50 protein-coding genes and 1 tRNA gene (3 of these 51 running past the window's edge) are annotated in these 56,827 nt (G+C 71.7%); 31 read left to right on the top strand and 20 right to left on the bottom strand.

Annotated elements, in window-relative coordinates; translation table 11 throughout:
* The 11 genes from ACSYGN_RS26465 to ACSYGN_RS26415 form a co-directional block, all read left to right on the top strand.
* A protein-coding gene (locus ACSYGN_RS26465; protein WP_460399794.1) for a carbohydrate ABC transporter permease crosses the window boundary here: on the top strand, positions 1-56 show its 3' end. Its footprint begins 886 nt before the window's first position; only the last 56 of its 942 coding nucleotides appear in the window; its start codon lies beyond the left edge, outside the window; the stop codon is at positions 54-56.
* The gene (locus tag ACSYGN_RS26460) at positions 56-949 is read left to right on the top strand and encodes a carbohydrate ABC transporter permease (protein ID WP_460399792.1); all 894 of its coding nucleotides are present in this window, start codon (positions 56-58) and stop codon (positions 947-949) included. Before ACSYGN_RS26465 ends, ACSYGN_RS26460 begins: the two co-directional genes overlap by 1 nt.
* Positions 950-955: 6 nt before the next feature.
* Complete coding sequence (locus tag ACSYGN_RS26455; RefSeq protein WP_460399790.1) at positions 956-2,221, top strand: 6-phospho-beta-glucosidase; 1,266 nt, start codon at positions 956-958, stop codon at positions 2,219-2,221.
* Complete coding sequence (locus ACSYGN_RS26450) at positions 2,212-3,186, top strand: N-acetylglucosamine kinase (RefSeq protein ID WP_460399788.1); 975 nt, start codon at positions 2,212-2,214, stop codon at positions 3,184-3,186. Before ACSYGN_RS26455 ends, ACSYGN_RS26450 begins: the two co-directional genes overlap by 10 nt.
* Positions 3,187-3,587: 401 nt before the next feature.
* On the top strand, positions 3,588-4,979 hold the full coding sequence (locus ACSYGN_RS26445; protein ID WP_460399786.1) for a hypothetical protein: 1,392 nt from the start codon (positions 3,588-3,590) through the stop codon (positions 4,977-4,979).
* 14 nt (positions 4,980-4,993) lie between these two features.
* Positions 4,994-6,034: a glutamate ABC transporter substrate-binding protein gene (locus ACSYGN_RS26440; protein WP_460399784.1), complete on the top strand. Its 1,041-nt coding sequence runs from the start codon at positions 4,994-4,996 to the stop codon at positions 6,032-6,034.
* 164 nt (positions 6,035-6,198) lie between these two features.
* Entirely contained in the window at positions 6,199-7,530 is a 1,332-nt protein-coding gene (locus ACSYGN_RS26435; RefSeq protein WP_460399782.1) for a coiled-coil domain-containing protein, read from the top strand.
* The gene (locus ACSYGN_RS26430) at positions 7,530-10,046 is read left to right on the top strand and encodes a serine/threonine-protein kinase (protein WP_460399780.1); all 2,517 of its coding nucleotides are present in this window, start codon (positions 7,530-7,532) and stop codon (positions 10,044-10,046) included. The genes ACSYGN_RS26435 and ACSYGN_RS26430 overlap by 1 nt, the downstream gene beginning before the upstream one ends.
* A 2-nt stretch (positions 10,047-10,048) precedes the next feature.
* A complete protein-coding gene (locus ACSYGN_RS26425) occupies positions 10,049-11,386 on the top strand; it encodes a protein phosphatase 2C domain-containing protein (protein WP_460399778.1) in 1,338 nt (445 codons plus the stop codon).
* Positions 11,387-11,548: 162 nt separating this feature from the next.
* Positions 11,549-12,931, top strand: a complete 1,383-nt coding sequence (locus ACSYGN_RS26420; RefSeq protein WP_460399776.1) for a vWA domain-containing protein — start codon at positions 11,549-11,551, stop codon at positions 12,929-12,931.
* A 36-nt stretch (positions 12,932-12,967) separates the two neighbouring features.
* Positions 12,968-14,464: an FHA domain-containing protein gene (locus ACSYGN_RS26415; RefSeq protein WP_460399774.1), complete on the top strand. Its 1,497-nt coding sequence runs from the start codon at positions 12,968-12,970 to the stop codon at positions 14,462-14,464.
* A gap of 127 nt (positions 14,465-14,591) precedes the next feature.
* On the opposite strand, the gene ACSYGN_RS26410 is transcribed toward ACSYGN_RS26415, so the two are convergent.
* Positions 14,592-15,590, bottom strand: coding sequence for a methyltransferase domain-containing protein (locus tag ACSYGN_RS26410; RefSeq protein WP_460399772.1), 999 nt, complete (start codon positions 15,588-15,590; stop codon positions 14,592-14,594).
* 139 nt (positions 15,591-15,729) lie between these two features.
* On the opposite strand from ACSYGN_RS26410, the gene ACSYGN_RS26405 reads away from it, so the two are divergent.
* Positions 15,730-16,134, top strand: a complete 405-nt coding sequence (locus ACSYGN_RS26405) for a globin (protein WP_460399770.1) — start codon at positions 15,730-15,732, stop codon at positions 16,132-16,134.
* Between the two features lie 30 nt (positions 16,135-16,164).
* On the opposite strand, the gene ACSYGN_RS26400 is transcribed toward ACSYGN_RS26405, so the two are convergent.
* From ACSYGN_RS26400 to ettA, 3 genes are read right to left on the bottom strand one after another with little or no spacing between them, the layout of a single operon-like run.
* Positions 16,165-16,866, bottom strand: coding sequence for a hypothetical protein (locus ACSYGN_RS26400; protein WP_460399768.1), 702 nt, complete (start codon positions 16,864-16,866; stop codon positions 16,165-16,167).
* Entirely contained in the window at positions 16,863-17,303 is a 441-nt protein-coding gene (locus tag ACSYGN_RS26395; protein WP_460399766.1) for an acyl-CoA thioesterase, read from the bottom strand. The genes ACSYGN_RS26400 and ACSYGN_RS26395 overlap by 4 nt, the downstream gene beginning before the upstream one ends.
* Before the next feature lie 16 nt (positions 17,304-17,319).
* Positions 17,320-18,984: an energy-dependent translational throttle protein EttA gene (gene ettA / locus ACSYGN_RS26390; RefSeq protein ID WP_460399764.1), complete on the bottom strand. Its 1,665-nt coding sequence runs from the start codon at positions 18,982-18,984 to the stop codon at positions 17,320-17,322.
* Between the two features lie 527 nt (positions 18,985-19,511).
* Between ettA and fxsT the strand changes: the two genes are divergently transcribed.
* The 6 genes from fxsT (at position 19,512) to tatA (ending at position 29,039) form a co-directional block, all read left to right on the top strand.
* Entirely contained in the window at positions 19,512-22,079 is a 2,568-nt protein-coding gene (gene fxsT / locus ACSYGN_RS26385) for an FxSxx-COOH system tetratricopeptide repeat protein (protein WP_460399762.1), read from the top strand.
* Between the two features lie 337 nt (positions 22,080-22,416).
* Entirely contained in the window at positions 22,417-22,779 is a 363-nt protein-coding gene (locus ACSYGN_RS26380) for an ArsR/SmtB family transcription factor (RefSeq protein WP_460399760.1), read from the top strand.
* Entirely contained in the window at positions 22,772-25,519 is a 2,748-nt protein-coding gene (gene mgtA / locus ACSYGN_RS26375; protein WP_460399758.1) for a magnesium-translocating P-type ATPase, read from the top strand. Before ACSYGN_RS26380 ends, mgtA begins: the two co-directional genes overlap by 8 nt.
* Before the next feature lie 79 nt (positions 25,520-25,598).
* The gene (locus ACSYGN_RS26370; protein WP_460399755.1) at positions 25,599-26,330 is read left to right on the top strand and encodes a lytic transglycosylase domain-containing protein; all 732 of its coding nucleotides are present in this window, start codon (positions 25,599-25,601) and stop codon (positions 26,328-26,330) included.
* 550 nt (positions 26,331-26,880) lie between these two features.
* Positions 26,881-28,653 (top strand): LCP family protein, encoded by a 1,773-nt coding sequence (locus tag ACSYGN_RS26365; RefSeq protein ID WP_460399753.1) that lies wholly within the window; start codon positions 26,881-26,883, stop codon positions 28,651-28,653.
* 152 nt (positions 28,654-28,805) lie between these two features.
* Positions 28,806-29,039 carry a Sec-independent protein translocase subunit TatA gene (gene tatA / locus ACSYGN_RS26360; protein WP_460399751.1) on the top strand — a complete coding sequence of 78 codons (234 nt, stop codon included), beginning with the start codon at positions 28,806-28,808 and terminating at the stop codon, positions 29,037-29,039.
* Between the two features lie 52 nt (positions 29,040-29,091).
* Here tatA and ACSYGN_RS26355 read toward each other — a convergent pair whose 3' ends face one another.
* The 5 genes from ACSYGN_RS26355 to ACSYGN_RS26335 form a co-directional block, all read right to left on the bottom strand.
* Positions 29,092-29,373, bottom strand: coding sequence for a hypothetical protein (locus tag ACSYGN_RS26355; RefSeq protein WP_460399749.1), 282 nt, complete (start codon positions 29,371-29,373; stop codon positions 29,092-29,094).
* Between the two features lie 222 nt (positions 29,374-29,595).
* On the bottom strand, positions 29,596-31,062 hold the full coding sequence (locus ACSYGN_RS26350; RefSeq protein WP_460399747.1) for a Cys-Gln thioester bond-forming surface protein: 1,467 nt from the start codon (positions 31,060-31,062) through the stop codon (positions 29,596-29,598).
* A gap of 328 nt (positions 31,063-31,390) precedes the next feature.
* Positions 31,391-31,933, bottom strand: coding sequence for a single-stranded DNA-binding protein (locus ACSYGN_RS26345; protein ID WP_460399745.1), 543 nt, complete (start codon positions 31,931-31,933; stop codon positions 31,391-31,393).
* Between the two features lie 286 nt (positions 31,934-32,219).
* A complete protein-coding gene (locus ACSYGN_RS26340) occupies positions 32,220-34,178 on the bottom strand; it encodes a YfjP family GTPase (RefSeq protein ID WP_460399742.1) in 1,959 nt (652 codons plus the stop codon).
* Positions 34,179-34,181: 3 nt separating this feature from the next.
* On the bottom strand, positions 34,182-35,993 hold the full coding sequence (locus ACSYGN_RS26335; RefSeq protein WP_460403759.1) for an ATP-binding protein: 1,812 nt from the start codon (positions 35,991-35,993) through the stop codon (positions 34,182-34,184).
* Between the two features lie 330 nt (positions 35,994-36,323).
* On the opposite strand from ACSYGN_RS26335, the gene ACSYGN_RS26330 reads away from it, so the two are divergent.
* The 4 genes from ACSYGN_RS26330 (at position 36,324) to ACSYGN_RS26315 (ending at position 40,302) form a co-directional block, all read left to right on the top strand.
* Positions 36,324-36,396, top strand: a tRNA-Arg gene (locus ACSYGN_RS26330).
* A gap of 271 nt (positions 36,397-36,667) precedes the next feature.
* Complete coding sequence (locus ACSYGN_RS26325; protein WP_460399740.1) at positions 36,668-37,498, top strand: class I SAM-dependent methyltransferase; 831 nt, start codon at positions 36,668-36,670, stop codon at positions 37,496-37,498.
* A 416-nt stretch (positions 37,499-37,914) separates the two neighbouring features.
* Positions 37,915-39,795, top strand: a complete 1,881-nt coding sequence (locus ACSYGN_RS26320) for a phosphatidylglycerol lysyltransferase domain-containing protein (RefSeq protein ID WP_460399738.1) — start codon at positions 37,915-37,917, stop codon at positions 39,793-39,795.
* A gap of 126 nt (positions 39,796-39,921) precedes the next feature.
* Entirely contained in the window at positions 39,922-40,302 is a 381-nt protein-coding gene (locus tag ACSYGN_RS26315; RefSeq protein ID WP_460399736.1) for a BlaI/MecI/CopY family transcriptional regulator, read from the top strand.
* A gap of 285 nt (positions 40,303-40,587) precedes the next feature.
* On the opposite strand, the gene ACSYGN_RS26310 is transcribed toward ACSYGN_RS26315, so the two are convergent.
* Positions 40,588-41,043: an ATP-binding protein gene (locus tag ACSYGN_RS26310; protein WP_460399734.1), complete on the bottom strand. Its 456-nt coding sequence runs from the start codon at positions 41,041-41,043 to the stop codon at positions 40,588-40,590.
* Between the two features lie 145 nt (positions 41,044-41,188).
* Here ACSYGN_RS26310 and ACSYGN_RS26305 point away from each other — a divergent pair, with 145 nt between their 5' ends.
* The 4 genes from ACSYGN_RS26305 to ACSYGN_RS26290 all read left to right on the top strand — a co-directional run bounded on the left by ACSYGN_RS26305 (position 41,189) and on the right by ACSYGN_RS26290 (position 44,125).
* Positions 41,189-42,055 carry a helix-turn-helix domain-containing protein gene (locus tag ACSYGN_RS26305; RefSeq protein ID WP_460399732.1) on the top strand — a complete coding sequence of 289 codons (867 nt, stop codon included), beginning with the start codon at positions 41,189-41,191 and terminating at the stop codon, positions 42,053-42,055.
* Positions 42,052-42,273: a DUF397 domain-containing protein gene (locus tag ACSYGN_RS26300; RefSeq protein ID WP_460399730.1), complete on the top strand. Its 222-nt coding sequence runs from the start codon at positions 42,052-42,054 to the stop codon at positions 42,271-42,273. The genes ACSYGN_RS26305 and ACSYGN_RS26300 overlap by 4 nt, the downstream gene beginning before the upstream one ends.
* Positions 42,274-42,280: 7 nt before the next feature.
* Entirely contained in the window at positions 42,281-42,868 is a 588-nt protein-coding gene (locus tag ACSYGN_RS26295) for a YdeI/OmpD-associated family protein (RefSeq protein WP_460399728.1), read from the top strand.
* Between the two features lie 123 nt (positions 42,869-42,991).
* Positions 42,992-44,125 (top strand): Fic family protein, encoded by a 1,134-nt coding sequence (locus ACSYGN_RS26290; protein ID WP_460399726.1) that lies wholly within the window; start codon positions 42,992-42,994, stop codon positions 44,123-44,125.
* 31 nt (positions 44,126-44,156) lie between these two features.
* Here the strand turns inward: ACSYGN_RS26290 and ACSYGN_RS26285 are convergent, their stop codons facing one another.
* Genes ACSYGN_RS26285 through ACSYGN_RS26265 form a run of 5 tightly spaced genes read right to left on the bottom strand, consistent with a single transcriptional unit; the run spans position 44,157 to position 49,485 of the window.
* Complete coding sequence (locus tag ACSYGN_RS26285; RefSeq protein WP_460399724.1) at positions 44,157-45,044, bottom strand: STM4011 family radical SAM protein; 888 nt, start codon at positions 45,042-45,044, stop codon at positions 44,157-44,159.
* A gap of 23 nt (positions 45,045-45,067) precedes the next feature.
* On the bottom strand, positions 45,068-46,528 hold the full coding sequence (locus ACSYGN_RS26280; RefSeq protein WP_460399722.1) for an STM4012 family radical SAM protein: 1,461 nt from the start codon (positions 46,526-46,528) through the stop codon (positions 45,068-45,070).
* Positions 46,525-47,331, bottom strand: a complete 807-nt coding sequence (locus ACSYGN_RS26275; RefSeq protein WP_460403757.1) for an STM4013/SEN3800 family hydrolase — start codon at positions 47,329-47,331, stop codon at positions 46,525-46,527. Before ACSYGN_RS26275 ends, ACSYGN_RS26280 begins: the two co-directional genes overlap by 4 nt.
* 23 nt (positions 47,332-47,354) lie before the next feature.
* Positions 47,355-48,548, bottom strand: coding sequence for an STM4014 family protein (locus ACSYGN_RS26270; RefSeq protein ID WP_460399720.1), 1,194 nt, complete (start codon positions 48,546-48,548; stop codon positions 47,355-47,357).
* Complete coding sequence (locus ACSYGN_RS26265; RefSeq protein ID WP_460399718.1) at positions 48,529-49,485, bottom strand: STM4015 family protein; 957 nt, start codon at positions 49,483-49,485, stop codon at positions 48,529-48,531. Before ACSYGN_RS26265 ends, ACSYGN_RS26270 begins: the two co-directional genes overlap by 20 nt.
* 254 nt (positions 49,486-49,739) lie before the next feature.
* Here ACSYGN_RS26265 and ACSYGN_RS26260 point away from each other — a divergent pair, with 254 nt between their 5' ends.
* The 3 genes from ACSYGN_RS26260 (at position 49,740) to ACSYGN_RS26250 (ending at position 51,631) form a co-directional block, all read left to right on the top strand.
* A complete protein-coding gene (locus ACSYGN_RS26260) occupies positions 49,740-50,066 on the top strand; it encodes a hypothetical protein (protein WP_460399716.1) in 327 nt (108 codons plus the stop codon).
* Between the two features lie 109 nt (positions 50,067-50,175).
* Positions 50,176-51,204 carry a DUF6745 domain-containing protein gene (locus ACSYGN_RS26255; RefSeq protein WP_460399714.1) on the top strand — a complete coding sequence of 343 codons (1,029 nt, stop codon included), beginning with the start codon at positions 50,176-50,178 and terminating at the stop codon, positions 51,202-51,204.
* Positions 51,205-51,346: 142 nt separating this feature from the next.
* A complete protein-coding gene (locus ACSYGN_RS26250; protein ID WP_460399711.1) occupies positions 51,347-51,631 on the top strand; it encodes a chaplin in 285 nt (94 codons plus the stop codon).
* Between the two features lie 116 nt (positions 51,632-51,747).
* Here ACSYGN_RS26250 and ACSYGN_RS26245 read toward each other — a convergent pair whose 3' ends face one another.
* The 5 genes from ACSYGN_RS26245 to ACSYGN_RS26225 form a co-directional block, all read right to left on the bottom strand.
* Positions 51,748-52,614: a tyrosinase family protein gene (locus ACSYGN_RS26245; RefSeq protein ID WP_460399709.1), complete on the bottom strand. Its 867-nt coding sequence runs from the start codon at positions 52,612-52,614 to the stop codon at positions 51,748-51,750.
* Positions 52,598-53,161, bottom strand: coding sequence for a tyrosinase family oxidase copper chaperone (locus ACSYGN_RS26240; protein ID WP_460399707.1), 564 nt, complete (start codon positions 53,159-53,161; stop codon positions 52,598-52,600). The genes ACSYGN_RS26245 and ACSYGN_RS26240 overlap by 17 nt, the downstream gene beginning before the upstream one ends.
* 241 nt (positions 53,162-53,402) lie before the next feature.
* On the bottom strand, positions 53,403-53,903 hold the full coding sequence (locus tag ACSYGN_RS26235; RefSeq protein ID WP_460399705.1) for a DUF5949 family protein: 501 nt from the start codon (positions 53,901-53,903) through the stop codon (positions 53,403-53,405).
* Positions 53,904-54,073: 170 nt separating this feature from the next.
* Positions 54,074-54,364, bottom strand: a complete 291-nt coding sequence (locus ACSYGN_RS26230; RefSeq protein WP_460399703.1) for a hypothetical protein — start codon at positions 54,362-54,364, stop codon at positions 54,074-54,076.
* Between the two features lie 261 nt (positions 54,365-54,625).
* On the bottom strand, positions 54,626-54,868 hold the full coding sequence (locus ACSYGN_RS26225; protein ID WP_460399701.1) for a chaplin: 243 nt from the start codon (positions 54,866-54,868) through the stop codon (positions 54,626-54,628).
* Positions 54,869-55,518: 650 nt separating this feature from the next.
* On the opposite strand from ACSYGN_RS26225, the gene ACSYGN_RS26220 reads away from it, so the two are divergent.
* A protein-coding gene (locus ACSYGN_RS26220) for a glycosyltransferase (RefSeq protein ID WP_460399699.1) crosses the window boundary here: on the top strand, positions 55,519-56,827 show its 5' portion. The gene runs 2 nt beyond the window's last position; only the first 1,309 of its 1,311 coding nucleotides appear in the window; it begins with the start codon at positions 55,519-55,521; its stop codon straddles the right edge of the window (only 1 of its three bases is visible, at position 56,827).
* On the top strand, positions 56,826-56,827 hold a 2-nt sliver of the coding sequence (locus ACSYGN_RS26215) for a sugar transferase (protein ID WP_460399697.1). It continues 1,552 nt past the right edge of the window; only 2 of the gene's 1,554 nt are visible here; its start codon straddles the right edge of the window (only 2 of its three bases are visible, at positions 56,826-56,827); the stop codon falls past the right edge of the window. The genes ACSYGN_RS26220 and ACSYGN_RS26215 overlap by 4 nt, the downstream gene beginning before the upstream one ends.

The following is a 56,827-nucleotide window of genomic DNA, read 5'->3' as shown; positions in this document are numbered from 1 at the left end:
TGTTCACCGCGCTGCTGATGCGGCGCCGGGGCGGTCTCATCCAGGCAGGTGAATGATGACGCAAGTCCTTGAAAAGCCTGCGCGGTTGAAGACTCCGGTCACGCCCGCCGAGCGCACCGCGCGGCGCCGGGCGCTGCTGGAGTGGATCGCCGTGCACTCCCTCGGCGTCGCCGCCGCCCTGTTCTTCACCCTGCCGTTCGTGTTCGTGTTCCTGACCTCGCTGATGAGCGACACCCAGGCACTGAGCCGGGACCTGATCCCGCACACCTGGGAATGGGGCAACTACAGGAAGGTCTTCGACACCCCGGGCTTCCTCACCTGGTGGCGCAACACCCTCATCTACGCCGGTCTCGGCACCGTCCTCACCGTCGCGTCGTCGATCCCGGTGGCGTACGCGCTCGCCAAGTTCCGCTTCCGCGGGCGCAACGTGGCGCTGATGCTGGTGATCTCCATGATGATGCTGCCGCCGCAGGTGGTCATCATCCCGATGTATCTGTTCTGGGCCAAGCAGCTCGACCTGTCGGGAACCCTGTGGCCGCTGATCATCCCGATGGCGTTCGGTGACGCGTTCTCCATCTTCCTGCTGCGGCAGTTCCTGATGACGATCCCCAACGAGTACGTCGACGCGGCCAAGGTGGACGGCTGCGGCGACCTCAAGACACTCTTGAGGGTGATCCTGCCGATGGCCAAGCCGGGCATCGCCGCGGTCGCGCTCTTCCAGTTCTTCTACGCCTGGAACGACTACTTCGGCCCGCAGATCTACGCCTCGGAGAACCCGGGCGCGTGGACGCTGTCGTACGGCCTGGAGTCGTTCAAGGGCGCGCACCACACCGACTGGAACCTCACCATGGCGGCCACCGTTCTGGTCATGGCCCCCGTGATCGTCGTGTTCTTCTTCGCCCAGCGGGCGTTCGTCGAGGGTGTCACCCTCACCGGAGTGAAGGGCTGAATCTTCATGAAACTCACCGTGGTCGGCGGAGGCTCGACCTACACCCCCGAACTCATCGACGGATTTGCCCGGTTGCGTGACACGCTGCCCGTGGAGGAACTCGTCCTCGTCGACCCGGCGGCCGAACGCCTGAAGCTGGTCGGCTCACTGGCCCGGCGCATCTTCGCGCGGCAGGGGCACCCCGGCCGGGTCGTGACCACCGCCGACCTCGACGCCGGGATCGACGGCGCCGACGCGGTGCTGCTCCAGCTGCGCGTCGGCGGGCAGGCGGCCCGTCAGCAGGACGAGACCTGGCCGCTGGAGTGCGGCTGCGTGGGCCAGGAGACGACCGGTGCGGGCGGCCTCGCCAAGGCGCTGCGCACCGTCCCGGTGGTGCTCGACATCGCCGAACGGGTGCGCCGTACCAACCCGGACGCCTGGATCATCGACTTCACCAACCCGGTCGGCATCGTCACCCGGGCCCTGCTCCAGGCGGGGCACCGGGCCGTCGGGCTGTGCAACGTCGCGATCGGCTTCCAGCGCAAGTTCGCCGCGCTGCTCGGCGTCCCGCCGCACGACGTCCACCTCGACCACGTCGGCCTCAACCACCTCACCTGGGAGACCGGCGTACGGCTCGGCGGCCCCGAGAGCGACGACGTGCTGCCGCGGCTGCTGGCCGAGCACGGCGACGAGATCGCCGCCGATCTGCATCTGCCCCGCACGCTCGTCGACCGGCTCGGCGTCGTCCCGTCGTACTACCTGCGCTACTACTACGCGCACGACGAGGTCGTACGGGAACTGCGCACCAGCCGGTCCCGCGCCGCCGAAGTCGCCGAAATGGAACGGAAGTTGCTCGACATGTACGCCGACCCCGCGCTCGACGAGAAACCGGCACTGCTCGCCAAGCGCGGCGGCGCCTACTACTCGGAGGCGGCGGTGGACCTCGCGGCGGCGCTGCTCGGCGGGGGCGGCAGCACCTACCAGGTGGTCAACACGTACAACCGCGGCACCCTGCCCTTCCTCCCCGACGACGCGGTGATCGAGGTGCAGGCCGCCGTCGGCGCCAAGGGGTGCGCGCCGCTGCCCGTGTCGCAGGTCGACCCGCTCTACGCGGGCCTCATGGCGAACGTGACCGCGTACGAGGACCTGGCGCTCGACGCCGCCCTGCGCGGCGGGCGCGACCGGGTGTTCCGGACGCTGCTCGCCCATCCCCTCGTCGGCCAGTACGAGTACGCCGACACCCTCACCGACCAGCTGATCGCGCACAACCGGGAGCACCTCGCGTGGGCCTGACCGCAGGCGTCCTCGCCATCGACGCCGGCAACAGCAAGACCGACGTGGCCGTCGTGGCGGGCGACGGGCAGGTCCTCGCCACGGCCCGCGGCGGGGGGTTCCGGCCCCCGGCCGTCGGTGTGGAGACGGCGGTGGACGCCCTCGCCGAACCGATCAGGCGCGCCTACGACACGGCGGGCGTCCGAGGGGTCGAGCAGATCTCGGCCTGCCTCGCCAACGCCGATCTGCCCGTGGAGGAGGAGCAGTTGGCGGCCGCGCTGGCGGCACGCGGCTGGGGCGGCGAGGTGATCGTCCGCAACGACACCTTCGCGATCCTGCGGGCCGGGGTCGACGAGCCGCGCGGCGTCGCCGTGGTGTGCGGCGCGGGCATCAACTGCGTCGGCATGCGCCCCGACGGCCGCACCGCCCGCTTTCCGGCGCTGGGCCGTATCTCCGGCGACTGGGGCGGCGGTTGGGGCCTGGCGGAGGAGGCGCTGTGGTTCGCGGCGCGCGCGGAGGACGGCCGGGGCGGACCCACCGCACTGGCCCGCACCCTCCCGGCGCACTTCGGGCTCGGCTCCATGTACGCCCTGATCGAGGCCCTGCACCTGGAACGCGTCGCCCCCGACCGCCGACACGAACTGACCCCGGTGCTCTTCGCGACGGCCTCCGACGGCGACCCGGTGGCCCGCACGGTCGTCGACCGCCTGGCCGAGGAGGTCGTGACCATGGCAACAGTCGCCCTGACCCGCCTGGACCTCCTGGAGGAGGAGACCCCGGTGGTCCTGGGCGGCGGTGTCCTGGCCGCAGGACACACCCAGTTGGACACCAGAATCCGCGAACTCCTCACGTCCCGGGCTCCGAAGGCGGTACCCCGGGTGGTGACGGCTCCTCCGGTCCTGGGCGCAGCACTGCTGGGGCTGGACCGGGTGGGGGCGGAGGCGGGGGCGCTGGAGCGGGTACGAACGCATTTCAAGGCGGGGTAGGCACGAGAGCAGCCACAGGGCAGACGCGGGAGGGCTGAACCGGGAACTGGTGTGCCCTCGCCTTGAGGCGCGGCTAGGCAGATCCGGACAGGGCCCGCAGGGCCCGTCCGGAAGGGGCGCGGGGAACTGCGCGACCAGCCACGGCGAACCCGCACCCGAATACGGAACAGAAGTCCGCTGGTGGGGAACCGATCCCCCGCCTCCGGCGTATTCATCAGCAAGGGTTACTGGAAGACTCTGCCCCGACCCGGAGGGCGGCGCACCGGCCCGGGAGGGCAAGGACCGGTGCAAATGTCAGTGGCGGCAGCGATACTGGCGGCGACAGATGACCATGGGGGAGGTCAGCAGTGACACAGACGCCGAAGAGCAGCACGGCGCCGCCGGGTCCGGGAGCACCCACGATGCCGGTAGCACCACCACCAGAGCGCCCGGCACAGCCGACGCCGCCGATGCCCGCGCCGACGCCGGCGCAGCGGACCGCGTTCAAGGAGGGCCTCGACCAACTGCGCGCCGCCGCAGTCACCGAGCCCGGCAGGCTCCGCATCATCGGCGCCGTCCTCGCCTTGGTCGTGCTCGCGTTCGGCGCGGTCGCCGCGTGGCAGACGGAGAGCAGGCAGAGCGCGGCGGACGACGTGCTGCACAGGAGCCAGCCGCTCAGTTCCGACGCGGCGGACATCTACCGCTCCCTCGCGGACGCCAACACCATGGCTGCCACCGGCTATCTGGCCGGTCTGGAGGAGACCGCCGCGACCCGCAGCAAGTACGAGCAGGACGTGCGGACCGCCGCGGCCAAGCTGGTCACGGCCGCCGCGAACACCGACCCCGGGTCCTCCTCAGCACGTACCATCGCCCAGCTCAACGAGCTGCTGCCGCGCTACAAGGGCCTGGTGGAGTCGGCGCGCGCCAACAACCGCCAGGGCTTCCCGGTCGGCGGCGCCTATCTGCGGCTCGCCAACGACACCATGCAGGGCCAGATGCTGCCGAAGGCGCAGGCCCTCTACCAGCGGGAGAACCAGCGGCTGCGCGCCGACTACGACGACGCGACGCCGTACCCCTGGGCGGCGATGGCGCTCGGTGCGGTCGCGCTCGGCGCGCTGGGCTGGGCGCAGCGGCGCAGCTTCCTGCGCACCAACCGGGTCCTGAACCACGGTCTGGTGACCGCGAGCGGCGCCACAGTGGTCGTCCTGCTGTGGATGGTCGTCGGCCACAGCGTGGCACGCGCGGGTCTGAACGACTCCTACGACCACGGGGTGCGCTCGCTGAACGTGCTGCACGACGCGCAGATAGCCTCTCTCACGGCCCGCGGCGACGAGAACCTCCTCCTGATCAGCCGCGGCGCCCAGACCAAGAAGCTGGCGAACGACACCTCGGTCGACGTCTACAACTGGGGCTACGACCAGGAGATCGCCCATCTCGCCAAGGCGCTCGGACAGGCCGACGCGCTCGCCGACGACACGGGGGGCCGCGCGCCGGTGAAGATCGCGAACTCGTCGATGAAGGCGTGGAAGGAACGCCATGAGCAGGCGAGCGCACTGAACGACAAGGGTGAGTACCAGCAGGCCCGGGACCGGGTGATCGGCGCCTCGAAGGACTCCTCGACGAGCATCTGCTTCAACAACGTCGACGAGTCCCTGAACAAGGCGCTGACGCACGAGACACGGGAGTTCAGGTCGGCGGCGAGCGACGGTCTGGACGCCATGACCGGTCTCGTCGCGGGCGCGGCCGTACTCGCCCTGCTGGGCGCGGCCGGTGCGGTGCTGGGTATCGGGCGCAGGCTGTCGGAGTACCGGTGAGAGGGGACGTGACAATGCGGGCACGTGCATTCCCGGTGCGGCGGCTGCGGGCCGGTCTGAAGGGCTGGGGCGGAGTGGGTGCGATGGCGGCGGTCTGCGCCCTCGCGCTGGCCTTCGTCCTGCTGCTGCCGCTGACCCAGTCGCGCGGCGGCGGCGCCGTGCCCGGTCTCGGCGGCCAGGGAACGGCGAAGGGCGTCCAGACCAGGGCCGGGCAGTGCGACGAAAGCAAGGCGCAGGACCAGAGCCTGGCCCCGTCCGGCGCCGACGGGAAGACCGTCGCCACCATCAAGGAGCGCGGTTATCTGACGGTGGGCGTCGACCAGAACAGCTACCGCTGGGGCTATCTCAACCCGAACAACCCCTCCGGCAAGCTGGAGGGCTTCGACATCGACCTGGTGTACGCCATCGCGAAGGACCTCTTCGGCGGCACGGACTACGCGCAGAAGGTCCACTTCCAGGCGATCCCCACCGACCAGCGCATCCCGGCGATCCAGCACGACCAGGTCGACATGGTGGTCCGCACCATGACCATCAACTGCGACCGGCTCCAGCAGGTGCGGTTCTCCGCGCCGTACTTCAAGACCGGCCAGCAGGTGCTCGCCCCGCGGAACTCGGCGATCACCGGGTACGACAAGACGCTCGCCGGCAAGCGCGTGTGCACGGCGGCCACCTCCACGGCGTACGACAAGATCACCGATGACCAGAAGGCCCGGAAGATACCGGCGAGCACGAAGATCCTCACCGTGCCCAACCAGCTCGACTGTCTGGTGCGGCTGCAACTCGGCGAGGCGGACGCGGTGGTGACCGACGGCGCGCTCGCCGCGAGCCAGGCCGCGCAGGACCCGACGACCGAGCTCAAGGGCACCACCTTCACCGACGAGTACTACGGCGTCGCGATGAAGCTGACCGCCGACGATCTGGTGCGACGGGTCAACCGCACGCTGGAGCAGTACCGCAACGGGGGAGGCTGGAAGGACTCGTACGACAAATGGCTGTCTCCGACGCTGGGTAAGGACTCCCCGTCGGCGACCCCGCCCGAGGCCCACTACCGGTGACGACGGCACGGCGGCCGATCCGCACAGGCCCCGGCACGGGACCCGGCGCGGGACCGGGCACAGGCCACGGCACAGGACCCGGCAGAAGACCGGGCACAGTCACAGTCACCACCACAGGCACAACCACAGGCACCACCACACGGACCAGCAGCGAGAGGTGATCGATGGGCGTCACGGGACCCCCCGGGCCGGTGATGGACCGGGACGAGGTGGACCGTGCGCTGGCGCGGCTCGGCGCGGAGCACGAGGCGATCGAGACCTCCCTCCTCGCGCTCCAGGACCACGCGGGCCGCAGACTCCTCGAGGGCGCCGAGCTGACCGGCGTCACCAAGGACCGCTGGGCGACCACCGAGGCGTCGGTCACCCTGCTGTGGGCGTATTTCGACGCCTACGCGGGCGCCCTGCGCACCGCCCGGGAGATCCGCGCCCGGCGCCGCTGGTCCAGCCGTGAGGACCTGGCGGAGCTGACCGAACTGCTGCGCGGCGAGTGCGTCACCGTCGCGGGCTCCGCCGTGGCCACCGCCGCCGTGCCCACCCTCTACGGCGGCCTGGGCCGGCTCAGCGAGCGGTACTCGCTGGCCGCGCTGGTCGACCGGATGAACGACCTGTACGCGACATCGCTGGACGTGGTGGTCACCGCCGACGCGGTGTGGTCGGCGCTGCCCGCCCGGATAGACCTCTTGGCCGCGGAGCTCCAGCGCACGCGCCGGCTGGCGCACTCGGTCGGTGTCCGCCCCGGCGAGCATCCGGCGGGCGACGACCTGGAGCGCATCACCCACGTCCTCACCGAGCTGCGCGAGCAGGTGGTCAGCGACCCGCTGGCGTTCTGGACGCCCGCGCAGGGCAGTTCGGCGCCCGGCGGCGGCAGGCCGGACACCACGGTGTACGACCGTGAGGCGCGCGCCCTGGAGGAGGTGCGCCGGGAGATCGACGCCGTGCTCACGGTCCGTCAGGACGCCGAGCAGCGGCTGGTGAAGCTGCGCGACCTGCTCAGCCGCGCCGACCGCACCCTGGCGGAGGCGCGCACCGCGCGCGGCGAGGTGCTGGCGAAGATCGCCGCCACCGAGGTGCCGGTGGTCAGCGGCCCGCCGACAGTGCTCCACGAGCAGTTGTCGACGGCCGCCGAGTACCGCAGACAGGCCCAGTGGCACCGGCTGTCGCCGCTGCTGGAGTCGCTGGAGCAGCGGGCGGAGGACGAACTGCTGCGCGCCCGCGAGTCGCTGACCGCGGTCACCGCGCCGCTGGCGGTCCGCGCCGAGCTGCGCGGCCGTCTCGACGCGTACAAGGCGAAGGTGGCCCGGCACGGTCTGGCGGAGGATCCGCTGCTGGTGGAGCGGTACGACGCGGCGCGCCGGATGCTGTGGAGCGCGCCCTGTGATCTGCGGGTGGCCGAGCAGGCGGTGCTGCGGTATCAGCAGGCGGCGGCCGAACAGCTCGGCGGCGGCCCGCGGGTGCCGGGGCAGGCCGGACCCGAGGACCGGAAGGGGGAGTCGTGATGAGCCAGGCGGGACAGAGCTGCCAGCGGCCGGGGTGCGAGGGCGCGTACGAGGACATGGGCGGCGGTGAGCTGTACTGCGACACCTGCGGGCTGGCCCCCGTCGTCTCGGCGAAGGCCGTGGCGGCCGCGTCCGCTCCCGCGAGTGCTTCGGGTACCTCGGGTACCGCTCCCGAGGGCGCGGAGGGCACCGGCAGTTCGCGCTCCGGCCGTTCCGCCCGTACGTCGTCGCAGTCGTCGAAGTCGCGGCGCTCGGTGTCGGGGCGGCTGTCACGCTCGCTGTCCGGCCCCTCCAGCGGGCGCTCGGTGTCGGTGCGCAGCTCGGGCTCCTCCACCGGCAGCGGTTCGCGCAGCCGGCTCGGGGCGGGCCTGGTGCAGGTGCCCGAGATACCGCGCCCCGATCCGCGCACGATGGTGCTGGACAACCCGGAGGTGCCCGAGCGCAAGCGGTTCTGCTCGCGCTCCGACTGCGGTGCGCCGGTGGGCCGTTCGCGCGGTGACCGGCCGGGCCGTACGGAGGGCTTCTGCACCAAGTGCGGCAACCCGTACTCGTTCGTCCCGAAGCTGCGCGCCGGTGATGTGGTGCACGGCCAGTACGAGGTGGCGGGCTGTCTGGCGCACGGCGGGCTGGGCTGGATCTATCTGGCCGTGGACCGGGCCGTGGCGGACCGCTGGGTGGTGCTCAAGGGTCTGCTGGACACCGGCGACCAGGACGCCATGGCGGCGGCGATCTCCGAGCGGCGCTTCCTCGCGGAGATCGAGCACGCCAACATCGTGCGGATCTACAACTTCGTCGAGCATCTCGACCAGCGCACCGGTTCCCTCGACGGCTACATCGTCATGGAGTACGTCGGCGGCAAGTCGCTCAAGGAGATCGCCAACTCCCGCCGCACCGAGGACGGCAGGCGCGACCCGCTGCCGGTGGAGCAGGCGTGCGCCTACGGCATCGAGGCCCTGGAGGCGCTCGGCCATCTGCACAGCCGCAATCTGCTGTACTGCGACTTCAAGGTCGACAACGCCATCCAGACCGAGGACCAGCTCAAGCTGATCGACATGGGCGCCGTGCGCCGCATGGACGACGACGAGTCGGCGATCTACGGCACGGTCGGCTACCAGGCGCCCGACGTCTCCGAGGTGGGCCCCTCGGTGGCGTCCGACCTCTACACGGTGGGCCGTACGCTCGCCGTGCTGACGTTCGACTTCCATGGCTACACGACCGTGTTCGTGGACTCCCTGCCCGACCCGGACACCATCGAGGTCTTCCGCCGCTACGAGTCGTTCTACCGGCTCCTGGTGCGTTCCACCGACCCGGACCCGGCACGCCGGTTCGCCTCCGCGCAGGAGATGGCCGAGCAGCTGACGGGGGTGCTGCGGGAGGTCGTGTCGCTCCAGACCGGCCGGGCGAGGCCGTCGCTGTCCACACTGTTCGGCCCGGAGGTACGGGTCACGGACACCGACCTCTTCCCGAAGCTGGACGGCGACGTGTCACGGCTCGGGACTCGGGGGGTACGGGGAGTACGGGCGACAAAGGCCACGCCCGCCCTGGAGGCACTGCCCTCCTCCCCCGCGGGCATCGTCAGACCCGTCCCCACCAGGGCCGCCGCCCTCGCGCTGCCCGTCCCGCGCGTCGACCCTGCCGACCCCAACGCCGGTTTCCTGGCGGGCCTGCTGGCCCCCGGGCCCGCCGAGCTGATCGCCGTGCTGGCCGCCGCTCCGGCGCCGTCGGTGGAGACCCGGCTGCGGCAGATCCGCGCCTGGCTGGAGAACGGCGACTCCGAGGCGGCGCTGACGGCGCTGGGCACGCTGGAGGACGAACGGCCCGACGACTGGCGGGTGGTGTGGTACCGGGGCGTGGCGGCGCTGGTCACCGGCGACTTCGAGGGCGCCGCGCTGTCCTTCGACGCGATCTACGACGCCTTCCCCGGCGAGACGGCACCCAAGCTGGCACTCGGCCTGTGCGCGGAGGTGCTGGGCCAGCTCGACAACGCCGCCGAGTACTACCGCCTGGTGTGGTCGACCGACCCGAGCCATGTCAGCTCCGCGTTCGGCCTGGCCCGCGTCCAGTTGGCCGGGGGCGACCGGCGCGGTGCCGTACGGACGTTGGAGTCGGTGCCGGAGGCGTCGATCCACTACACGGCGGCGCGGGTGGCCGCCGTACGGGCGCGATTGCGCCGGCGCGGCGCCACGGCGTCCGACACGCCGTTCCTGGAGGATCTCGCGGCCGCTGCGGCGCAGGTCGAGGCGCTGGACACCTACGGTCTCGACCCGGCGCGCCGGGAGCAGTTGTCCACGGAGGTCCTCGGCAGCGCGCTCGACTGGGTACTCTCCGGTAGCCGGGGTTCCGTTCCCCCGGGCGCGGACGGGCGCGTACTGCTCGGCAGTGAACTGGACGAACGGGGCCTCAGGTTCGGCCTGGAGCGCTCGTACCGCACGCTGGCCAGGCTGGCCACGGGCGGCGAGGAGAGGATCGACCTGGTGGAACGTGCCAACCGTTACCGCCCCCGGACGTGGGTGTGACGATGTCCCAGATGCCCCAGCTGTCCGCCTGCCCGAGCTGCGAGGAGCCGCTCGAGTCCGGTGACCGTTTCTGCGGTGCCTGCGGATTCGATCTGTCGGCCGCCGCCGTGCAACGGGGTTCGGACGACACCCTGATGCTCAGCGGCCTGGGAGGACTCGCGGACCCCGTTGGCCCCACCGGTCCCGTGGGTCCCACCAGTCCCACCCCCGCGCCGCCCGCCCCTGGTGCCGTAGCCGCCGCACCTGCCGCGCCGCCCGCGCCCGTGCCCGCGCCCGCCCCCGCGGCTCATGCGCCGCACCCGGCCGGTTCCCCCGTCCCCCCGGCCTCCGGGGTGCGTTTCGACCGTCTGCCGGAGCCGGACGAGTACCCGCTCCAGGCGCCGGACCCGCGGGTGGCCGCCGACCAGCAGGCCGCCGCCGAGGAGGCCAGGGTGTGTGTGGCCTGCCGGGCGGGCCGGGTCGACGGTGACGGCTACTGCGAGAACTGCGGCCACGCCCAGCCCCGCGAACGCGACCACATGGAGGAGGAGTCCGGCCCGGTCGCCGCCGTGAGCGACCGTGGGCTGCGTCACCACCGCAACGAGGACGCGTTCACCCTCGCCACCGCCGTACTGCCGGACGGCGCACCCGCGTTGTGCGCGGTCGTCTGCGACGGCGTGTCCTCGGCGACCCGCCCCGACGACGCCTCCCTGGCCGCCTCCTTGGCGGCGCGCGAGGCGCTGCTGACCGCCCTGCCGCTCGGCACGCATCCCCAGCAGGCGATGCACGAGGCGATCGTCACCGCCGCGCACGCGGTCGACGCGCTCGCCGACGAGCCCACCGGGGCCCGAGAGCACGCCCCGCAGCAGAACGCCCCGGCCTGCACCATCGTCGGCTCGGTCGTCACCTCCGGGCTGCTGGTCGTCGGCTGGGTCGGCGACAGCCGCGCCTACTGGGTGCCGGTCGACCGCTCCTCGCCCCCGGCCCGGCTCACCGAGGACGACTCGTGGGCCGCGCAGATGGTCGCCGCGGGACTGATGAACGAGGCGGAGGCCTACGCCGACGAGCGCGCCCACGCCATCACCGGCTGGCTCGGCGCGGACGCGTACGAACTGGAGCCGCACACCGCTTCCTTCAAGCCCGACAGGCCGGGTGTAGTGGTGGTGTGCACCGACGGACTGTGGAACTACGCCGAGACGGCGCAGGAGATGGCCGAGGCCGTCACCCCGGACGCCGCGCTGCGGCCGCTGCACTGCGCGCAGGTACTGGTGGGTCACGCCCTCGACGGTGGGGGCCACGACAACGTAACAGTGGCAGTGCTGCCGTTCCCGGCGCCGCCCCAGGGGGCAGGATCCGCCTGAGGCGGGCCGTCGCACGACGCGCCGCCCCGGGAGTCGGCCGTACCCCTCCCGGGACGGCCACGGCGGCCCCACCGGCCTCGAAGGACCGGAGGGGACCGGTCCGCACCGAGTCGTCACCCGCGGGATCCAGTTCCGCGGGCCCATAGGGGGATCAGAGTAGGCATGGCCAATTTCTCGAAGTCGAACGTGCCGACGTTCTCGATGGACGTCTACCAGAACGAGTTTCTGCCGGAGGGCGGCCGCGAGGTCAACGCGATCGTCACGGTGACCGCCACCGGAGGCGGCACGATCGGCAGCGCCGTCACCGCCCCGCATCTCTACGGCCCGGGCCAGGGCCCGTCGGCGGCGGTGGCCGTCATGGTGGACTGCTCCGGGTCGATGGACTACCCGGCGACCAAGATGCGCAACGCGCGCGACGCCACCGCGGCCGCGATCGACACCCTGCGCGACGGCGTGCACTTCGCGGTGATCGGCGGCACGCATGTCGCCAAGGAGGTCTACCCCGGCGGTGGCCGTCTCGCCGTGGCCGACCCCGGCACCCGCGAGCAGGCCAAGCAGGCGCTGCGCCGCCTCAGTGCGGGCGGCGGCACCGCCATCGGCACCTGGCTGCGCCTCGCCGACCGGCTGCTGTCCTCCGCCGACGTCGCCATCCGGCACGGCATCCTGCTCACCGACGGCCGCAACGAGCACGAGTCGCCCGAGGACCTCAAGGCCGCGCTCGACGAGTGCGCGGGCCGTTTCACCTGCGACGCGCGTGGTGTGGGCACCGACTGGGAAGTGAAAGAAGTCACAGGGATCGCCTCGGCGCTGCTCGGCACGGCCGACATCGTCGCCGATCCGTCCGCTCTCTCCGCCGACTTCACACAGATGATGGAGACGGCGATGGGCAAGGAGGTCGCCGACGTCGCCCTGCGGGTGTGGACGCCGGTCGGTACGACGATCCGGTTCGTCAAGCAAGTGGCACCCACCGTCGCGGAGTTGACGAACCGCCGTACCGAGGCGGGCCCGCGCGCCGGGGATTATCCGACGGGCTCCTGGGGCGACGAGTCCCGCGACTACCACGTGTGCGTCGAGGTCCCGGCGGCCGGCCTGGGCCAGGAGATGCTGGCCGCGCGGGTCTCGCTGGTGGTGCCGCAGTCAGGGGGCACCTCCCGCTCGAGCGCAGCCGAGAGTGGGGGAGGAAGTGTGCGGAATCTGGGCGCCCAGGGCCTCGTACGAGCGGTGTGGACGGACGACATGGCCTCGTCCACGGCCATGAACGCGCAGGTGGCGCACTACACCGGGCAGGCGGAACTGGCCAAGGTCATCCAGCAGGGCCTGGATCTGCGCAAAGCGGGAGATTTCGACGGCGCGACGGCCAAACTCGGGCGCGCGGTACAGCTCGCCAGCGTCTCTGGGAACGCCGATACGGCGAAACTGCTTTCGAAGGTCGTGGACGTGGTCGACGCCACGACAGGTACTGTGCGACTGAAAGCGAAGGTTGAGGAGGCCGACGAGATGACTCTCGAGACACGGTCCACAAAGACTGTTCGTGTAAAGAAGTGACCTAGAACTTCCTGAAGGAGAGGGGGAAGAGCCGACATGCCGACCTGCCCGAACGGACACCAGTCGGGTTCCGACGACTGGTGCGAGGTCTGTGGTCACCGCATGGCCGGGGCCGTGCCTCCGCCTCCCCCGCCGCCCCCGGCCGGGGGCTACGGCTTCCCGCCGCCCGCCGGCGGCCTGCCCCGGCGGCCCGGAGCGAACCCGCACCTGTCCGGTGCAGGGGGCCGTGAGCCGGAGCTCTGCCCGCAGTGCCGCACCCCCCGCGAGGGCGGCGCGCCGTTCTGCGAGGAGTGCCGGTGGAACTTCCTGACCAACACGGCGACCTCGTACACCCCGGCCCCGCCGCAGCGGCCCCAGCCGCCCGGTCCGGCGGGCCGCTTCCAGCAGTCGCCGGGCCCCTCGGCCTTCGGCGCTGACCCGTACGACTACCAGGGCTCACGCCCGTCGCAGATGAACCGTCCGGCCGAGCCGATCCCGTCGTTCGGCAGCGAGCCGTCCGGGCCGACGCCGTTCGGCGGACCGCCGACGCGGGCGGGCGGGCCGGGCAGGCCGGGCAGCGGTCCCGGGGGCCCGGGTGGGCCCGGCGGGCATGGCGGGCCTGGCGGCGGCCCTGGCGGCCCCGGTGGCGGTCCGGGTGGTCCGGGCGGCGCGCCAGGTGGTCCGGGTGGTCCCTCCAACTTCGGTCCGGCGGGCACGGGCGGCCCGTCCATGTTCGGACCGGATCCGTCGCGTCCGGGCACGCAGTCTCCCGGCCACGGGCCCGGCACGGGTCACGGCCCGGGCACCGGCTACGGAACCGGGACGGGCCGCGGCCCCGGCGGCACCGCGGGCTCCGGCATGGGCCCCGGTATGGGCAGTGGCGTGGGCGGTAGCACCGGACAGGCGTACCACCCCGGCGCTCCCGGCCCCTCCGCTCCCCCCGGACCGCCCGCTCCCCCGATGTTCCCGCAGGAGACCGGCGGCCGGCCGCAGCAGCAGGGCGGCCCGGCCTTCGGCGGCGTCGAGGACGACTGGGTGATCTCCCCGCCCTCCGGTGGCCCCGGCGGCCAGGGCGGCTACGGCTACCCGCCGCAGGGCGTCGGCCAGGCCGGGCCCGGACCGGCGTACCCGCAGGCTCCGCAGCGGCCGATGACGTGGATCGCGACGATCGGCCCGGACCGCGACTACTTCATGGCGATGATGCAGCGCTCCGGCCCCGAGGCCACGGGCCTGAACCTGCCCGCGTACTCCCCGGAGCAGCAGCGCACGCTCACCGGCAACCAGGTCACCATCGGCCGCCGCCGGCACTCCACCGGCGACACCCCCGACATCGACCTGTCGGTGCCGCCGGAGGACCCGGGCGTCTCGCACCAGCACGCGGTGCTGGTCCAGCAGCCCGACGGGAGTTGGGCGGTGGTCGATCAGAATTCGACGAACGGCACGACGGTGAACGGCGGCGAGGAACCGATCCAGCCATTTGTTCCGATACCCCTCCAGGACGGCGACCGCGTCCACGTGGGCGCCTGGACGACGATCACGGTCCGACGGGGCTGAAACCCCGCCGCGCGGCACTCGGCCCGATGCGCAGCCCTCGGCGCGGGAACCCGGGCCGGGGCAGCAGGCGGGGCGGCCGAGTCGGCGTGACGCGTCCGCCGACCCGCAGAACAGGCCTGAACAGCCGTCAGGGCGTGTCCTGGCCGCCCGCAAGGGGCCAGGCGTACGGGCCCTCCGGGTCGTCCAGCCACGCCCACATCCGCTCGGGGCTGACCGTCATGCCGTAGCGGGCGCGTTCCGGTCTGCCCTCGCGTTCCCACAGGGCATACGCCTCCTGGGGGTCGAGGCGGCCGCGGGTGAGGGCGACGAGGAAGCGGAACAGCTCGTCCTGTCTGGCCCCCGTCGGCACCCCGCCCAGCGGCACCGGCTGCGGCCCGGTCCCGGCGCCGCGCAGCGGCACGAAGTAGGCGGGGGTGTGCAGGAAGCGCCCCTCGGCATGCCCGGAGTCCGTCACATCGAGGCCGACGATCCCGGTGGCGAACGGCATCAGGATACGGCCGCCCGGACGGCACTGGACGAGCCAGGCACGCGGCAGGGTGCTCAGCGCGCAGGTGGCGACGATCCGGTCGTAGGGGGCGCGTTCCGGTACCCCGCGGGCACCGTCGCCGGTGACGACGAACGGCCGGTACCCGGCAGCGGCCAGATGACGGCGGGCGGCCTCGGTGATCTCCGGTTCCAGATCGACGGTGGTGACCAGGCGGCCGTCGCCGAGGCGGTGGGCGAGCAGCGCCGCGTTGTAGCCGGTGCCCGTACCGATCTCCAGGACCCGGTGGCCGTCCGCGACGTTCAGCGCGGTCAGCATCATCGCCATCAGCGAGGGCTGGCTGCTGGAGGAGACCAGTTCGCCGTCGCGCAGCCGGGTCGCGAGCGGGTCGTCGTCGTAGGCGCCGCGCAGCCAGCGCTCCCGGGCTGCCGGGTCCGGGCTCTCGCCCCAGCGGCGCTCGTAGCCATTGGTGAGGGCGACGAAGTAGTACGGCACGAAGAGATGCCGGGGCACCGCGGCGAAGGCCGCCCGCCACACCGGGTCGGCGTCCCAGGCGCCGCTCGCCTCGATTTCACGCACCAGCGCGGCCCGTGCCTCGGCGGCGAGGGTCTCGGACTCCGCGTCCTGGGTGTACGCGTTCATGGCTCCACTATCCCGCCCGGCCCCGCCCGCCGGGCCCCGCACCCCGGACTCGGTCCGCTGCCGCCTGCTGCCACCCGCTGCCACCCGCTGTCACCGGGGGCCTTGAATCCCCTGCGAGGCGGTCTGAGACGATGGAGGGGTGAATGAGATCCGGCGTGGCTCGCTTCAGGAGCAGACGTTCTTCGAGCAGGTCGGCGGGGAGGAGACCTTCCGCCGGCTGGTGCACCGCTTCTACGAGGGGGTGGCCGAGGACCCGCTGCTGCGGCCCATGTACCCCGAGGAGGACCTGGGCCCGGCCGAGGAGCGCCTGCGTCTGTTCCTGATGCAGTACTGGGGCGGCCCGACGACGTACAGCGACAACCGAGGCCACCCGCGCCTGCGGATGCGCCACGCCCCGTTCACCGTCGACCGCGCGGCGCACGACGCCTGGCTGAAGCACATGCGCGTCGCCGTGGACGACCTCGGCCTGTCCGAGGAGCACAGCGAGACGCTGTGGAAGTACCTGACGTACGCGGCGGCAACGATGATCAATGCGGCGGACTAGCCCTTGTGACCGGCCGCGCACCGGGCGCGCTCAGCGCACGCTGATGTCCAGTGCCCCGAGGCCCGCCGGGCCGCTGACCGGCCGTACGGCGACCGAGCCGTAGGGTGTGCGCAGCCGCAGCCAGGTCCCGGAGGCGAGCAGTACGGTGCCCCCGTCGTCGTCGGCGGGGCGCAGGAAACCGAGCGCCGATGCGGCGTGCACGGCCCGCAGCGGCAGCCGGGTCCCGGCGACCTCGCGGGACCAGATCTCCCGGCCGACCCGGTCGAGCGCGGCGCGGGTGCGCGCCTCGGGCGCCAGGGCAGCCGTACGGGAGCGGAACTCGGCGACGCAGGACGCCACCGCAGCCCGCAGTGCATCGGAGCCGGGCAGCCCGGGTTCGGCCGGCCGCCAGCCGCCGCGGGGCGGCAGGACGCCCGCCCAGGGCGGCCCGGTCACCGCGGCCGGTACGACGGCCGTGGCCGCCGTCTCGTCCACGGACTCCAGGAGCTCTCCCGCAGAGACGGTCACGTCGAGGGTGACGTCGAGTCCGTTCTCGTACGGCTTCGCCAGCCGGGCTGCGCGGACGGCAAGCACCTCGAAGGACGGCGGCCGTCCGAAGACGGCGAGCGCGGTGCCGGCGGCCTGGAGGCGTACGGCGGCGGCGCGGTCGTAGTGGAGCAGCCGGGAGAGGAAGGCGGCGAGATCGGCCGCCTCCCCGTCGTCGGCGAGATGGAGCACGGTCGACGCCGTCATGCGGCGACGGCCTTCTGCTCGGTGCCGTCGGGTTCGCCGTCGTCGCCGTCCTCGTCCCGGTATTCCGCCAGGAACTCCCGTTCCTCAGCGGTGAGCCGACGCGGGCGCTGCCCCTCGAAGTCGTACGGCACGATGACGGTGGACGCGCGGACGTAGACGAGATCGTCGTCCTTCACCTCGTAGCCGAGGGTGAAGGACGCGGCCTTGATCTCGCTGACCCACAGCTCGATGTCCACCGGGTGGTGCCGGTGGACGAGCTGCCGCTTGTAGTCGATCTCGTGGCGCGCCACCACGGACCCCTGCTTGAACTGTTTGTCCGGGCGGAAGAGGAAGTCGATACGGGCCTCCTCCAGGTAGCGCAGGAAGACCACGTTGTTGACGTGCCCGTACGCGTCCATGTCCGCCCAGCGCAGCGGGCAGCGGTAGATGTGGCGCATCTGCTTCGCTCAGCCCTCAGCCCCGGGTCAGCTTCTTGTAGGTGGCGCGGTGCGGGCGGGCGGCGTCCGGACCGAGCCGCTCGACCTTGTTCTTCTCGTAGGACTCGAAGTTGCCCTCGAACCAGAACCACCGGGAGTCGCCCTCGTAGGCGAGGATGTGCGTCGCGACGCGGTCGAGGAACCACCGATCGTGGGAGACGACGACGGCACAGCCGGGAAACTCGAGCAGCGCGTTCTCCAGTGAGCTGAGGGTCTCGACGTCGAGGTCGTTGGTCGGCTCGTCGAGCAGCAGCAGGTTGCCGCCCTGCTTGAGGGTGAGCGCGAGGTTGAGCCGGTTGCGCTCGCCACCGCTCAGCACACCGGCCGGCTTCTGCTGGTCGGGCCCCTTGAACCCGAAGGCGGAGACATACGCACGGCTCGGCATCTCGACCTGGCCGACGTTGATGTAGTCCAGCTCGTCCGACACGACGGCCCAGAGGGTCTTCTTGGGGTCGATGTTCTCGCGGCTCTGGTCGACGTACGAGATCTTGACGGTCTCGCCGACCTTGATGCTGCCGGAGTCGGGCGTCTCGAACCCCTGGATCATCTTGAACAGGGTCGTCTTGCCGGCGCCGTTGGGCCCGATGACCCCGACGATGCCGTTGCGCGGCAGCGTGAAGCTGAGGTCGTCGATGAGGACCTTGTCGCCGAAGGCCTTGTTGAGGTTGTTGACCTCGACGACGACGCTGCCGAGCCGCGGCCCCGGCGGGATCTGGATCTCCTCGAAGTCCAGCTTCCGCATCTTCTCGGCCTCGGCGGCCATCTCCTCGTAACGGGCGAGACGCGCCTTGGACTTGGCCTGCCGCCCCTTGGCGTTGGAGCGGACCCACTCCAGCTCTTCCTTGAGCCGCTTCTGCCGCTTGGCGTCCTTCTGGCCCTCGACCTTGAGACGGGTGGCCTTGGTCTCCAGGTACTTGGAGTAGTTGCCCTCGTAGCCGTGCAGCCGGCCGCGGTCGACCTCGCAGATCCACCCCGCGACGTTGTCCAGGAAGTACCGGTCGTGGGTGACGGCGACGACGGTGCCGTCGTACTTGGCCAGGTGCTGCTCCAGCCAGTTCACCGACTCGGCGTCCAGGTGGTTGGTGGGCTCGTCGAGCAGCAGCAGGTCGGGGGCCTCCAGCAGCAGCTTGCACAGCGCGACGCGGCGGCGCTCACCACCGGAGAGGGTGGTGACGGGCCACTCGCCGGGCGGGCAGCCGAGGGCGTCCATGGCCTGTTCGAGCTGCGCGTCGAGGTCCCACGCGTTGGCGTGGTCGAGGTCCTCCTGGAGCTTGCCCATCTCGTCGAGCAGCGCGTCGGAGTAGTCGGTCGCCATCAGCTCGGCGATCTCGTTGAACCGGTCGAGCTTGCCCTTGATCGCGGCGACGCCCTCCTGGACGTTCTCCAGGACCGTCTTGTCCTCGGTCAGAGGCGGCTCCTGGAGCAGGATGCCGACGCTGTAGCCGGGCGACAGGAACGCGTCACCGTTCGACGGCTGCTCCAGCCCCGCCATGATCTTCAGAACGGTCGACTTACCGGCCCCGTTCGGACCGACGACGCCGATCTTCGCCCCGGGCAGGAAGCTCAGGGTGACATCGTCGAGGATCACCTTGTCGCCGTGCGCTTTGCGCGCCTTGCGCATGGTGTAAATGAACTCAGCCAAGAGAAACCGTCCGGCAGCTTGAAATCTGGCAGTGGGCAGATACAACCCATCTTGCCTGACGGCAAGGGCTGGGTGGTAACCCATATGGTGAGGGGCGGGTGACCTGCGGTTGCGGGGCTGCGGGCGTCGGCTCGCCTGTCGTCATCGGTCACCGCGGAGTGCCTTGGGCCACCGTCGCACGGCCCAGGGACGGCCCAGAATTGATCATCCCGACCCGCCGGTCACCCTCCGGCAACCAGCCTCTCCCCGCCCCGCCCGAACCTCAGCCGACGACAGCCCGCGACGACGGCGGGAGTGCCGACAGACGGTGCGCGCGTGTGCTCGCTACACCCCACCGGCCTCTGGTTCCCCGTGGTTCCCCGCACGATATGGCAGGCGTATGGCACGGCCTTTTCGTGCCGTGCCATACGCCTGAGGGAAGCGTCTGCCGTCAGTGCAGCAGGGCATCTTGGCTGTGGTGTCTCGTGGGTATGGGGGAATGGCGGGTGCCTGGGGGCAGGGAGTTCTAGGCTCGGAGGCTCGGTGCGGTGGCTGGACTCGGGGGCGGGATGGGCGACGATGGAGCGCCTGGCGGGGCGTGGTTCGTCAGTCATGCGGGGGCGGATCGGGCCTGGGCGGAGTGGGTGGCCTGGCAGCTGCTCGACGCCGGATACCAGGTCGAGCTCGATTACTGGGACTGGGGTGCGGGGGACAACTTCGTCCTGAAGATGAACGCCGCGTTGGAGCGCGGGCGGTTCCTGGCGCTGTTCTCGCCGGCCTACTTCGAACCGGAACGCTTCACCACGCCTGAGTGGAACGCCGTGGTGGCGATGCAGGAGAAGATCACTCCGGTGCGGGTGGCCGAGGCGGTCTGCCCGGCGATCCTGCGCCCCCTCATCACCCGGGATGTATTCGGTGTGGGCGAGGATGCTGCCCGCCGGACCCTGCTGGAGGCGGTCACCGGCCCGCGTCGGCCGACCGTTGCGCCGACCTTCCCGGGGGCGTTGCGGCAGGTGGGCGGCAGTGGGCCGCGTCTGCCCGGGTCGCTGCCGCGGGTGTGGAACCTGCCCGCCCGCAACGCCTCCTTCACCGGCCGCGACGGCCTCCTGGTCCGGCTGCGCCAGACGCTGGCTGCCAGCAGTCGCGTGGCCGTGCAGGCGTTGCACGGGCGCGGCGGGGTCGGCAAGACCCAGCTGGCCGTCGAGTACGCGCACCGTTTCGCCGGCGAGTACGAGCTTGCCTGGTGGATTGCCGCCGAGGATCCCGCTCTCATCCCCGACCAGTTGGCCCAGCTCGCCACCCGCATCGGCGCCGCACCTTCCGATGCGCCCTCCGTCGATGCGGTGGAGGCGCTGCTGGGTGAGCTGCGTACCCGGTCTCGCTGGCTGCTGGTCTTCGACAACATCGAAGACCCTAAGGCCCTGGTCCCGTACCTGCCGGGCGGTACCGGTCATGTCCTGGTCACCTCCCGCAATCCGCACTGGCACGCCCACGCCACCCCGCTGGATGTCGACGTCTTCACCCGTGACGAGTCCGTCGCCCTGCTCCATGCCCACGGCGCCGTCCTGGACGATGCGGACGCCGACCGTCTCGCCGGGGTTCTTGACGATCTGCCGCTCGCCCTGGCCCAGGCCGCCGCCCTGCTCGCCGACGGCCTGTCCGCCGCTGACCTGAGCGCCGAACTGGCCCGAAGCACCGCCGAGGTCCTGGCCGAGGGCCGCCCCGCCGGCTACCCCGTGTCCCTGGCCGCGCAGGTCCGTCTCACCGCCGGCCGCCTGGCATACGACCACCCCGGTGCAGCTGCCCTGCTGTTCGCCCTGAGCTTGCTGGCTCCCGAGCCCTTCCCTGTCACCGCCTGCGCCGGCCACCTCCCCGACAGTGCCTCTCCATCCCTGACGGACGCCTTGGCCACTCGCCTCGCGAGCAGCGCAACGCTGCACGCCATCAACCGGCACAGCGTGGCCAGGGCCCAGGACGGCACCATCCAGCTGCACCGCCTCACCCAGACCGTCCTGCGCGACCAGCTCACCCCCGACCAGCGTGCACAGGCCGACAAGGACGCCGAAGCCCTGCTGACCGCCGTCAGTCCCGGAGACGCCAACGAGCCCTCGACGTGGCCCGGCTGGCGGCTGCTGCTCCCCCACCTGCTTGCTGTCGACCCGGACGTCGTCACCACCGAGGCGGGACGGGACGTGGTCCGCGATGCCTGCTGGTATCTGCTGGACCGCGGCCAGGCCGATACCGTCCTGGGCCGCCTTCAGCAGTTGCACCGTGCCTGGTTCCGGCAACTGGGGCCGGACCACGAAGGCACCCTGTGGACCGCCCAGTACCTCGCTCGCGCCCTCGCTGACACCCGGGACCACGCGGGCGCCCGCGCACTGGACGACGACACGCTCCAGCGCCGCCGCCGTCTCTTGGGCGAGGACCACCGCGACACCCTGAGCAGCGCGTCGAACCTGGCCATCCGGCTGGCGGAGGTGGAGTTGGTGGAGGAGGCCCGTGCCCTGGGTGAGGACACGCTGGATCGGCAGCGGCGGGTGCTGGGCGAGGACCACCCCGACACCCTGACCACCGCGTCGAATCTGGCCAACCGGCTGGCGGATGTGGGGCTGGTGGAGGAGGCCCGTGCCCTGGGTGAGGACACGCTGGCCAAGCGGCGGAGGGTGCTGGGCGAGGACCACCCCGACACCCTGCGTACCGCATCGAACCTGGCCATCTGGCTGGCGGATGTGGGGCTGGTGGAGGAGGCCCGTGCCCTGAGTGAGGACACACTGGCCCGGCAGCGGCGGGTGCTGGGCGAGGACCACCCCAACACCCTGAGCACCGCGTCGAGCCTGGCCGTCGATCTGGCGGATGTGGGGCTGGTGGAGGAGGCCCGTGCCCTGAGTGAGGACACACTGGCCCGGCAGCGGCGGGTGCTGGGCGAGGACCACCCCAACACCCTGACCACCGCATCGAACCTGGCCGTCGATCTGGCCGATGTGGGGCTGGTGGAGGAGGCCCGTGCCCTGAGTGAGGACACACTGGCCCGGCGGCGGAGGGTGCTGGGCGAGGACCACCCCAACACCCTGACCACCGCCCGGCTACTCGACCGGCTGCGCGGTAGCGACGAATAGTGAGAGGTGAAGGCGCCTTGTGAGAGACAAGCGTTGTGGCGAGCGGGCGCCTGGTACCTGAGGTCGGTGGAACGGCTTTGGGGTTGCGCTGCTTGCTGTGCGCGCGGCACGGGTGCCGGGCGGACTGGAGTGGGACGAAGGCAGGAGCGCAGGCCCGGCCGGGGCCGGGCCTGCACGGTGAGCTGAGCGAGCCGCCGGGCTGCCGGACCGGCATCCACAGGAACATCCGGTCGATGGCGCACCGGCCATGCGTCCTGGCGGAACCGGACGCCTACACTGTGTGGGCGCGCCGGCGTCGACCGTGACACAGGGCGACGGCAGAGGGGGAGGGCGGACTGTGGTGGGGAAGGCCGGTGGCTTCGAGGATCCCTCCGCCGAGGTGCTGGCGGAGGCGGCCGAGGCGTTCGGCCTGCTCGCGTCGGCGGTCCGGCTGCACCTGGTGTGGGCGCTGTCCCAGGGCGAGTGCGATGTCACCCATCTCGCCGACCGTGTGGGCGGCGCACTGCCCGCCGTCAGCCAGCACCTGGCCAAGCTGAAGCTCGCGGGTCTCGTGCAGGCCCGCCGTGAGGGACGGCGGCAGATCTACTACGTCGACGATCCGGATGTCGTGACGGTGGTGCGCGTCATGGTCGGCCAGCTGACCGCGCGTTCGCACCGGGCGGCCGCGCCCGTACGCGGGCTGCGCGGGACCGGTGGCTGAGACCACTGCGACCTCTGGGCGCGGCGCCGACAGGCCCGGTCCCGAGGCCGTACCGGCGTCCGGTGACGAGGAATCCGGAGCGGGCGGTGCCGTCGTACCGACGCTTCTCGCCGTGCTGCGCGAGCTGGACAGCGGTCCGCGCGGTCTGACCGAGGCCCAGGCCGAGGAGCGACTGCTCGCGTTCGGCGAGAACACGGTCCCGGACGCACGCGGGGCCTCCTGGCCGCGGCTCTTCGTCAGCAGCCTGCGGGATCCTTTCACCGCCGTACTGGCGTGCCTGGGCCTGGTCTCGGCGGTCGTCTCCGCGTGGGGGACCGCGTCGGTGATCCTGCTGCTGGTGGTGGTGAGCTGCGCGCTGCGGGCCACCGGTGAGCACCGGGCCGACCGGTCCATGACCGGGTTGCGCGAACTGGTCGCCACCACCGCGTCCGTGGTGCGGCGAAGAAACGCCAAGGACGCCAAGGACGCTGAGGGCACCGAGCACACCGAGCCCGTCTGCCGCGAGATTCCGGTGGCCGAGCTGGTCCCCGGCGATATCGTCCGCCTAGGTCCGGGCGACCTGGTCCCGGCGGACGTACGGCTGCTGCGCGCCAACGGCCTGACGGTGCATCAGGCAGCGCTGACAGGCGAGTCGGCGCCGGTCGGCAAGCACGCCGGCGATCCGCCCCGGGCGACCGGTGCCGGGATCTTCGAACAGCCGCAGCTCTGCTTCCAGGGCAGCAGTGTCGCCTCGGGCAGTGCCACGGCGGTCGTCACCGCGACGGGAGTGCGCACCCGGTTCGCCGCCGCGCGGGGCGGGGCCGGGCGGCACGAGGCGAGCGCGTTCGACCGTTCCGTGCGCGGCATCGCGTGGATCCTGATCCGGTTCATGCTGCTCACCCCGCCGCTGGTCCTCATGGCCAACGCGGCGCTGCGGGACCGGGGCCTGGAGACGCTGCCGTTCGCCGTGGCCGTGGCGGTCGGGCTGACCCCGGAGATGCTGCCGGTCCTCGTCACCACCTGCCTGGCCCGTGGCGCCGCGCTGCTCGCCCGCTCCCATGGAGTGATCGTCAAGCGTCTGCCCGCGCTGCACGACATCGGCGCGATGGACGTGCTGTGCCTGGACAAGACCGGCACCCTCACCCAGGACCGCCCGGTCGTCGACCGTGCCCTCGGCCCGGACGGCCGGGACGACCCCGAGGTGCTGAACTGGGCCGCCGTCAGCGCCTGGTGGACCCTGCAACTCGCCGACCTGCCGGTCCCCGACGCCCTCGACGAGGCGCTCCTGGACATCGCCGACGAGGACGACCTCATGGCGTACGACGGGACGGCGGCCGTTCCCTTCGACCCACTGCGCCGGCTCGCCACCGCCGTCGTCCGCACCCCCGGCCGGCTCGGCACCCACACCCTGATCGCCAAGGGAGACGTCGAAGCCGTCCTCGAACGCTGTCTGCTCGACGAGGACGAGCGGACCCGGCTTCGCGCCCTCGCCGCGCGCCAGGCCGACGACGGTCTGCGGGTGCTGGCGGTCGCCACCGCCGAACGCCCGGCCCGCACCCGCGACTACACCCCGGCCGACGAACGCGGCCTCGAATTCCGCGGCCTGGTCACCCTGCGGGACGCGCTCGCACCCACCGCCGCCGAGGCACTGGACGTCTTCGCCGAACGGGGCGTCACGGTGAAGATCCTCACCGGCGACCATCCCGGCACCGCCGCCCGCGCCTGCCGCGACCTGGGCATCCCCCTCACCGGGGACCAGGTGCTCGCCGCCGACCGCGTCGACGGCCTCACCGACGCCGAACTCGCCGCGGTGGCCCGCCGTACCACCGTCTTCGCCCGCTGCACCCCCGACCACAAGGCCCGGATCACCTGGGCCCTGCGGGCCGACGGCCACACCGTCGGCTTCCTCGGGGACGGCGTCAACGACCTGCCCGCCCTGCTCACCGCCGACGTGGGCATCGCCCCGCACGAGGCCGCCGACGTGACCCGCGAGACCGCCGACGTGGTGCTCGCCGAGAAGGACCTGACCTCGATCGCCCATGCCGTCACCGTGGGCCGACGCGCGAGCGGCAGTATCGCCACCTATCTGCGCGTCACCCTGTCCTCCAACCTCGGCAACGTCATCGCCATGCTCTGCGCGGGTCTGCTCCTGCCGTTCCTGCCGATGCTCCCGGCGCAGGTCCTCGCCCAGAACCTGTGCTTCGACGCCGCCCAGCTCGCCTTCGCCTACGACCGCCCGCACCCCTCGGCACTGCGTCGCCCGACCGTGCTCGGTCCTCGTGAGCTGCTGCGCTTCATCACCGGTTTCGGCGTGCTCAACGCCGCCGCCGACCTGGCCACCTTCGGTGTCCTCGCGCTCGCCCTGCACGGGCTGGGAACCGCCCTGGACGAGGCGGCGTTCCATTCCGGCTGGTTCACCGAGAACCTGCTCACCCAGGCTCTGGTCATGCTGGTGCTGCGGCCGGGACGAGCCGGTGCCGGGTGGCGCAGGCCCGGATCCGTCGCCTGCGCGGCGGCCGCGCTGGCCGTGATCGGGCTGTTGCTGCCGCCGTCCCCCCTCGGACGGCCCCTCGGCCTGACCGCTCTCCCGGCGGTCTACTACCTGCTGCTCATGGCCGTTCTCGCGCTCTACGCCGCCGCACTCCTGGCCGCCAGGACCCGCTACGGGCGACGACGCCCGGCAGACGGCGGGCCCGGCATGGTGTTGCGGTCCCGTTCCACGAGAACCGTCCCGGACGGTGACGCCTCACGCGGTTCTTAATCCGCCTGCTGTACAAGGGTGCTGGTCGAAGGGCAGGAGCCGGTCCAAGGGTCGGGGCTGGACGGGAGAGAGGGCAAGGATGTCCGATTCCCGGGCAACGATGCGCCGCTGGTGGATCACCGTGGCAGTCATGACCCTCGCGCTGTACGTCATCATCAGGGCGGCCAACACCCAGCAGGGCGACTCCCCGTCCCCGGCCGGGACCGCGACCCCGGCGCCCACGCCCACCGCGACCGCGTCAGCGGCTTCGGCCCCGTCAGCGGCATCGGCATCGCCGTCCGTCTCGGCGGCCTCGTCGGCGGCCTCCTCGGCGGCCTCTTCGTCGTACGATCCCGCCGACTACGCCACCCAGGTGCGCACCCGGGCCCGCCAGACCGGCGTCAGCTCTCAGCTGCTGATGGCGATCCTCTACAACGAGGCGTACAAACCGCACGACGCGGCCTTCGAACGGGCCTGGCAGAAGTACAAGCCCGATGCCGCCTTCGGTATCGCGAACATGCACAGAGCCGCCTTCGACCAGGTCAAGCGGGGGCGGGACTTCGCGAACCGCAGCTGGGAGGACCTGCCCGATGACCGGGACCTGGCCGTCGAGGCGGAAGCCTGGTACCTGCACGACCTGTCCTCCGAACTGCCCGCCACCTGGCCCGCCTCGTACACCAGGGACCAGCTCCTGGCTCTTGGCTACAACACAGGCTCGGCCAATATGCTCGCCTTCGCCCGCGGTACCGCTCCGGGCAGCCAGGCCCGGTCCTACCTCGCCGAACTGCACACGAACTGGGCCAAGGCGGGAAGGGCCGTCGCCACCGGCTGACGCGCTCCCGGGTGCGGTGGGTGCGACGGCGGTCCGCGGTAGCGCTGTACAAGATGAATTGCAAGATTGCGCAATAATGGAACTAGGTGGGAGCCGGTCCTGATGTCGGGGGAAGAAGGGCGCGCATGCCGCACGGTGACATTCGGCGAGTGCGTGAGATGAATCTGCGGCTGGGTGTTGCCCTGGCGGAGGTGGAAGGCTTGTATACGGCGATACTGAGGGGCGGCTCTCCGGGCCGACGCCGACGACTTCAGGCGGAACTGGCCCGTGCGGCCGGCCGACTGGCCGAACTGGCCGCAGCAGAGCCGGGGGCCGCTGCGGTACGGCGTTCGCGTTGGGGGCGGCGTCGGGTCCTCGCCGAGCGGGGCGCCGCGTGGATCGCCGCGCGCTACCGGAGTGAAGCCCCTTGACGCGGCTGAGGTGTCCGGCCCGGACCCTCACCTGTGAATCGGAGGAGAATCTCACCACTCCTCCCCTTATGTTTGCTAGATTGCGCAACCGTGCATCCGATGCCTGATCGGGTCAGCCCGACCGTTCATGGGAGTGGGAGATGAGCAATTCCCGGGGCGGCCAGGCGACGCGCCGCCGCACCACGCGGGAGCCCCGACTGCGGGAGCCCGGACTGCGGGAGCCCGAAGTACGAGCGGATGCGTCCGACTCGGAGCGCCTGCCGGGCGGCCGGGCGGCGGCGAGGGCAGCGGCCCGTCGCGGCGGCACTGTCGGCCACGGCGCCAGTGGCGGCAGTGGCGGCAGTGGCGGCAGTGGCGGTAAAGGCAGGACCCGGCGGGCGAAGCGGGACGGGCGCGGCAGACGGGTGCTGAAGGTCGTGGGCCTGTGTCTCTCGGTGCTGGTGCTGGGCACGGCGGGGGTGGGCTGGTGGTTCTACCAGCACCTCAACGGCAACATCAACAGCGTTGCGCTGGACGGGAAGGGCGGCAAGGAGAAGGCCGACGCGTTCGGGCGGACACCGATCAACATCCTGGTGATGGGATCGGACGGCCGGACGAGCGGTGCGGACTGCAAGCTCGGCGGCGGCTGTTCGAAGACCGGCGTGCAGAGCGGCTACGGCAACGCGGACGTGGAGATGGTGGTGCACATATCCGCCGACCGCTCCAACGCCACCGTCATGAGCATCCCCCGTGACACCATGACGAACATCCCGGCCTGCAAGGACACCAAGTACCACACCTCCACGTCCGGCTACTACGGGCAGATCAACAGCGCGCTCCAGTACGGGCCCGCCTGCCAGGTCGCCACGGTGCACCAGCTCACCGGCATCCCCATCGACCACTTCGTGAAGCTGGACTTCTCCGGCGTGGTCAAGATGTCCGACGCGGTCGGCGGCGTGTCGGTGTGCGTCAGCGACAACGTGTACGACACCTACTCGCACCTGAAGCTGTCCGAGGGCACCCACACCCTCAAGGGCGAGGCCGCGCTGGAGTTCGTCCGCTCGCGGCACGGCTTCGGCGACGGCAGCGACCTCGGCCGTACCGTCTCCCAGCACATCTTCCTCAGCGCGATGATCCGCAAGTTCAAGAGCGCGGGCACGCTCACCGACCCGACCGCGGTCTACGACCTCGCGGACGCCGCCACGAAGGCGCTCACCGTGGACGACGGCCTCGGCAGCGTCAGCAAGCTGGTCTCGCTCGCGGCGGACGTGAACAAGGTCCCCGCCAAGCGGATGACGTTCACCACCATGCAGACCGGCGCCGACCCGAACAACAGCGACCGTGTGGTGGTGGCTGACGGCGCCAAGAGCCTGTTCTCGACCATCGCCGACGACCAGTCGCTGACCACCGGTTCGGGCAAGAAGTCGGCGGCCTCCTCGGCGACCGCGAAGGCCACGGCAAGCGCGTCCCCGGTGTCCAAGTCCGATGTCGACGTGACTGTCGAGAACGGCACCGCCATCACGGGCCGCGCCTCCGTCATCGCGACCGCCCTGACGGACGCCGGGTTCGGCTCCGGCACGACGACCGCCAACGCGCCGAGCCCGGCGACTTCCACGACACTGACCTACGGCCCCAGTGAGAAGGCACAAGCCCAGACGGTCGCCAAGGCCCTGAACCTGCCCGGCTCGACGCTGAAGAAGGGGTCGGCCGCCGGACTGACCCTGGTCATCGGCAGCGACTGGTCCAAGGGCACGACGTATCCCGACACCGCCGCCACCGCGAAGACCGCGACCGCCAACGCCAACGCGTCGACCGCCGGCGAGTCCAAGTGCGCCACGGTCAGCCCCTACAGGACGGTCAGCCTCAACGGGGTCGCGATGACCCCTGCCCAGGCGTACGCGGCAGCGGGCAAGAAACCCGACTCCGACGAGTAGGGCCCGGACTCGTACCCGAAGGACGACCGGCGCCATCCAAGAGCTTGTACACTTCTTGCACAGTTGCGCAATAGAGCAATTATTTCGGACTGACCGATGGTCGGGCCGTGCGTGTCGCCGGCCCGCCGATGCGATGAGAAGGGGTGTGCGGGATGCTCCGCAACGGACTGGAACCCTGGCACCTGCTGGTCGTGGCGATCGTGATCATCCTGCTGTTCGGCTCGAAGAAGCTGCCCGACGCGGCGCGTTCCCTCGGCAAGTCGATGCGCATCCTCAAGAGCGAGGCCAAGGCCATGAAGGAAGACGGCGCCGCGCAGTCCTCCGCAGCACCGGCGCCCGAGGACTCGCCGTCCACCGCAGCTGCGAACGGCACGTGGCACGGGTGAATTGCTCGCGCGTTCATGCGACTGCGGCGATGCGTCGGCATCCTTCCCTGTGTCAGCTCACCTTCACGCTCCAGGCGGAGGAGTAGGTGCCCGTCAGGGTCGTCGTTCCGGGGCGGTAGACGCGCAGAGTCCATGTCCCGGTCCGGGAGAACGTGATCTTCGCGGTGGCGCTGCCGCCGGTGCTGAGAGTCGCAGAGGTGAGCGTCGCCCAGGTGCCGTCCGTCTGGCGGGCCTGGAAGCGCAGCGCGGTGCCCGTCGCCTCTCGGTTCCTGACGGGACGACGGGCAGGCGGCGGTGCCTGCGGCCTGTGCCGCGGACTCGCGCGTCCTGACACGCGGTACCGCTACCGGGGCGGCGCGATCCCCACCCCTGGACGACCGCATGACGAACGGCCCACGGCGCACGGCCGGCGCTCGGGCCGGGGCCTCAACTGCGTGTAGCTCCCTGGCCAGTTGGCCAGGGAGCTCGCTGTTCGTGATCACCGTGTGTCTGTGCACGCGACCCGTGTCACCTGCTCGGCACCTGTGCCGGGGGTGGGGTCGAGCGTGGCTCGGGGTCAGTCCTGAGGGCCGGTTTCCTTCTTGCGGATCAGGAGGAGGGCTGCGCCGCCGATGACCACGAAGCCGATGGCCACGCCTGCGATCAGGGGGGTCATGTCGGAGCTGCCGGTGGCGGCGAGGTTGGTGGTACGGCCCGAGGTGACGCCCGAGGTGACGCCCGCTGTGACGGGGCTCGGCTCGCTGAGGGTCTGGACCGAGTCGCCCGCCGTGCTGCTCGCCGTCTTGCAGTCGAGGACGCCGGTGAAGCGCTCCGAGAAGCCGTTCGGCCCGCTGATCGTGAAGTCGTAGGCCTGGTCCTCCTGGAGCGGGACCGTGACCGTCCGGGACGTGCCCGCCGGGATGCTGTGCGTGGTGCCCACCAGCTCGAAGGTGAACGCCTCGTCGCCCTGGTTGGAGGCCGTGATGGCGAGGGCGCTCTTCGCGCAGTCCTTGTGCGCCGACAGGGCGGGGATCGCGCCCTGTCCCGCCCAGGTGACGTTCGCGATCGCGGAGACCGTCGACTCGCTGGAGCCGGCCAGGATCTGCGTCTGGCTGCGGTTCTCGGAGGCGAAGGCCCGGCCGACGGGGACCGTGGTGGACGCCTGCACCGTCAACTCCGCGGCGCCGTCGGCGGTGTCGGCGGGCACCTCGAAGTAGATCTCGGTGCCGTCCTCCGCCGACGTGATCTTCTCGCCGTCCTTGCCGACGATCCGCACCCCGGTCGTGGCGGAGTCCGTGGGCGGGATCACCGTCACGCTCGCCGCGTTGGTGTGCACGGTCACCGGGCCGAGCAGCCCGCTGGCGTGCCCGGCGACCGCGGGCGGGTCGAGGGTCAGCGACGCCTCGGGCTCCGCCAGGTCTTGGGCGCTCTTCTGCAGGTAGTCCGCCAGCTTCTCGGCCTGCGGGTCCACCGCGTCGACATCCACGCCGTCCGACCAGCGCCAGATCGCCACCTGGGTACCGGCCGCCGCGTCCTGCTCGCTGAGGCTGCCCGCGCCTGCCTTCCGCGCGAGGGCCGCGAGGTCGTTCATCTGCGGGTAGGAGTTCTCCAGGATCCAGCGGATCCGGCCCGCGTTCTTGTTGGTGCCCAGCGAGGTGCTGCTCCAGGAGGTCTCCTGGTACTTGGCGTCCCGCTGGGTCGGGTTGTCCAGGTCGACGCAGTACGTCTGGAGGGTGCCTCCGCCGTCGACCGACATCTCGAACAGCCCCGCCGACACCTGCTGGTCGCCGTCGGTCTCGTGGATCACCGCGGCGCCGTAGGTCTTCAGCCCGCCTATGGTGGCGGTCGCTCCGCCCTGCGTCTGGGGTGTCTCGTCCGCGGCTGCCGTACCGGCGGTGGCCAGAACGCCTGCGACGACGAGTCCGGAGACCACGCAGCGTGACAACGCAGCAAGCACAGGATTCCCTTTCGAGCAGGATCCACCGGCACGGGAGGACAAGGCCTCACCAGCAGGATCAGCAGCCCCGAGAACGTACGTCGGCATCCTATGGACACCGGCGCACCACCTTTCCCAGTCCTGTGATCCGATAACCGATCCGATCCGGAATCGTTATCGCCGCGATCATCGGCGGCGACTGTGGCTCGTCGACAGAAGGGCCGAGCAGCCAGGGTGTTGGGCCTGGTCAGCGCGCTCGGGCGGCCCGGTCGTGGGGTCGTTCCCGGGGTCTGCGAGGTCCGGGTTCTGGTCCGAGGGTTCGTACCGGTCGTCCGGTTCGTTCACGCGGTTCACAGCGGGGCTGCCGACAAGTCACAGTTCGCTCAGAGGTTTTCGGCCACCGACATCACCTCACGTGACGCAATGTGACGTGAGGTCACATCGCCGCCGCAACCGGCTCCGGTTCTCGCGCCGTCTCGGGCGCCGTGTCCGGCACGGCCTCCGGCTCCGCGGAACTCACCGGAGGCGTCTCCCAGTTGGGCTCCGGCAGGGCACCGGACGCGGCCGCCGCCGACCCTGCGGCACCCGTCCCCACTCCCGCCCCCGCTCCCGTCTCCGGGCGGCCGCCGCGCCGGAACGCCGAGGTGCCGCGGGCGAGATCGTGGCCGATCGCCACCGCATCGAGGTCGGCCGACGCCCAGTTCTGCTGGCCCTCCCGTGTCTCCGAACGCACTTTCAGCCTGCCCTGCACGATGACGGGGTCACCGACCGAGAGCGACGCCGCCGCATTGGCGGCGAGCTGACGGTTGGCCCACACCGTGAAGAAGTTGGTGTGCCCGTCGGTCCACGCGCTCTTCTCGCGATCCCAGTACCGCGCGGTCACCGCGAGCCGGAACCGTGCCGACGGGCCCGCCGCCAGTTCCCGGTACACCGGCTGGGTCGCCACATTCCCCACCGCACACACGATCGTCTCGTTCATCCCGGACTCCTCCCCCGCCCCGGCTGCTGTGCCGGGCGGACAGCGGATACGCCTACGGGCCCGTCCCGTACGGCTGCGTCTCGACTGCCACGCCGGTGGCGTACGCCCTGTTCGCGTACGCCGCCGGCGCGCCGACGCATGACCAGACTGCCTCCGCCGGAACGAGCCCGCTGAGCCCTGTGGGCGACCGCCCGCCTGTGGAAAACCCGGTCACCCGTACGAGGGATCTACGGGGGATCTACGAGGGATCCACGGGGGATCTACGGGGGTTCCAGTCCCTCCCGGGTCACCGCACCCCCACGCCCACCCCCGCCCCGGCCTGCACCACCGTCCCGTAACACTCCCGCACCTCCCGGTAGCGCAGCAGTTCCGCAGCCACCGGGTCGAGCACCCGGGCCCTGCCGCACCCGGCGGCCGCCTCCCGCAGCCGGCGTTCCGCCTCCTGGCCGTAGCGCCGGGCGGGTCCGCGGGCCGCCATCCGGCAGCCCCACTCCACGAAGGGCCCGCCGACGATCCCCGCGAGCATCAGCAGCACCGGCACGCCCAGGTTCGGCGCCACGACCCCGGCGATCTGCCCCATCAGCCACAGCCCGCCCACGATCTGAAGGAACGTCATGGCGCCCTGGGCGACCACGGCCGCCGGCCACCAGCCGGGCCGCGGCGGCCGTCCCGGGGGAAGCCCGGCCCGCACCGCCAACAGGTCCAGCGCCCCCGGCAGGCCCTGCGATCCCCGTACGGCCGCCTCGCGCACCGCCTGCGCCCACGGCGCGGGCAGCCCTGCCGACGCGTGCTCCGCCACCGTACGCACCGCCTGCTCCACCCGCTGCCGGGCGGTGGCCTCCTCGTCGTTCTGGGTACGCACCGGCAGCCGTCCGGTCGGCAGCTCGCCCCGGTCCTGGTACCAGCGCCACAGCCGCAGCCACGGTGTGCCGCACGCGCGGTTGGCGTTGCGCAGCCAGGCCCGTTCCGCCGCCTCGCCCGCCGCACCAGCGCCCACGGCGTCCGCGAGCCGGTCGGCGAACTCGTCGCGTGCCTCCTCGCTGAGCCCGGCGCGCCGCCCGGTGGTGTAGACGGGCCGCAGCCGGGCCGCAGCGGCGTCCACGTCGGCCGAGACCCGGCGGGCCGCGGCCCCGCGCTCGGTCACGAACTGGCCGAGTGCCTCGCGCAGTTCACCGATCCCGGTACCGGTCAGCGCGGACACCGCGAGCACGGTGGCGCCGGGCTCGCCGTGCTCCCCGAGGGCGATCCCGTCCTCGTCGAGCAGCCGCCGCAGATCGTCGAGCACCTGGTCGGCGGCCTCGCCGGGCAGCCGGTCGACCTGGTTGAGGACGACGAACATGACCTCCGCGTGCCCGGCCAGCGGCCGCAGATAGCGCTCGTGGAGCACGGCGTCGGCGTACTTCTCCGGGTCGACGACCCAGATCACGGCGTCGACGAGCGCCAGGACACGGTCCACCTGCTCACGGTGCTGGACGGCCGCCGAGTCGTGGTCGGGGAGGTCGACCAGCACCAGCCCGCGCAGTTGCTCCTCCGCCTCCGGGCTCTGTGCGGGGCGCCTGCGCAGCCGTCCCGGGATCCCGAGCCGGTCGATGAGCGCCGAGCCGCCGTCGCCCCAGCTGCACACGATGGGCGCGGAGGTGGTGGGCCGTCGCAGGCCGGTCTCCGAGATGGCCACCCCGGCGAGCGTGTTGAAGAGTTGGGACTTGCCGCTGCCGGTGGCACCCGCGATGGCGACGACGGTGTGCTGCCCGGAGAGCCTGCGCCGGGCAGCCGCCGCTTCGAGCACCTTGCTGGCCTCGGCGAGCGTCCTGCTGTCGAGCCGGGTCCGGGAGAGCCCCACGAGTTCGCGCAGCGCGTCGAGACGGGAGCGCAGGGGGCCGCCGTAGGCGAGGGGGGCGGGGGGCCGCGGCGGCGGTGCGGCCACCGGTCTGGCCCCGGGGGCGGGGGCCCCGGGGGCGGAGGGGACCCCCACTTGCTGCACAGCGGTGTCGGTCACGCGGCGGGCGATCAGGCCGTCGTCCCAGGGGATGGCGGGGACGGAGGGATCAGGATCGGGGTCGGGGATAGGGCCGGAAGGGGCGGGGGCGGAACCGCCTACGGCGGCTACGGCGGCTACGGCGGCTACGGCGCTGGACGCGCCCGAGGGGGTGCTGTCGCCGGTGTTGCCGGGTCCGCGATCGGTGTGACTGGTGTTGTCCATGTGATCCGTGTGATCCATGTGGTTTTCGTCAGCGACGGCGGTCACCGCTCACCTTTCCTTCTGGAGTACGGACAGCGCGGCGATGAGTTCGGCCTGGGGTTCGACATGTACCTCCAGGGCGTCGAGCGGTGCGAGTCTGCGTTCGCGTTCGGTGTGCAGCACCTGGTCGACGTACTGGGTGAGCAGCCGCCCCCCGCGGTCGCGCAGCCGCAGCGCGCCGTGGGCACCGAGCCGCTCGGCGAGTCCCTCACCGGCGGAGCGGGCCCGTCGGCCGCCGAGCAGGGCGGTGGCGACGAGGGCGGTGACCAGCTCGGGGTCGTGAGCGGCGGGGCGTTCGAGGGCGCGCACCTCGTCCTCGGCGTACTCCTCCAGCTCGCGCCGCCAGCGCCGTACGGCCATCCCGATACGGTGCTCGGCGCCGTCCGGGGCGGGATCCTCACCGTGCAGCCCGGGCGCGCCGGAGGCGGGTTCGCGCCGCCATGCCTCGTCGACGCGTTCGTCGGCGCCGGTGACGGCGCACAGCAGGAGGGCACCGAGGCTCTCGGTGAGGGCGTCGAGGAGTTCGCCGGGGGCGCAGTCGAGGGGGAAGGCCCGCCAGCGTTTGAGGGCGTCCCCGGCGAGCACGGCACCGGCCTGGAGCCGACCGCGTACCCGGGTGTGCTCGCTGTCGTACGCCATGTCGACGGCCGAGGTGAGGCGGAGCGCGGCGGCGTGCTGGGCGGCGGCGGAGGCGGCCAGCTCGGGCATGCGGGCCTTGAGGGAGTCGAGGACACCGCGTGCCGTACGGGCGAGGGAGTGCTGGCGGGCGCCGGGGTCCTGGGCCTGGTGGACGAGCCAGGTCCGCAGGGGTGCGACGGCGCTGGCGGGCAGCAGTCCGCCGCCCCAGGCGGACTCGGGCAGCTCGGGCACGGTGAAGCGGGGCAGGTCGCCGAGTCCGGCCTTGGTCAGGAGGGCGGCGTACTGCCGGGAGACCTCGGAGACGACCTGGTGGGGCACGCGGTCGAGGACGGTGACGAGGGTGGCGTCGTACTCCTTGGCGGTGCGCAGCAGGTGCCAGGGGACGGCGTCGGCGTAGCGGGAGGCCGTCGTGACCATGACCCAGATGTCGGCGGCGCAGATCAGCTGGGCGGCGAGGACGCGGTTCTCGGCGACGAGGGAGTCGATGTCGGGGGCGTCGAGGAGGGCGAGGCCGGGCGGGAGCGTGTCGACGGTCTCGACACGCAGGACGTGCGCGGGGTCCTCACCGGGAAACAGCAGCTCGTCGCCGGGGTCGTAGCCGGACACCGGCCCCGCCCCGGCGCCCTGCCCGGCACCGCGTCCGGCCCCCCGCCCGAGCCCTTGCCCGAGCCCCTGCCCGGTGCTGCCTGCCACGGTCGCCGCCGACGACCCCTGCCCGGACCCATGTCCGGGCCCATGTCCGGGTCCCTGTCCGGGTCCCTGTCCGGGCCCATGTCCGGGCCCCTGTCCGGGTCCCTGTCCGGGCTCCTGATGGGGCACCCACACGCGGGTGAGCCCGGGAAGGACCCGCATCCCGCTGAACCAGTGCTGGTCCTCCGGATGGCAGACGAGCACCGGGGTGCGTGTCGTCGGCCGCAGCACTCCCGCCTCGCTGACCCGCCGCCCCACGAGGGAGTTGACGAGGGTCGATTTGCCGGCGCCGGTGGAGCCGCCCACGACGGCCAGCAAGGGCGCTTCGGGCTCTCTCAGGCGGGGCACCAAGTAGTCGTCGAGCTGCGCGAGCAGTTCGTCGCGATTGGCACGCGCGCGGGGAGCCCCCGCCAGGGGCAGCGGGAAGCTGGCGGCGGCGACGCGGTCGCGCAGGGCGGAGAGCGCGTCGAGCAGCTGGGGCCGTACGTCCAAGGTCACCACACGTGAAGAATGCCCAATTTTAGGGGAATTCTGAAGCATATGGGCATGTCTGCGCGCCGAGCGGACACAAGGGGCAGAAGGGGTGACTGGGACACAGGCACAGCCCAGGCATAACGAGTGCACAACACCCGGTGCGTGAGGCGCCAAAGGTGGTGCACGATTCGTACCTGCCTGCGATTATCAGGACCGCTTCACCGAACCTCCACATCGAGCCACGGAGGCGAAGCAACAGGGACAAGGATCCAGGAGCCCTATCCTTGTCCCCGGCAACGTCACGGATCAGCCCACACCCGGGCACCACGACCGAGGCCACCACCACCGGCCCCCGTAGCTCAGTGGATAGAGCAGGCGCCTTCTAAGCGCTTGGCCGCAGGTTCGAGTCCTGCCGGGGGCGCCCGTCTCCGCCCTCCCCTTCGGGAGGGCGTTTTTGCTGGTCGGGCTACCGGTCAGACTGCAGTCGGGCTGCTGGTCGGACGCGGTTCAGCACGCCCTGCGGAGGGGCTGCGCGGGAGCGGCAAAGCCCCTGGGGAAGTCGGCGGCAGTCCGGCTGGAATCGCTTTGTCCGGCCCCTCGGCGTTCCCCCGTACGCGCTCTCCCACTGGGGCACCAAGCCACCCGGTGTTACGTTCTCGACACGGAAGGTCACCCATGACAGGAGCGGGGCCATGCCGAAGCCGAAGCCGAAGCCGAAGCTGTCGGCCAACCGCGCGAGTCTGCCCCACAAGCTGCGATACGCCGTACTGCATCCCGACCGCGTCTCGCCCTACCTGAGGCGGGCCGCACGGGACGTCTGGCTCGGCCTCAGGCACCGCGACCATGTCTCCTACTACCGGGCCGTCATGGCCTCCGACACCGCGCGAAGCCCGGACCGAGCCGTCGGCAGCGGGTCGGAGGCACGCTGGCTGGCGCTCGGTCAGATGCAGTTCGACTATCTGCTCGAACACGGTCTGACGCCGCAGGACCGGATGCTGGAGATCGGCTGCGGGAACCTTCGCGCCGGATGGCGTTTCATCGACTACCTGGAGCCCGGCCACTACTACGGCGTCGACATCTCACCCGACATCCTCATCGAGGCACAGAAGACTCTCGTACGGCACGATCTGCAGGACCGGCTGCCCTGTCTGACCCCGGTCGGCGACCTCACGCTGGGCTTCCTGCCGGAGGGCTGGTTCACGGTGGTGCACGCGCACAGCGTGTTCTCGCACTCTCCGCTTGCGGTCATCGAGGAGTGCCTGGCGCACGTGGGGCGCGTGCTCGCCCCGGACGGCTTCTTCGACTTCACCTTCGACCGCACGGATGGCCCCGAGCACCATGTGCTGCACGAGGACTTCTACTACCGCACCGAGACGCTGATCTCGCTGGCCGAGCAGCACGGTCTGACCGCCCGTTTCATGGACGACTGGGAGAAGCGTCCGCACGGCCAGTCGAAGATCCGGGTCACCCACCCGGAATCGGCGCAGCGGCACCGTCCTCGCGGAGTGCGGCACGCAAGGTGAACAGGCCGGCGGCCACCAGGGCCGGCCGTCCTTCTCCGTCCCGGCCCCACCACCCCCTCGGCGCCCGAGGAAACTCACCCCGGCCCCGGGGGTGTCCCTGCGCAGGGCCCGGTCCTCATCCATACCTCTTCCTTTCCTGCAAGATGTAGCGTTCCCCTCGCACTACAAGGCGTAGGGCGCGGGCGGACGGTAGACATGCGGGAAGAAATGCGGACAAAGCACCGTGCATCGATCGCGGATACCGGGCGGAGCTCGATCGCGTGCGGCCGGTCCCAGGTACGCCTGGAACTACGGAGCAGAAGAGATCAGGGACGTCACGGCCCGCCCCACACCCCGTCCCCACCTGCACCGTCCCCGTCTGCGCCGATCCCACCCACACCGATCCCACCGCTCACTCCCCAAGGTGACCCCCAGTCATGACCGTCCAGCAGCAGGCAGCCCTCACCCCCCGCCCGCGCACCTCCCCCGAACAGCCGCTAACCCTGTCCCGGCTGCGGGCGCGGGCGGCCGCGTTCACCGTCTGGTACCTGCGGCTGATCGCCCTGCTCAACGTCGCGGCGGTCATATCGGTGCCGTTCCGGCGCGAGGTCGACGAGCACAACACCGGCCGGATCTACGCCACCCACGCCTCCCACGGGTTCCACCAGTTCCACGCGCAGCACGCGGGTGATTACTTCACGCCGTACCTGGCCACCGCCGGCCTGGTCTCGGCCGCGCTCGCCATCTTCCTGTCGATGGTGATGCGGCGCAGGAAGCGGGCCGCCTGGACGGTCAACATGGCCTTCGCCGGGCCGCTGTTCGCGCTGTACGCCGTCGCGCTCACCCAAAACCCCTTCCGCATGCACCTGTTCAACTGGGGGTCGGCTCTGCTCACCGGCCTGTTCGTGGCCGCGCTGGTGATCGGGCGCCGGGAGTTCGAGGCGGTCGGGGACCCGTCCAACCCGAAGTTGGCGCTCGCCGTCGGCACGGGCGGCATCCTGGTCAGCGGCACGATCGGCACGCTGCTGGTCGACGCGACCAACAAGCTGCATCACGCCACGCTGTTCGACAAGGTCGCGTACACGCTGCTGCGGGGCATCAGCGTCGGCCCGCTCGCCGACCGTGTGTCGACCGTGCACGCGCCGCGCTGGGTCGACGTCATCGTCAACATCTCGGTCGCGGCGAGTTTCTGCCTCGTCCTGTACGCCTGCTTCCGCTCACCCCGCGGCCGGGAACTCCTAGGCGAGGAGGACGAGAAGCGGCTGCGTACGCTGCTCGACCGGCACGGCGAGCGCGACTCCCTCGGTTACTTCGCGCTCCGCCGTGACAAGGCGGTCAAGTGGTCACCGACGGGCAAGGCCGCCATCACCTACCGCGTGATCGGCGGCGTCAGCCTCGCCTCCGGCGACCCGATCGGCGACCCCGAGGCGTGGCCCGGCGCCATCGACGCCTGGCTCGCCGAGACCCGCCGACACGCCTGGACGCCCGCGGTCATGGGCGCGAGCGAGGAGGCCGGCACGATCTACGCACGACACGGCCTGGACGCTCTCGAACTCGGCGACGAGGCCATCGTGGACCTCGCCGACTTCACCCTCGACGGGCGCGCCATGCGGGTCGTACGACAGGCACACAACCGCGTCCGCCGGGCCGGCTACACCGTGCGCATCCGCCGCCACGCCGACATCCCCGAGAGCGAGATGGCCACGCTGATCGAGCGGGCCGACCGCTGGCGCGACGGCGCGACCGAGCGCGGCTTCTCCATGGCGCTCGGGCGGCTCGGCGACCCGGAGGACGAGTGCTGCGCCATGCTCGAGTGCCGGGACGCCGAGGGCGAGCCGCGGGCACTGCTGAGCTTCGTGCCGTGGGGCGAGCACGGGCTGTCACTGGACCTGATGCGCCGCGACCGGGACTGCGAGAACGGCCTGATGGAGTTCATGGTCGTCGAACTCCTGCTGCACGCCGAGGAGTTGGGTGTACGACGGGTATCCCTGAACTTCGCCATGTTCCGCGCCGTCTTCGAGCGCGGCGCACGCCTCGGCGCGGGGCCGGTGCTGCGGCTGTGGCGCTCGATCCTCACCTTCTTCTCCCGCTGGTGGCAGATCGAGTCCCTCTACCGCGCCAACGCCAAGTACCGGCCGGTCTGGGAGCCGCGCTTCCTGCTCTTCGAGAAGACCGCCGACCTGGCCCGCATCGGTCTCGCCGGCGCCCGCGCCGAGGGTTTCCTCACCCCGCCCCGCCTGCCCCAGCGCCGGAGGAGCCAGCCCGACGGACCCATGAAAGACGTACCCATGGAACAGGTCACTTCTGCGGAAAGCTGATCGAGTGTCCGGTCACGGACAGGCTCCGTAGCACTGACGTCTCCGCCGCAACGGGCTGCCGGAGAGCTCCCCGGCAGCCCCGGCCTCCCCCGGGTGCGGCCACCCCACCCACTGTAAGGTGCCCGCATGGCAGGCACTTCTCCCCGTGGGAGTGGGGAACGGCGCAGCGCCGGCGCACTGGAGGGCGAGGTCCTGGCCGCTCTCTGGGCGACCGAGGAGGCGCTGTCCCCGGCCGAGATCCAGGAGCGGCTCGGCGGCGGCCTCGCCTACAACACCGTGCACACCATCCTCAAGCGCCTGTACGACAAAGGGCTGGTCCTGCGGGATGTCAACGGACGCCGGGGCGCCTACCGCCCGGCGAAGAACGCCGCCGAGGTGACGGCCGAGGCCATGCACCGGGCCCTGGACCGCGGGCCCGACCCGATCGCCGCGCTTCAGCAGTTCGTGAGCGGGCTGACCCCGCAAGAGGAGCAGACGCTGCGTGACCTTCTCGTCGAGGAGCAATGAGGGTCGACGTCCACGTCCCTCTGATCCTCTCGCTCCTCCTGGCCGCCGTGGCCCCGCAGGTGGTCGGGGACTGTCCACGGCGCCGGTCGCCCGTGTCCTCACCTCGGCCGCCACCTCCTGGGCGCTGCTCCTGCTCGCCGCCACCCTTGTCAACTGTCAACTACCGCCGCGCTCCTGGCGCTCGCGGTCATCGCCCATCTTCTCCACAAGGCCGTGAGCCCGGTGTCATTGCCGCCGGAGGACGGTGCGCTTCCGGACTCCTTCGCCGCGCGCCAACCGGGTCTCTCACGTCTCCTCGGCGGGCACCCGGCAGCGCACCTGCTTCCCGATCGCCGAGCGCCGTACCTGCCACCCGGGCGCGAGCAGGTCGACCAGCCCGAGCCCCCGCCCGCCCTCCGCCTCCGCGCTGTCGAGCGCGATCGCCCGCCGCCGCGGCAGTACGCCGGGGTCCGGATCGTGCACGTTCACCGCGATGCCGTACGACGTCACGTACACCTCCACCACGAGCGGAACGTGGTCCCCGCAGGCCCGCACGGAGTTGCCGACCAGCTCGGACAGGACGAGCTGAGCAGAGTCGACGACCCCGGGGGCGAGGCCCTGCGTGAGCAGCTCGGCGCGCGTCAACTCCCTTACGGCCCGCAGGTTCGGGGGCGAGGCGGAGATGTGGGCGGCGAAGCCCTGGGGGCGGGGGCGGAGGTAGTAGCCGGGGGCGGTGAGGTGGGGGGTTGCGGTGGGGTGCATGGCGCCTCCTGGACGGTCAGCTGGAACAGGTCCAGGCTGCACCCGGCAGCCCCCATTCTCCCCCAGGTAGAAACATTTCCCCCCGAAAGAGTGAAATCCTCGCGATGGCGTGCGACGCCCCCAACGGCGTCGCCAGACTCCATCCATGCCCAACTCGCCGCTTGTACCGACCGTTCGACGCCGCCGCCTGGGTGCCAGCCTGCGGCGTTTTCGCAACGAGGCCGGAATGACCCTCGACGGCGCCGCAGGTGCCATGACCTGGAGAGCACCCAAGCTCTCAAAGATCGAGGGCGCCACCCAGGCCATCAAACCGGCCGAGGTGGAGGCACTCCTGACCGTGTACGGGGTGCAAGACACCCAGGTGAAGGACGCGCTGAAGGCTCTGGCGCAGGACGCAGGCAAGAAGGGCTGGTGGCAGACGTACAGCGCGATCGTGTCACCCAACTACGCCGACTACATCTCCCTTGAGACGGACGCGGAGACGATCTGCGCCTGGTCCCCATTGGTCGTCCCCGGACTGCTCCAGACTGCCGCGTACGCGCGCGAGACCATCTCCGGCGTGACAACGAGCCGCACGCCGGAAGAAGTCGCCGCGCTGACCGAGGTGCGTATGGCCAGGCAGTCCGTCCTCTCCCGTCCCGGCACGGCTCCGGAATTGTGGGCGATCGTCCATGAGGCAGCGCTCCACCAGCGCTTCGCCGTACGTCCCGCGACGATGCGTGAACAGCTCCGGCGACTCCTCGATGTATCCGAAATGCCTCACGTCACACTGCAGTTGATGCCACTGGACTCAACCGCACACCCCGGCATCATCGGCGGCTTCACCCTGACTACGTTCCCCCGGCCGATGCCTCCGGTAGTACTCCTGGAAAACCTCGGTGGCGCGACGTACGTTGAGGGCGAGGATGCAGCGCCCTTCGCAAAAGCCGTCGAACGCATCCGCGCGACGGCGCTTCCGGTGGAGGACTCGCTCGCGAGAATCGCCGAGTTGGAGGAGAGGCACCGAAAGTGACCCACGCCAAAGCCGAGTTGTACGCCCATGACCTCACAGCGGCGATATGGCGGAAGGCGTCCGCCAGCGGCGCGGAGCATGACTGCGTCGAAGTCGCCGAACTCCCCGGCGGCGCAAGGGCGGTCCGGGACTCCAAGAACCTCGGCCGTGAGCCCCTGCGCTTCACCGCCTCCGAGTGGGCCGCGTTCCGGGACGGGATCGTCATCGGCGAGCTTTAATGAGGTCATGTCTGGAGCACGGAGTCCGGAAGACCCGGTCCTCGCCTTCGCCACGCAGGAGGCTTGGGAGACGTGGCTCGCGGAGAACCACTCCGAGGTCTCGGGTGTCTGGCTGAAGATCCCGAAGAAAGGCTCCGGACTGGACGGCCTCGACTACGCCGGGGCGCTGGAGTCGGCGCTCTGCTACGGCTGGATCGACGGACAGAAGAAAAAGCTGGACGAGCAGCACTGGCTGCAGCGCTTCACCCCGCGGCGGCCGGGCAGCAAGTGGTCGAAGGTGAACCGGGAGAAGGCCACGGAGCTCATCGCGCGGGGGCGTATGTGCGCGCCGGGCCTGGCCGAGGTGGACAAGGCCAAGGGAGACGGCCGCTGGGAAGCGGCGTACGCCAGCCAGAGCAAGGCGTCGGTCCCCGACGACCTCCAGGCGGCCCTGGACGCCGCCCCCGAGGCCCGCGCGTTCTTCGCCACCCTCGACAGCCGCAACCGCTACGCGATCCTCTACCGGGTCCAGGACGCCAAGAAGCCACAGACCAGGGCGTCCCGCATCGAGAAGTTCGTTGCCATGCTGGCCGAAAAGAAGAAGATCTACCCCTGAAGCGGGGGTGCGCCAACCGGGTCCAGGTGGCCATCCTCGTCCACGAGGCCCGGGACGTGCGACGCACCTCGACCCCGCTTGACCGAATGACACAATCATAGTGTCATTGGTTGGGTGCTCTACATGACACCTCCCTTGGACGGCGACGATCTGCGCGCCCTCGACGAGATCGCGGCCATGCGCCGCGCCCTGCGGCACATGCTGCGGGCCACCCCCCGCTGGACACGGCAGCTGCGCCGCAACCTCACCGCCCGCGCGATCGCCGGCTCGAACACCATCGAGGGGTACGCCGCGACCGTCGACGACGTGGAAGCGCTCATGTCCGGAGAGGAACCCCTGGAGACCGGGGAACGGACCCGCGCAGAGCTGGAGGGCTACCAGCGGGGCATGACCTACATCCAGGCCCTCGCCGACGCCGGTGCCGGTTTCCGGTACGACACCGGGCTGCTCAACGGTCTGCACTTCATGCTGCAGGGTCACCACCTCGACAAGCGCCCCGGCCGCTGGCGCGACGGCCCCGTCTATGTCACCAGCCCCGACGACCCCCTGGTCCCCGCCTATACAGCGCCCGACCACGAGGATGTCCCCGCGCTGATGCAGGAGTTCATCGAGTGGCTCAATGAAGGGGATCTCGACGCACCTGTCCACGTGCGCGCCTCCATGGCCCACCTCAACCTCGTCAAGATCCACCCGTGGAAGGACGGCAACGGACGCATGTCCCGCGCCCTGTCCACCCTCGTCTTCTCCCGCGAGGCGCTCATGCCGCCGGAGTTCTCCTCCATCGAAGAGTGGCTCGGCCGCGGCCAGAACACGTATGCCTACTACCAGGTCCTGGAGGAAGTAGGCGGTGCGCGCTGGAGTCCTGAGCGGGACACCCGCCCCTGGATCCGGTTCTGCCTGACCGCACACCACCGCCAGGCGCAACAGGCCCAGCGGCGCTTCGATGTGATGTCCCGCGCCTGGACCCGCCTCGTCGAAGCCGTTGAGGAGACCGGCCTGGATGAGCGTGTCGTCTACGCCCTGCTGCCCGCCTTCTCCGATGCCAAGGTCCGTCGCACCGTCTACCAGCAGGACGCCGACCTCAGCGACCAGCAGGCCATCCGCGACATCCGCGAGCTCGTCACGCGTGGCTGGCTCGTGCCGCATGGCAAGGCCCGCGCCCGCTACTACGCCCCCGGCCCGCTCATGAATCCTGTGCGGGCAGAGGTCCACCAGTCCCTGGAGCCGTACGCCGATCCCTACCGCCCTCGCCCCTGAGCCCTACCTCTTCGGCTGGACACTCACGAGGTCAGGGCGGCACGTCCGCTCCCTGTGGCGCCCTGCGAACCGCATGCCCCTGCGCCGGTATGCGTTCCAGTACTCCGCCCGCGAAGACGTCATACAGGGGGAGGGTTTCCAGGTGGACGTAGCCGATGTGGCAGTCGCAGTGGGTGAGGGGGCAGGGGCGGGGGCGTAGGGATTCGCGGTAGGTGTTGTCGTAGAGGTTGCCCAGGGGGTCGGGGACGAAGTGGCAGCGGCGGACCATGCCCTCGCCGTCCACCGAGACGACCGACTCGCCCGTGCGGCAGGGCAGGCCGGCGCTGCGGTGCGGGTGGCGGCTGTAAGGGAAGAGGGGGTCCAGGGCCGTCCAGTCGGCGGCCTCCGGGTCGGTGTACGTGTGGCCCTCCGCGGCGTTGACCCAGAGGTAGACGTGGGCCGGGAGGTCGGCGCGCAGGCGGCGCGCCGGTTCCAGATGCTCGGGGAGGCCCACGATGCCGACGCTGTGGCGGACGCCCCGGTCGGCGAGGTCGTGGCATGTGGTGAGGAAGCGGTCGTAGGGCGTCTGGCCGGGGTGGAAGGTGCACCACAGGGCGAGGGTGTCCAGGTCGGCACCGGCCAGCCAGTCCGTGCGGCAGCTGAGATTCGTCTGGATCGCCACCCTGCGGATGTGCGGCAGACGGCTCAACTCGGTGAGCGTGCGCCGGTACCAGGAACGGACCAGGCCCTCACCCCATGGCGTGAACAGCAGCGAGAGTCTGTCGTCCCGCTGGGCCGTCGCCCAGTCTGCGAAACGGGTCAGGGCCGTGCGGTCCGCGGTCAGTTGGGCGCGGGTGTCCCGGCGCTTGGCGAAGGGGCAGTACGGGCAGTCGTAGTCGCACGACGCCAGCGGGCCCCGGTAGAGGATCGTGAGGTCCATGGGGGTCATCGGGGCCGTCCCCGTCACTTCGTCTCGTACGCGGCCATGCGTTCCCTCACTGCCGCCGAGAACAGCTCCGGGCCCAGGGCGTCGGAGTGTGCCAGGCCCTCCGGGGAGAGGCGAAGGAGGGCGGGGCCCGTGGAGTCGTCCAGCCAGCCCCGGGCCGTGAAGCGGGTCAGTTCGGCCGCGAAGTCCTCGGGGGGTGACGTGCCGAAGCGGGTTCGGTAGTCCTCCACCGGCATGCCCTCCGCCTGGAGCAGCGACTGGAGGAGGTGGCGCCGTCTGGCCTCCTCCGCGTCCATGTGCCAGCCGAAGTCCGCGAACCGGAAGTCTTCCGTCCCGCGGGCCGTGTAGTCGTCGACGATCCGGCGTATCTGCCGCATGTCCACGGCGTAGTCGAAGGAGTAGTGCAGCTCGGAGGTGTACGAGCGGGCGCCGCAGCCGAGGCCGACCATGCCGTCGGTCTGGCACGCGTAGTCCCCGGCGCCGGTGTCCGGGGCGTCCGCGCGGCGGAACATGCGCATCGACACCTGCTCGTAGCCGTGGGCGAGGAGGTGGTCGCGGCCGTGGCGGTACAGGCGCAGGCGCCGCTCGTCCCATGCGGCGTCGGTCTCCGTGTGCGCCGCTCCGGTGCCTGAGTGGTGACGGCCCAGGCCGGTCAGGGGGCGGACGTACAGGGGGTAGAGGTACAGCTCCTCCGGGCGCCAGGCGAGGGCCGCGTCGAGGGAGCGGCGCCAGGAGTCCTCGGTCTGGCCGTCTATGCCGTAGATGAGGTCGATGTTCAGCACGGGGATCGTCGTGTCGCGGATCCTGCCGAGGGCCGCCTCGACGTCCGCCCTGCGCTGCGGGCGTACGGCCGAACGGGCCTCCGTGTCGACGAAGCTCTGCACGCCCAGGCTCAGCCGTGTCGTGCCGCGCGCCGCCAGCACCGCCAGCCGGTCGGCCGTCGCGGTGGCGGGCGAGGCCTCCACGGAGAGTGGTATCGCCGTCAGGTCGGCGCCCAGCCCCCGCTCGGCCAGATCGCACAGCCGCGCCAGCTCGGCGGCGGTCAGGAAGGTCGGGGTGCCGCCGCCGAAGGCCGCGTTGGCGAACCTCGCCCCGTCGCCCAGCGCCTCGCGCACCGCCGTCGCCTGGCGCTCCAGCGCGTCAAGGTAGGCGGTGGTCAGGCCGTCGGGTGCGCCGATGCGGGTGAACAGGTTGCAGAAGCCGCAGCGCACCTCGCAGAAGGGGATGTGGAAGTAGAGGGAGAGGGCGTCCTTCGGCTCGTCCGCCCAGAGGGCGTGCAGGGCGGCGTCCGCGCGGTGCAGGGGGCGGTAGGCGGTCTTGTGGGGGTAGGCGTAGACGTAGTTCTGGTAGGGGCGGGGGAGGACAGGGACGGGGCTGGTCCCGGTCGTCGCTTCGGTGGTGGTGCGGGCTGTGGTGATGGGGGCGGGCGTGGTGCCAGCGGTCGTGGTACTGGTGCTGGTGGTGGTGCTGGTGGTCATCGTGCCTCGTCGAGAAGGAAGTGGGCGTACGGCACGGTCCAGACGACGTCGTGGCCGATACGGTGGCCGGTGTAGCCGTCCTCGCCGTACGCGGTGCCGTGGTCGGAGCAGACGACGGCGAAGCACGGGCGGCGGCTGCGTACGGCCGTGAACAGCCGCCCGATGTGCCGGTCCACGTACTCCAGTGCCGCAGCGTGGGTCGCCCGGGTGTCACCCGCCTCACGGGTGGCGCCGGGCAGATGGAACCAGTTGGGCTGGTGCAGTGCCGATATGTTCATGAACAGGAACAGCCGCTGCTCGGCCGGGAGTCCGGCGACGACCTTCTCGGCACGGTCCACCTGCGCCTCGAACGACGTCGGCGACGCCACCCCGAACTCCGGCTCCCAGTGGCTCTCCTGGAACATCCCCGGCAGGACCGAGCCCAGTGGTCCCCGCTTGTTGAAGAAGCCGACGCCGCCTATGCACACGGTGCGGTAGCCGACGGCGGCCAGACCCGACACGAAGTCGGGTGTGTCGTAGACGAAGGTCCCGGACGCCGTGGACTCGCTGCCCTCGAAGCGGGCGGCGAACAGCCGCGGATGCGGTCCGGGGGCCGCCGGGGTGGGCAGGAAGCCCGCGAACATCGCCTGGTGGGAGGCGTAGGTGAAGCTGCCGGGAGCGTGCCTGCGCTCCCAGACACCGCCGGGCAGGTGGCGGACCAGGTTCGGGATTCGGCCCTCCGCGGCCAACTCCTGGGCCACGTCGTGGCGGAGGGTGTCGAGGGTGACCATGAGGAGGTCGTGGGTGCCCACGATCTCGTTCATGTCCACCGCTTCGGCTGTGCCGGTCATGACGGGGCTCCTTGTGCGGCGGCGGTCACCGGCAAAGGCTGTACGGCGCCCGCCCCTGCGGCGGCGACCTGCGCGGCGTATGTGTCCAGGCCCTCCGCGCCGCTGCCCGGCAGGCCGGTCAGACGGGGCAGGAGGTCGCCGAAGGCGTTCACCTCGCCGACGGTGAAGCGGCGCCAGCCGGTGTACGGCAGGACATCCACCCCGACGCACAGCGTGCCCGGGAAGCATGCCGCCGCCCGCTCGGCGGTCTCCAGCAGCTGCTCGAAGCGGCCACCCGCCGAGCGGATCGCCTCGAGGACCGTGTCGAGGTCGCCGCGGGCGCCGCCCAGGTGCAGATTCGTCATGGGGTGACGGCTGGTCCGTACGACGGCGTGCGTGGCGCGCCCGGCGACCACGACCACCCGGAGATCGGCCGCGCGACCGCCCTGCGATGCCTTGGGCACCCACTGCTCGACGTGGAGGCCGTCCGGGGCCAGGGCGTCGACAAGGGCGGCGACCTCGCACTCCGAGTCGTACTGCCGTACCCGCAACGAGTTGAAGAGGCGGCCGTCGGGGCCTGTCTCCACCGAGGTCCTCGCTCTGACCCGGCCGGGGCCCGCCACCGACAGCGCGAGGACACCGGAGGCCGACGAACCGTGCGCGAGCTTCACGAACGCCCGCGATACGCGCGCCTCCTTCAGCCGCCCCCGCAGCTCCTCCCAGCCGCCGATCGAGCCCCCGTCCCGTCCCGTGACCGCCGTCGGCACCGGGACCCCGGCGGCGCTGAGCCGGGCGTGGCAGCGCCGCTTGTCGAACAGCACCGCGACCTCCTCCGCGTCGGCGGACGGCACCGCGCCCGCACGGTGCGCGGCGTCCGTCACCTCCCGCACGGCTGCCGTGAAGCGCCGGTACCAGAGGGCCGTGCCCTCGACCCGGGTGGGGTCGTCGGTGTCCCGGAGCAGGCGGTCGACCTCGGTGTTCTCACCGGGAGAGTCGATCTTTACGAACTCCCCCGGCCGGAACATGAACCGCCCGCGCAGCACATCCCGCCACGCCACGACACGCGGCTGCGCGTGCCCCGCCGCACGGACGGCGTCGGCGAACATCGTGGTCCGGCGGTTCTCCGGATTGCCCACGACGGCGAACGCGCCGACAGGCCCGGGCGGAGCAGCGGACAGAGCGGCGGTGCGGCTACTCGGAGACAGCGACATACCGCCACTCCTCGTCCTGCCAACGCTGCGGGCTCAGCTGCTCGGACAGGTCCACGTCGGTCCCGGCGGACTCGAAGGCCGTGCGGACCCGGTCGGTCATGGCCGCGCTCAGGAAGTGGTGGTGCAGGTCGAGCCGCTTGAGATGGGTCAGGGGCTGGCCGCCGAGCAGGGCTTCGGCACCGGTGTCGGTGAGGGTGCCCAGGGACAGGCTCAGCGACTCGAGCTGGGCGACGACCGGTGCCGAGGCGACCGCGGCGGCGATCTCGTCCTGGATCTCGCTGTTGCGCACACCGAGATGGCGCAGCGCCGGGAACTGCCCGCCCGTCAGGATCGGCGCGAGATCGGCGACCGTCGCGTCACCGCCGTACCCGTCCACGCCGAGCCATATCTCAAGGGTTTCGAGCGCGGGAAGTTCGCTGGCGGCGATGCCGCGCACCACCTCGCCGGGCAGGCCGCCGGCCTCGATACGGAGGGTGCGCAGGTGCTGGTGCCGGACGGCGGGGAAGCGCAGGTCCGTGCCGCCGCGGATCCCGAACTCCTCAAGGAGGGGATAGGCGTCGAGGACCGGCGTGACGTCGGACTGCTCGATCCACGAGATCTCGGACTCCTCCATCTCCAGGTCGCCGATGAACACGGCACGCAGGCTCGTCAGCCGGTCCCGGGCGTCGACCAGCCGCTGCACGACGACGCCGGAGTCGTTGTCGTACGGCTCGTCCCACTGCCCGACGACGATGGCGCGGACGGCGGAGAGGTCGACCGAGCCGACGAAGCGGTCCCACACCTCGCCGAACTCCCCTTCCATGCGGTCGCCGTAGGGATCGGCGGCCAGCCGCCAGGCGACCGCACCCGCCTCCGGCAGCTCCTGCTGTGCGCCGGGCGCGGGGAAGTCGTAGGCCGGGAGGCCGTGCAGTTCCTTCAGATGCTCGACGGGGGACATGCTGCTGGCCTCCTGAGGCGGACATGTGATCTGTGATCACGGTGCGCTGCTTGCACATTTTCTACCAAGCGCCACTGACAACGCCGCCGCAGACCGTCCGCAGGCCGTCCCCAGTCGCTCCGGCGGATCGCCGTATGCCGCCCGCGGACTGACGAACCGGCAGGTCAGGGGCGTTGTCAGACCCCCCGCGTAGCGTCGTCGGCGTGGAGATGGACCGCTTCGGCGAAGTGCGCCGACGGCGAAGGGAGACACGCATGTACCGGCAGGGGGACGTCCTGATCGTGCCCGTCGCTGAGGCGGATGTACCGCCGGGCACGGACCGGTTGCCGCGGCAGCCGCGGGATGCCCGGGGCAGGCTGGTGCTGGCCCTCGGCGAGGTCACCGGGCACGCCCACGCGGTGGTGGGTCCGGGCACCCTGGTCCGGGAGACGGGCCCGTTCGGTGCCGCGTTCCTCCATCTCCCGGACGGCGGACGGGTGGTGCACGAGGAGCACGGGGCGATACCGCTGCCGAAGGGCTGGTACCGGGTGGTGCGGCAGCGGGAGTACGTGCCGGGCGCGGTGCGGATCGTGGCGGACTGAGGAAGACGGGGGCGGAGAGATGACGGAGCCGGCGGAAACCGGACCGAGCGAGCCGGGCGTGACGGATTCGATGGCTGCGACGGCGGTCGCGACAGATATGACGGCGGACATGACGGCGGTCGCGACGGACGTGACGGCGGTGTGGCGGGCGGTCGCGGCGGCCACCGGCCCGGCGGACCGTGCGGCGGCGGAGGAAGGGGTGCGCCTGGCCTACCGGCTGGCGGGCCTGGCCGCGCCGGAGCGCATCGTGTGGGCGGGCTCGCCCCGCGAGGCGGTGGCGCTGGCCGTGCGGCTGACGGCGGAGGGCACCACCGGCCCCAGCGTCGTCGACGAGGTGCGAACCCAGCCGTGGGCCGACGCCCGCAAGAGGGTCTTCGACCGGCTCGGCCCGGCCGCCTGGGCGGCGCACTGGGCCATGACGGGGGCTCAGCTCTGGGACACGACGACCATGCTGACGGAACGGATCCGGACGGGCGTGGCCGAGTCCCCCGACGCGCCAGGCGGTGAGGGGCCGGCCCGGATCGTGCTGCTGGACGCGGTGCTGGGCCAGCACGACGCGCCGTGGCTGGCGGCCTTCGACGGCCAGGAGGGGGCGGAACCGCTCAAGGGGATCGCCGCGGTGGCGCGCGCGGCGGGCTGGTGGTGGCCGTACGAGAAGACGGTGATCGTCACGGAACGGCCGCTGGAACTGCACCGCGACGAGGCGGGCCGGCTGGACCGGGCGGACGGTCCGGCGCTGGCCTACCCCGACGGTTTCGCGCTGCACGCCTGGCACGGCATGCCGGTTCCCGCCGAGTTCCTGGGCGGGCTGGCCACCCTGACCCCGCAGCGGATCCGGGAGGAGGAGAACGCGGAACTGCGCCGCGTGATGCTGGAGCACTACGGCTACGACCGCTACCTCGCCGACTCCGGCGCGGAGCCGTTGCAGCGGGACGAGGCCGGCGTGCTGTGGCGGATCGCTCTGGAGGGCGACGAGCCGCTGGTGATGGTCGAGGTCGTCAACTCCACCCCCGAGCCGGACGGCACCCACCGCACCTACTGGCTCAGGGTCCCGCCCCGTACCCGGACGGCACGCGAGGGGGTGGCCTGGACCTTCGGGCTGACCTTGGACGAGTACACCCCGCAGCGGGAGACGTGAGCCGGCCCGGACGGCGGCAGATTCTTTGTTCGGGCGGGTGATCCGCGGGCCGCTGCCGTGACCCGGTTCCTTCCATCGCGTTGAACGAGGAGTGCGGCGGCGCGTCTGCTGCCGCAGCCACCGAGTTCAGAAGGAGAACGTGATGTCTCGCATCGCGAAGGCAGCCGTCGTCATCGCCGGCACCGGTGCCGTGGTGTTCGGCGGGGCCGGTCTGGCCCTGGCGGACGCGGGTGCCCATGGTGCGGCTGTCGGCTCGCCCGGTGTCCTGTCCGGCAACGTCATCCAGATCCCGGTCCACGTGCCGGTCAACGTCTGCGGGAACACCGTCGACGCCACCGGTCTGCTGAACCCCGCGTTCGGCAACACCTGCGTCAACGCCAGCGGTCACCACCACCACGACCACGGCAACGGCGGCTACGGCCACTGAGGCACACCTCAGACGACCGGAGCCCCGGCACCTCGAGCGCCGGGGCTCCGGTCGTCTGAGGGCGACACCGTCACCCGCAGCGGTGGATTCCGCTCACCTGCAATGGTGGATCCCGCTCATGCGTAGCGGTAGATCCCGCTCATGTCCTCAAGTTCCGCCGGTGTCACGTCCCACGGCGGCAGCTTCTGGCCGCGGGCGATGACGCGGTTGTGCTGCTCGTCGCCAGGGCCCGGGGGGCGGGCGGGCAGATAGCGGGCGCCGGGGTGGCGGAGCTGCCAGCGGTACCACTGAAGGTCCACAAAGGCGTGGTGCAGCCAGAACACCGGGTCGTTGACCGAGGCGCCGCCCAGCATGGCGCCGCCGACCCAGCGGTGCACCCGGTTGTGGTTGAGCCAGGACGCGCTTCCGCCGCCGGTCCCCCAGCCCTCCAGCTTGTTGCGGAAGCCCTTCGTGACCGTCGAGTCCCAGGGCCAGACGTCATAGGCGGGGTCGGCCAGCGCCCTGTCCAGCTCGGCTTTCGTCGGCAGCGCGATCGGGGCTCCGGCGCGGCCCAGGTCCCGGGTGAGGGCCTTGCTGTCGGTCACGCCCTCCGTGATGGTCCAGCGTCCGGTGGCGTAGGCGAACGGTCCCGTCGTCACCCGGCGGTCGGAGCGGCGTCCGTTGCCGCCGAGGAGATCCTCGGTCCAGGGCGCCGACGTCGTCGAGCGGTCTCGGGTCCAGTCCCAGTACGGCATCGTCACCGACGCGTCGACCCGCTGCAGCGCTCGCTCCAGATCCAGGATGAATCTGCGGTGCCAGGGCAGGAAGGACGGCGTCATATGGGCCGTACGCAGGCCGTCCTCGCCGTCGGAGGTGTAGTACTCGAGGTGCATCCGCACGAACTCGTCGTACTCGCCGCGCCGTTTGAGCTCCAGCATCGCGTTGACGAAACGCCGCCGCTCGGTGCGGGTCAGCGTGCTGGCGTCCTTACGCGTGTACGCCACGGTCACCCCCCATGTGCCCGTCCGCGTGCAGGTGCGTGCGGTGGCCGCCGGTTCGCGGGCCCATGTCGTCCATCGGACCCGGGGCCAGCTCGCGCAACCGCTCCTTGGGGCCCATCTCGTCGACGGCGGCGCGGGCCGCCGCGAGGGGGGTTGGGTACGAGCGGTAGTGGTCGACCATGCTCAGCCAGCTGCCGTCCGCCCGGCGCATCAGATGCAGCGGGCGGCCGTCCACGGTGACCTGCCACTCCTCGGTCACCGTCTCGGCGGTGAGGCCCGCAGGGGTGCGGATGCCCTTGATACGGCGGCCCCGGTACGTCTCGGCGAAGGCGAGGTCGTCGGCCGCGGATCCCACAGCCCCACCGGCTCCGGAGCCCGCACCACCACCGACCCCGGTTCCGGCCGTGGTTCCCGTGCCGGCTCCGTCCTGCGGGGGACGTGACGCCGCCAGCACGGGTGTGAGCACCAGGGCTGCCGCGGTGGCGAGCAGACCTCGCGTCAGGTCCCTGCGGCGCGGGGGACTCTCCGGGCCGGAACGGTAGGCGGCCATGGTGCGCTCCTTGGTCTCGGGTCGGACCCGTTCGGTGTCCGTAGCCGTAACCGTCGTGAGCACCGCCTGGTTACCGTCAGAGGGCCAAATGTGTGATCGTCCGATGGCCGATGTGGTGTTCGTCGAACGGCCGTTGCAGTGATCGTCCGACGGTCTGCCAGCGAACGTCCAACGGTCTGTCAGCGGTGTCCAACGGTCCGTCAGCGACGTGGAGTGCGACTCAATGATGCGGACCGCGGGCTCAGCGGCGCAGGCTGCGGGCCCGGAGCACCACGTGCGCGGCGGCCGTGAGGGTCTCCTCGGCCCCGGCGAACCCGGCCAGCGCTCCGGCGTCGACCGGGCGGCCGGGGACGGCCTCCGGCCAGGCCCGGGTCGTGAACACCAGGTAGGCGAAGCCCCGTTGGGCAGCCGCGGCGAGCCACTCCGGGGGTGCGTCGCACTGTGCGGTGAGCGTCGGCATGCTCACCACGGCCTGGCCCGCCTCGACCAGCAGGCCGACCGGAATACTGGGCTTGACCATGCCGTCGACCAGGTCACCGCCCACGGGGAGCCCGTTGCTCGTGAGGAACTCCTCGACCGCGGCGGACGTCACCTCTGGGCCGCCCGCCGCGTCGCCGAGGGAGTAGGCGAGGAGGTACGGCATGTCCTTGCCGTCGGGCGCCTCGCCGCTCCAGGCCATCATGACGAGCGTGCCCAGATCGGCCGGGTGGTAGGGGCGCGTTTCGCTTGAGGTTGAGGTCACCGCGCGACCCTATCCACGGGGCGGGAGGCGACCCGGGGCTCTCTCACCCGTACGGCCTACGGTCTTCCGGGCGTCCACCCGAACGAGCGATCCTTCCGTACGCACGCGCTCCCCGGCCCACCGCGCGTCAGCCGTACAGCCGAGCAGCCGAGCAGCCGAGCAGCCCTACGTCAGCCGTGCAGCGGCAGGCCGCCCAGCAGCGGCTTGTGCTGGTTCAGCGTGTCGGCCGCCTCCTTGGCCGTACTGAGCACGGAGTCCTTGCTCTCGGTGTCCAGCACATGCGACTGGTGGTGCAGGGGCGACGCTTCGGAGAGGTCGAGGGGGCCCTTGGTGAGCGTGTTCACCCCGCCGTTGAGGCTGGTGGGCGTGAGGTCGGCGGAGTTGTAGGCGAACGCAGGCGCGGCGGTGCCCGCGAGTGCCAGGGATCCGGCGACGACAGCAGCGGCCTTCAGGGACTTCATCGGGATTCCTCCGTGGGTACCCCGCCTTCGGGCGGGGGAACTGAACGTGGTCCGGCCGACTCGGTGTCCGACCGACTCGGCCGGACCGGTGTGGTCCGACGTCGTGCCCAACGATCTCCGGTCCGCGCGGAAACCCCGTCCGCACACTTTTCACACGTCCCACCCAAAGGTGGCAGGCCGGAGAACGCCGGGCACGACGACCGGCCGCCCTCACGTACCGAATGACGGAAGGGCGGCCGGCCGACGAAAGGTGATTCGGCGTCAGTTGTTGACGCAGGTGTTGCCGAACGCCGGGTTCAGCAGGCCGGACGCGTCGGTGCTGTTGCCGCAGATGTTGTGCGGCGCGTGGACGGGGACCTGGAAGACGTTGCCCGACAGCACGCCCGGCGAGTGAGCGGCGACCGCCTGGGCACCGCTGTCGGCGGCGGCGACGCCCGCGGCGCCGGCGACGGCCGCGGCGGCGGCCGCGGTGGTGAGGACCAGGCCCTTCGCGATACGCGACATGGAGAGATGCTCCTTGGAGTTGACACAGACATCCGGACGGGTGCCCGGCGTTGTGTCAACGCGTGGCATGCCAGGGGGTTGTGCCGCCGAACGGGTGATGGTGCGGACGGCCGGGTTTCACGCTCCCAGTGAGTGATCCGGTCTATGCTCCGGCACGCCTCCGAGCCACCCCCGACACGCCCTCTGCCTGCCTCCGGCCCGCCCGGCCCCGGTCCCGTGTTCCCCTGCACGAGTCCTACGCGGGCCGCTCGCGAGCCGTGCGTAGTTCGATCGCGCCCCGTCCATGCCGTACGCGCCCCTGGGACACCCCCGCACACGCCCCCGGTCCCGCAACCCTCCCCGCCCAAGTTCCCCCGCCCAAGTTCCCCCGCCCCAGCTGCGGACCCGCACCGCTTCACCACCGCCGCCACGCCACGCGCGCCCCTCCCCAGGGGCGCACTACGGAAGCAGTGACCGCCTCTCCCCCGCGCCTCCTGCGGTGTTCGAACCCCTCGTACATCCCCGGCGCGGTGTGACCAGGCGGCCTTCCGGCTCGTTTCCCAGGCCGGACGTGGCGTGACCCGGCGCACCGTCGCCACCGCCGGCGTCGGCGGTGCGGCGCGTCCTCATCCGCCGCACTCCCGAGCGCCCCCGTAGCGAGGAAACCGCGCATGCAGCCGTCGTCAGCGACCACCCCCGGGCCACTCGGGCCACGGGTCCTGCACATCACGCAGCCGGTGGACGGCGGGGTCGCCCGAGTCGTGACCGATCTGGCACGGGCCCAGCTCGCGGCCGGGCTGGACGTCACAGTGGCCTGTCCCGAGGGCGCGCTGGCCGCGGAACTGCGGGCCCTGGGCGCACCGGTGCGGCTCTGGCAGGCGACACGGGCCCCGGGTCCCTCGCTGCCCCGTGAGGTACGGCGGCTCGCCCGGCTGGTGGACGACGTACGGCCCCAACTGGTCCACGCGCACAGCGCCAAGGCCGGTCTGGCCGGACGGCTCGCGGTGCGCGGACGGATCCCGACCGTGTTCCAGCCGCACGCCTGGTCGTTCGAGGCCGTCGGCGGGATCACCGCGGCGCTCGCCCGCACCTGGGAGCGCCGCGGTGCGCGCTGGGCCGCGCGGACGGTGTGCGTCAGCGGTGCGGAGCAGGCGACCGGCGAACGGGCCGGGATCGGCGGGCGGTGGCGGGTCGTCCCCAACGGCGTCGACCCCGAGCGTTTCCGCCCTGCAGACCCGGGTGCCGTACGCGCCGCGCTGCTCCCCGGCGGTGATCCGCGCGCCCCGCTGGTGGTCTGCGTGGGGCGGCTGTGCCGGCAGAAGGGGCAGGACGTTCTGCTGCGGGCCTGGGAGACCGTCGTACGGCGGGTGCCCGGGGCGCGGCTCGCGCTGGTCGGCGACGGCCCGGACCGCGACGCGCTGCTGCGCCGAGGCGCGCCGTGGCAGCCGGGGTCCGTGCTGTTCGCGGGAGCCGTCGACGACACCGTGCCCTGGTACCAGGCGGCCGATCTCATCGTCCTGCCGTCGCGCTGGGAGGGCATGGCGCTCGCCCCGCTGGAGGCGCTCGCGTGCGGGCGGCCCGTGGTCGTCACCGATGTCGACGGCGCCCGCGAGAGCCTGCCGCCCGCGTCGGCGTCCCGGTGCCTGGTACCGGCCGGGGATGCCGCGGCGCTGGCCGACGCGGTCACCGCTCTGCTGCTCGACCCGCCGCTGTGCGAGGCGCTCGGCGTGCAGGGCCGCCGGCATGTGCTGGCCAGGCACGACGTACGGCACACCACGGCGGCGGTGATGAAGCTGTACGGCGAGCTGCTCCGCGAGCACCACCTCACCGGGGCCACCGCGCACCGCGGGCACCACCCCACCGGGGCCATCGCACACCGCGGGCACCACCCCACCGGGGCCACCGCGCACCGCGGGCACCACCCCACCGGGGCCATCGCACACCGCGGGCCCACCGACGACAGGGAGTCCACCCACTCGT

Source organism: Streptomyces sp. YIM S03343 (genome assembly GCF_054729195.1).
The sequence above is the reverse complement of the archived record's forward strand: the minus strand, read 5'-3'. Positions and strand labels throughout refer to the sequence as shown.

Excerpts from the sequence above, each read along its gene's own strand:
- ACSYGN_RS26460 (WP_460399792.1), top strand. The coding sequence starts at position 56 with ATGACGCAAGTCCTTGAAAAGCCTGCGCGGTTGAAGACTCCGGTCACG.
- ACSYGN_RS26455 (WP_460399790.1), top strand. The coding sequence starts at position 956 with ATGAAACTCACCGTGGTCGGCGGAGGCTCGACCTACACCCCCGAACTC.
- ACSYGN_RS26445 (WP_460399786.1), top strand. The coding sequence starts at position 3,588 with ATGCCGGTAGCACCACCACCAGAGCGCCCGGCACAGCCGACGCCGCCG.
- ACSYGN_RS26440 (WP_460399784.1), top strand. The coding sequence starts at position 4,994 with ATGCGGGCACGTGCATTCCCGGTGCGGCGGCTGCGGGCCGGTCTGAAG.
- ACSYGN_RS26435 (WP_460399782.1), top strand. The coding sequence starts at position 6,199 with ATGGGCGTCACGGGACCCCCCGGGCCGGTGATGGACCGGGACGAGGTG.
- ACSYGN_RS26430 (WP_460399780.1), top strand. The coding sequence starts at position 7,530 with ATGAGCCAGGCGGGACAGAGCTGCCAGCGGCCGGGGTGCGAGGGCGCG.
- ACSYGN_RS26425 (WP_460399778.1), top strand. The coding sequence starts at position 10,049 with ATGTCCCAGATGCCCCAGCTGTCCGCCTGCCCGAGCTGCGAGGAGCCG.
- ACSYGN_RS26420 (WP_460399776.1), top strand. The coding sequence starts at position 11,549 with ATGGCCAATTTCTCGAAGTCGAACGTGCCGACGTTCTCGATGGACGTC.
- ACSYGN_RS26415 (WP_460399774.1), top strand. The coding sequence starts at position 12,968 with ATGCCGACCTGCCCGAACGGACACCAGTCGGGTTCCGACGACTGGTGC.
- ACSYGN_RS26410 (WP_460399772.1), bottom strand. The coding sequence starts at position 15,590 with ATGAACGCGTACACCCAGGACGCGGAGTCCGAGACCCTCGCCGCCGAG.
- ACSYGN_RS26400 (WP_460399768.1), bottom strand. The coding sequence starts at position 16,866 with ATGACGGCGTCGACCGTGCTCCATCTCGCCGACGACGGGGAGGCGGCC.
- ACSYGN_RS26395 (WP_460399766.1), bottom strand. The coding sequence starts at position 17,303 with ATGCGCCACATCTACCGCTGCCCGCTGCGCTGGGCGGACATGGACGCG.
- ACSYGN_RS26370 (WP_460399755.1), top strand. The coding sequence starts at position 25,599 with ATGTCCGATTCCCGGGCAACGATGCGCCGCTGGTGGATCACCGTGGCA.
- ACSYGN_RS26365 (WP_460399753.1), top strand. The coding sequence starts at position 26,881 with ATGAGCAATTCCCGGGGCGGCCAGGCGACGCGCCGCCGCACCACGCGG.
- tatA (WP_460399751.1), top strand. The coding sequence starts at position 28,806 with ATGCTCCGCAACGGACTGGAACCCTGGCACCTGCTGGTCGTGGCGATC.
- ACSYGN_RS26350 (WP_460399747.1), bottom strand. The coding sequence starts at position 31,062 with ATGCCGACGTACGTTCTCGGGGCTGCTGATCCTGCTGGTGAGGCCTTG.
- ACSYGN_RS26345 (WP_460399745.1), bottom strand. The coding sequence starts at position 31,933 with ATGAACGAGACGATCGTGTGTGCGGTGGGGAATGTGGCGACCCAGCCG.
- ACSYGN_RS26325 (WP_460399740.1), top strand. The coding sequence starts at position 36,668 with ATGCCGAAGCCGAAGCCGAAGCCGAAGCTGTCGGCCAACCGCGCGAGT.
- ACSYGN_RS26320 (WP_460399738.1), top strand. The coding sequence starts at position 37,915 with ATGACCGTCCAGCAGCAGGCAGCCCTCACCCCCCGCCCGCGCACCTCC.
- ACSYGN_RS26315 (WP_460399736.1), top strand. The coding sequence starts at position 39,922 with ATGGCAGGCACTTCTCCCCGTGGGAGTGGGGAACGGCGCAGCGCCGGC.
- ACSYGN_RS26310 (WP_460399734.1), bottom strand. The coding sequence starts at position 41,043 with ATGCACCCCACCGCAACCCCCCACCTCACCGCCCCCGGCTACTACCTC.
- ACSYGN_RS26305 (WP_460399732.1), top strand. The coding sequence starts at position 41,189 with ATGCCCAACTCGCCGCTTGTACCGACCGTTCGACGCCGCCGCCTGGGT.
- ACSYGN_RS26295 (WP_460399728.1), top strand. The coding sequence starts at position 42,281 with ATGTCTGGAGCACGGAGTCCGGAAGACCCGGTCCTCGCCTTCGCCACG.
- ACSYGN_RS26290 (WP_460399726.1), top strand. The coding sequence starts at position 42,992 with ATGACACCTCCCTTGGACGGCGACGATCTGCGCGCCCTCGACGAGATC.
- ACSYGN_RS26285 (WP_460399724.1), bottom strand. The coding sequence starts at position 45,044 with ATGGACCTCACGATCCTCTACCGGGGCCCGCTGGCGTCGTGCGACTAC.
- ACSYGN_RS26280 (WP_460399722.1), bottom strand. The coding sequence starts at position 46,528 with ATGACCACCAGCACCACCACCAGCACCAGTACCACGACCGCTGGCACC.
- ACSYGN_RS26275 (WP_460403757.1), bottom strand. The coding sequence starts at position 47,331 with ATGAACGAGATCGTGGGCACCCACGACCTCCTCATGGTCACCCTCGAC.
- ACSYGN_RS26270 (WP_460399720.1), bottom strand. The coding sequence starts at position 48,548 with ATGTCGCTGTCTCCGAGTAGCCGCACCGCCGCTCTGTCCGCTGCTCCG.
- ACSYGN_RS26265 (WP_460399718.1), bottom strand. The coding sequence starts at position 49,485 with ATGTCCCCCGTCGAGCATCTGAAGGAACTGCACGGCCTCCCGGCCTAC.
- ACSYGN_RS26260 (WP_460399716.1), top strand. The coding sequence starts at position 49,740 with ATGTACCGGCAGGGGGACGTCCTGATCGTGCCCGTCGCTGAGGCGGAT.
- ACSYGN_RS26255 (WP_460399714.1), top strand. The coding sequence starts at position 50,176 with ATGACGGCGGTCGCGACGGACGTGACGGCGGTGTGGCGGGCGGTCGCG.
- ACSYGN_RS26250 (WP_460399711.1), top strand. The coding sequence starts at position 51,347 with ATGTCTCGCATCGCGAAGGCAGCCGTCGTCATCGCCGGCACCGGTGCC.
- ACSYGN_RS26240 (WP_460399707.1), bottom strand. The coding sequence starts at position 53,161 with ATGGCCGCCTACCGTTCCGGCCCGGAGAGTCCCCCGCGCCGCAGGGAC.
- ACSYGN_RS26230 (WP_460399703.1), bottom strand. The coding sequence starts at position 54,364 with ATGAAGTCCCTGAAGGCCGCTGCTGTCGTCGCCGGATCCCTGGCACTC.
- ACSYGN_RS26225 (WP_460399701.1), bottom strand. The coding sequence starts at position 54,868 with ATGTCGCGTATCGCGAAGGGCCTGGTCCTCACCACCGCGGCCGCCGCC.